This window comes from Pseudomonas koreensis, assembly GCF_036668835.1.
Classification (GTDB): Bacteria; Pseudomonadota; Gammaproteobacteria; order Pseudomonadales; family Pseudomonadaceae; genus Aquipseudomonas; species Aquipseudomonas koreensis_I.
Genome location: NZ_JAZEVW010000016.1, coordinates 1 through 57,671, shown reverse-complemented (window position 1 = coordinate 57,671; position 57,671 = coordinate 1). Strand labels below are relative to the sequence as shown.

Here is a 57,671-nt window from a genome sequence, read left to right as displayed (position 1 = left end):
TGCGCAAAGTGTTAGCGCTCATTGTGATCACCTAGACGCTGGATGGTGATCGGGTCACCGGCGGCCAGCAGGATTTTCTTGAGGATGTATTCCAGGGTTTTCAGCTCTTCGCGGGAGATCGCGCCGGCCAGTTCATTCATCGCATCGGCACCGATGTGCGGCAGACGATCAGCCAGTTGCTGGCCCTGCTCGGTCAGTTTCAACTGCACCTGACGCCGGTCGTCTTCGCTGCGTTGGCGAACCAGAAACCCCTTCTGCTCCAGACGATCGAGCATGCGCGTCATCGACCCGCTGTCCAGCGACAGATGCCGGCACAGCTCGGCCGGCGTGTCGACCCCGAACTGCGCCATGATGATCAACACCTTGAACTGCGCGGCGGTAATGCCGTGGGGCTCCATGTGGGTGTCGATGATCCGGTCCTTGAGCAGCGCGGCACGGCCAAGCAACAGGCCGAGATGGCAATGTTTGAATTCTTCCGGGGTGAAATGCTTCATGGGCTGACCTGATAACTGCCTAGGCAGTGAATGTATGTCGAGATGTTACTGCTTAGGCAGCGAATGTCAACGCAATAGTTAGGGGGCTTGGTAATTAGTTGACCAGTGGGCTGGGTTTTATTGCGTGGGCAACCGCATTCGCGAGCAGGCTCGCTCCCACATAGAACGCATTGGTGCAGGAAAAACACATGCAGTGTGGGAGCGGGCTTGCTCGCGAAGGCGTCGTCTCATTCACCACCAATGGTGCGGCTGATGGCCTCATCGCGAGCAGGCTCGCTCCCACAGGGCACGCATTGCAAGTGGGGAGCGTCTGCGCCTTCTAGGAATCGCCTGATATTCAGGCTTGAGTGCCGTGGCTAACGTACGCCGCTCATCCGCCGACACGAAAAGCCCTCTTCATGAAGCGTTTCCAAATCCAGCGCTCGCTCCTGTTCTGTACCGCAGTCACCCTGCTTGCCTGCGCTTCGAATGCCATGGCTGGCAGCTGCGTGGCAGTCGATTCGAAACTCGACACCCTCAACTTTGGCGCCAGCCTGGCCAGTTCGACTCTGAACATTGCTGCCGACACACCCAATGGCACCGTGGTTTATCAGGACACCGTGCAGTCGGTCGGGCACATCTGGAGCTGCTCGAAGACGTCCATGTTCGGCTTTCTGATGAATCCGAAACTGGGCACCGCCAGCGGTACGGAAACTCTTTTTCCGTTAGGCAAAAGCGGGTTGTCCTACCGCATCTGGTTCACTGCACTGGACCGCTACCAATCAGCGCCGCAGGCCATTGCACCCAACACCAGCTATGGTTTCGGTGCAAATTCGGTGCGCCTGGAAATCGTCAAGACCGGCGCGCTGGCACCGAAAGTCAACATCGATGCAGGGTATCTAGGCAGCCTGCAGGACGATGATCTGATCCTGAAAAAACTCAACCTGATGAACCCTATCGTACTGAACGCCGCCTCCTGCGAGACACCTTCCGTGCCGGTGGCGATGGGCGACGATTATCAACTTCATGAATTTCGCGAAGCCGGCGCCAAGCCGCGCACGGTGCGCTTCGATATTGCCCTGAACCAATGCCAGACCGGCATCAAGAAAGTCACCTATTCGCTCAAGGCCAACACACAGGTGATCGATGCGACCAAGGGCATAGTCGCACTGAATGCCGGCTCCACCGCCAAAGGCATCGGCCTGCAAGTGATGAATGAAGCGGGCCAGCCAATCGCTTTCGACACGATCTACCCGTTCGATGCTTTCACCACCACCGGGCTCAATTTCAAGATCCCGTTGTCAGCCGCGTATTACCGCCTGGGCAATGAAGAGCTCAGCGCCGGCAGCGCCAATACCGAAGTGACCTTCATCGTCAATTACCTGTGAAGTCTTTAAGAATCGTCTGATTTTCGTCCTGCCCGGGCACCCCTACTGTGCCGGCATGCGATTGAAGAACTACCTCCATCAGATCAGCCCGGTGCTGTCCACGCCTCACGCTGCGCGACGCTTGTTGCGCATTTTCGCGTGGGTATTGCTGGTGGGCATCATCGGCGGCGTGTACAGCTTCCTGCTGTTCACCTTCAATAACGAGATTTCTCAGCGGCGCAGCTACATGAGCAGCGCCATTGCCGAGGCGCACACCTTTTTCACCACCCGCGAGGCGCTGCTGGAAAGCCTGAGTTTGTCGGCGACCCGGCAGACCGCGTTAAGCGCGCCGCTGTCTGAAGAGGAAATTCGCCTGTTGCTCGGACAGCCCTCGGGCAAGCAATGGAGTATCTGGCTGACCGAGCGCATGCGCGACTATCTGCAAGCACGCAAACTGAATCTGCTCTACGTCAGTAGCGGCGCCGAGGCGCAGGTCTGGCGCCTGTACAACACAACGCCGATGGCCGGCGACTTCCACGGCGCGATGCTCGAGCGCCTGGAAACCCTCAAGCGTGACAACACTAGCGCCCTCAAGGAAATCTGGCTGACCCACAACGCGCAAGGGCACTCGCAGCTGTACATCTTTATTCGTCTGGATGATCGCGACCTCGATTCCGGCTGGCTCGGTTTGGAGATGGACGACCGTGAAGTCTCCAACGCATTGAGCGACCACAGCGCTGGCGAGTTCACCATGTTCAACTCGCAAGGCATGCCGCTCTTCAGCAACAGCCACAAGCCGCCGCCCGGGCAGGATCTGCCGCTGCTGCGCCAGCAGGATTTCTTCGGTTTCGTCGGTGACGGCTGGCTGCCGGAACAACTGGTGCTGCGCAAACAACTGAAGTCGTCGGACTGGCAGTTGACCTACTCCATCGACTTGCTGGCCGTGCTGTGGGCATTGTGGCCACAGATGCTTGGCGCGCTGGTGTTCTGCGTGGCCAGTATCAGCCTGGTGTGGCTGTTGATTCGGCGCCTGGAGCATCGCTTCATCATGCCGACCCTGCAACGGATTCAAGCCTTGGTCGAAAGCGAGCTCTTCAGCCGCGACGTGATTCAGACCGCGCCAGTGGCGCTCTGCGTGTTACGCCGCAGCGACGCTCGAGTGGTGCTGGAAAACACGCTGGCGCAGCAATGGCTGGGCGCCTGCAGCGAACAACTCGGCCCCGGCTGGATCCGCGCAGCATTTGCAGAAAACGCGCCGTGCCTGACCGACTATTTCGAAACCGCCGACGGCCGCCACCTGTACCTGAGCTGCGCTCCGACCCGTTACAAGGGCGAGGACGTATTGCTTTGCGCTTTCAGCGACATCAGCGCGCGTCGCCAGATCGAAGCGGCGCTGGAGCAGGCGCGCCAGTCGGCCGATGCCGCCAACGAAGCGAAAACCCTGTTTCTGGCGACCATGAGCCACGAAATTCGCACGCCGCTGTATGGCGTACTCGGCACACTGGAGTTGCTCGCCCGCACCCGGCTCGACGCCCAGCAGAAAGGTTACTTGCGAGCGATCGAAGGCTCATCGGCGACCCTGCTGCAATTGATCTGCGACGTGCTCGATGTGTCGAAAATCGAGGCCGGGCAACTGGCGCTGGAACTCAGTGATTTTTCCGTCGTAGCGCTCGCGCAAGAAGCCGTTCAGGGCTACGCGGCAGCGGCACAGAGCAAGGGCTTGCAGCTGTACGCCTGCTTTGACCCGCAACTGCCCGACAGCTTGATCGGCGATGTCAGTCGTCTACGGCAGATTCTTAATAACCTGTTGAGCAACGCGGTCAAATTCACCGATTCCGGGCGCGTGGTATTGCGAGTCAAAGTGCTGACACGCGAAGGCGAACGCGTTTGCCTGCAATGGCAGGTCTCGGACACCGGGCGCGGGATCGCCCACGCGGATCAAGCCTGTATCTTCGAACCGTTCTACCAGACCCAAGGCAACAGCCATGAGGTGGCGGGCACCGGCCTGGGCCTGCCGATTTGCCTGCGCCTGACCCATCTGATGAATGGCACCCTGCGCATGGTCAGCGAGCCGGGGCTGGGCAGCAGTTTTTCCCTGACCTTGCCGCTGGAACAGCGCTCGGGTAATGCGCAGCCTGAAGGCAAGCCGAAGCTCGCGGCCGATACCGTTTACGTGGTGTCGCCGGTGCGCGAGCTGGCCGAAAGCCTCGCTGGCTGGCTGCGTCGCTGGGGCGCTCTGCCGCATATCGGCGCACCGGCCCGCCACGACGGTGGCGACGATGGCGTGTTGCTTGAGTTGTGGCCTGCGCCGATGGAGCAGCGCAGCGAACTGCACTGGTCAGGGCCGCGTATTCTGGCGAGCGGCGATGGCGCGTGGGAGTCGCTGAGCAAAGGCGACGGCTGGCTCGTCAACCTGAACGATCTGGCCGCGATCCGCCAGGCCGTGTGTCAGGCGCAGGGCGGCACCGTCATCGACCATCAGTGCCCCGCGCGACCCCAGGCGCTGGCGCCGTTACACCTGCACATCCTCGTTGCCGAAGACAATGCGATCAACCAACTGATCCTGCGCGACCAATTGCAGGAACTGGGCTGCACCGTGGCGCTCGCCAGCGATGGTGAAGAAGCCCTGTCGCTGTGGCAGGACGACAGCTTCGATGTCGTGCTGACTGACGTGAACATGCCGCGCCTCAACGGTTATGAGCTGGCCAAGGCCTTGCGGCGCCTGGGCTGCACCACGCCGATCATCGGCGCCACCGCCAACGCCCTGCGCGGCGAAGAGGCGTTGTGCCTGGCCGCCGGGATGAATCATTGCCTGATCAAACCTTTCACGTTGCGAGCCTTGTCGACCTTACTGGCTCCCTACCAACGAGTCGCCGATGAAGTCCTCTAGCCTGCTGATAGTCGAAGATCACCCGTTCCAGCATCTGTACTTGCAGAACCTGTTCAACGAACTGGGTGTGTTCGATCTGGAATTTGCCCGGGACGGCGAAGAAGCCTTGTGCCGTCTGAAGAACCGCGAGTTCGATCTGGTGCTCACCGATCTGCTGATGCCGGGCATGGACGGCGTGCAGTTCATTCAGGGCCTCGCCACGCAGAAATCGCGCCCGGCCCTGGCGATCATGAGCGCCGCCTCGCGGCGCATGCTGATGGGCGCGAGCCTGGTGGCGAGCAACCTGCAAGTGAAAGTCATCGGGCTGATTTCCAAACCGGTCAACAGCGCGGCATTGCGCTGCCTGATCGAACAGTTGCGGGCATTGCGTCAGGATGCGCCTGTTGCCATGCATGCCGGTATCGATCGGAAAAGTCTTTTGCGTGCACTGGGCAACGCTGAGCTGCAAGCATGGTTTCAACCCAAAAAGGCACTGGACAATGGCCGCATCGTCGCCGCCGAAGCGCTGGTGCGCTGGGTGCATCCCGAACACGGCACGCTGTTGCCGGGGCTGTTTCTACCGGCGCTGATCGCCCACGACCTTGAAGAGCATCTGCTCTGGCGCATGCTCGGACAGTCCATCAACGCCCAAGCCATATGGCGCCAGCAAGGCTATGACATTCCGGTGTCGATCAACCTGCCCACGCACTTGCTCAATAGCCACGACCTGCCCGATCGCATCCTCGCGTTTGTCCTGCAACACGACGGGTTGCCAGCGCGGATCTGTTTCGAGCTGATGGAGTGCTCGGTGCCCGATGACATCAGCAATTTCTACGCCGGGGCCTGCCGCTTGCGGATCAAGGGCTTCGGCTTGTCCCAGGATGATTTCGGCAAAGGCTACAGCTCTTACATGAACCTGGTGTCGGCGCCTTTTACCGAACTGAAAATCGACCGCGCACTGGTTCAGGGTTGCAACAGCAACGCCGAACTGGCGCAAGCGCTGACCAGTATTGTCACGCTGGGTCGACAACTGGGCCTGACGGTAGTGGCCGAAGGCGTGGAAACCGCGCAAGAACTTGCTCTGTTGCGTAAGATCGACTGCACTCAGGTTCAGGGTTTCCTGATTTCCCACGCGGTGTCTTCGGAGCAGTTCCAGCAGTTGCTCAGCCACGACGGCCCGGCAAATGTCTGGTGACCCGCACAACGCAGTGGACGATCACCACTTGCCATCGAGGCCATCCATGTTCACTCGCGTAATCACTTTCACTGACCGGGCGTGTTGATGCCGCATCCCAATGCCTTGCTGGAAAAACTCGCCAGCAGCTCGCTGCGCCTGAACAAGGGTTTGCTGATCCTCGGCGCGCTGGTTTTGCTGTTGCTGGGCATCAGCTATCTCGGCGTCCAGCGCATGGTCGAGGAACAGCGCGATACGATGCAGTTCCACTTCGCCCGGCTGATGGAAAACATTCGCGAGCAGGAAGCGTTTCTCGGCGATATCTCACGGGCCAGCGACAAGGGCGAGTACTTTCCGGAAACCGTGGCGCCGCCGGTGATGCAAAAGCGTTTGCCCGAGGAAGGGCCGAACATCTATGAGGGCCGTGGCCTGCCGTTCTCGCTGCCGTTCAGCGTCAAGATCGATCCCGAGCGAATCGCCCCCAGCCAATACCCCAAAGTGTTTGCCCTCGGCAGCTATCTGGCGGCGTATTACAGCGCTTTCTGGGCGGCCTCGCATTACCAGTCGCCGCAGGTGATCCTGCTCAATGGGCCGGACAATTTCGATATCGCCGTGCCCGCTGCCGGCCGCTTGCGCGGTGCCGGGCAGACGCAGATCAGCACCTTCGTCGAGATCATGACCCAAAAGAATCTGCAACGGCGCGCGCAGACTTCGGCGCAAGTGCACTGGGTGCCCTACCCGTTCGCTGCGGTCGACAACGTTACCCCGAGCCTGCTCGCTTATGTGCGGATCAACCTGAGCAAACCGACGCTGGCCATCGAAGGGGCGAATTCCTGGATAGTGCTCGGTTCGCTGCTGAAGCTGTCACAGGTCAACAACATCGAGCGTTTGATGGAGTGGTCGATCTATGACGACTTCACCCTGATCACGCCCAGCGGCACGGTGTTGATCGGCGAGCTCAAGCGTGATCAGGTGCTCGATGAAGGCGCGAACCTGACCCGCGACGGTCTGGTGTTCAAGCTGAGCAGCCCCGGCGAACAGCACTGGACGGCGATCTATGTGATCAGTGTGCAGAGCTTTCTCGATTACGCGCTATGGCCATTGCTGTGCCTGTTGGGCCTGGTTCTGGCACTGCTCGCCTGCGGCCGCGCGCTGAATCGCTGGTACGCGCAACGGGTAATTCTGCCCGCCCGGATTGCCCACGCCAGCATCGCCGAAAGTGAAGCGTTCAGCCGTGCGCTCATCGATACCGCACCCACCAGTCTATGCGTGATCAGCCGTCGTGATCATCAGGTCTTGCTGGAAAACCAGCGCGCCCAGCAATGGCACGACACCGAGGAATTGATCAGCCTGCTCGAACAACAAGGCACGACTGGCCATGGCCACGCGGAACTTGAGATCGACCATCGGCATTTGCACCTGGCCTTCATCGCCACCCGCTATCAGGGCCAGGACGCGTGGCTGTGTGCGCTGCACGATGTCACCCGCCATGTCGAAGATGCAGCGGCACTGGAAATCGCCCGTCAGGCCGCCGATTCGGCCAATCAGGCCAAGAGCCGCTTTCTGGCGACCATGAGCCATGAAATCCGCACGCCGTTGTATGGCGTACTCGGCACCCTGGAACTGCTCGGCCTGACCGATCTCGCGCCGCGTCAGCAGGCCTATCTGGAAACCATTCAGCGCTCGTCGGCCAGCCTGTTCAAACTGATCAGCGACGTGCTGGATGTGTCGAAGATCGAGGCCGGGCAGATGAACCTCGAGCGTCAGCCGTTCTGCCCGCTGGAGCTGACCGAAGATGTGGTGCGCAGCTACGGCGCGTTTGCCCGTGGCAAAGGCTTGCAATTGTATGCCTGCATCGATGCGACGTTGCCGGACCAACTGTTTGGCGATGCGCAGCGCATCCGCCAGATCCTCAATAACCTGCTGAGCAACGCGATCAAGTTCACCGATAACGGCCGTGTGGTCGTACGCGTTCAGGTGCTGCAAAACACTGACGGCCGCGCCGAGGTGCAGTGGCAGGTCAGCGATTCCGGCGTGGGCATTTCCCAGGCGCAGCAAGAGCAATTGTTCGACCCTTTCTATCAGGTCAACGAGGCCGACAGTCATGCTGGGGCGGGTCTCGGTCTGGCCATTTGCAAGTGGCTGTGCGAGTTGATGCATGGCGACCTCAACGTGGTCAGCGAACCTGGGCTCGGTAGCCGCTTCAACTTGCAACTGGCGCTGGATCGGGCGCCGGGCAGCCTCGCCGATTGCCCATCGTTCGAGGCCGGCAGTGCCGCCGTTTATGTGCGCGCCCCGGTCGCCGAACTGGCGCAGCATTTGCTCGGCTGGCTGCACCGCTTCGGTCTGGATTGCCGTCTGGTGACGCATGAGTTGCCGCCGTCCTCGGCGCTGCTGGTGGACCTTGCGCCGCTGGCCAACGCCACAGTTTTCGATGGCCCGCGAATCGCCGCAATAGCGGGCGGCCCCAACCCGGCGCAAATCAGCGGCAGCGACTGGCAGGTCGATGCCGACGATGTCCGCGCGATTGGCTGGGCGATTGCGCTGGCCCGACACGACGCCCATCAGCGCCGCGCTCCCTCGCCTCAGGAAAAGACCCGAGCGCTGAATCTGCGCGTGCTGGTGGCCGAGGACAACATGATCAACGCAGCGGTCATCAAGGAACAACTGGAGGCGCTGGGCTGCTCGGTGATCGTCGCCGCCAATGGCGAACAGGCCCTGGCGCAATGGGCACCGGGGCGCTTCGATCTGCTGCTGACCGACGTCAACATGCCAGTCATGAACGGCTACCAATTGACTTCAGCGCTGCGCGAACAGGGTGCGATGTTGCCAATCATCGGCGTCACCGCCAACGCCCTGCGCGAAGAAGGCGAACGCTGCGCCGCCGTGGGCATGAACGCGTGGCTGGTCAAACCGCTGAACCTGGCGACACTGCGCGCGCATTTGCAAAGCCACTGCCAGACCGTCATCGCGCCGCTCGCAGACCCCTTGCCGACGTTGTCGCCGAAGATGCGCGAGTTGTTTGTCTCGACGCTGCGCAAAGACATTCAAACAACGCTCGGCGCGCTGGAAGCAGCCGACGCCAACCGTGTCGCGCAGCAATTGCACAGCATGGCCGGGGCGCTGGGCGCGGTGCAGGTCGAGGCGCTGGCCCACGCGTTCGTTGAACTCGAATGCCGCCTGACCGGCATGGCCATGACCGCACCGCTGGCCGTCGAAGTGCGCCGACAACTGGCGCGGCTGACTGACCTGCTCGACGCCCTTGAATAATTTCACTCTGGATAAAGCACTCATGGAAACCTTCAACGTTGTCATCGCCGATGATCATCCCATCGTTTTGCTGGGGGTGCGGGAACTGGTCGAGCGCGACCGGCGCTTCCGCGTGGTTGGCGAAGCGGTGTGTTCCGATGGTTTGATCGAGCTGCTGAAGTCACAACCGGTAGACTTGTTGATCACCGATTTCAACATGCCCGGTGACTCGCCCTACGGTGACGGCCTGAAACTGGTGGAGTACGTGACCCGCCACTTTCCCGCAGTGCGCGTGCTGGTGCTGACCATGATTTCCAATCCGTTGATCCTCACCCGCCTGCAAGAGCTCGGCGTACTCGCAGTCATCCAGAAAAGCCAGTTGCACATTGAAATAGAAGTGGCGCTCAAAGCCATCGCCAAGGGCAAACGGGTACGCGGCCATCAACCGGCGCCGACTTCGGTACTGGACGATGGCGCCGATCTCGATGAACGCTTTTCCCGACTGTCGCCCAAGGAACATGAAATCCTGCGTTTGTTTGTTCAAGGGCAAGGCGTCAATGAAATTGCCCGAGGTCTGAATCGAAGTGCAAAAACCATCAGCACCCAGAAGATTTCGGCCATGCGCAAACTGGATGTCAGCAGTGATCAGGAGTTGCTGGCTTATTGCATCGAGCGCAACTTGTTCAATTGACTGACCGTTACCCCTTGCAACCTGGCGGCTTCTAGGGATCGTCTGATGTTGCAGGACCCGAGCGGATTTTATCGTGTTGTCTTTACCCACCAATGGAAAAGCAACATGAAAAAGCTGTCTCGCACTCTTCTCGCCCTCTCGATCTTCGCTGCCGGTAATGTCCTGGCGGCCGACCCGGTTGTGCCTACCAAGGCAGGCAGCGGCACCATCAATTTCACCGGCAGCATCAACAACGATGCCTGCTCGATTGAAGGCGCCGGCAAGGACAAGACCATTTCGGTAAACATGGGTGAAGTGTCGATCAAGGACATGGGCACCGCTACCGCGCCGAAAGGCACCGGCACGCTGAGCGTCGAGAACTTCGACATGCAGATCAACTGCAACGCCGGCACCAAGGTGGCAATGATCTTTGAACCGAACAGAAAGGGTGGCTCGGGCATCGCAACCGGCACAAAAGTGCTGAATCTGATTGAAGGCACGGGTGCTGCGAAAGGTATCGGTATCGCCTTGCTGGATGCTAACGGCGCCGTCATCGACCTGACTTCGCCGACCACCGCACGCATCGAAAACACCCTGCAGGAAAGCAACACCACGCTGAAATTCTCGGCCGCCTATGTGACCACCGTCGATCCAAAACTGGCGGTTGCCGGTCGTGGCGACGCGACCCTGCCGTTCACTCTGCAATACGAATAGACCGCGCGATTCGTCGGGCACTGTGCGGGGCTGAGCGGCCCTGCACTTTCCTTCACTCTGCGCGGTAACTTTTCATGTTTTTACGTTCGTCCCTTTCTCTTTGCGTCGGCCTGCTGGGGCTGTTCGCCGTCAATCACGCCATGGCCGGTATTTCCCTGAGCAGCACTCGGCTGGTTTTCGACGGCAAGCACAAAGAAGCCGGCATCACCGTACGCAACAGCGGCGCAGATGTGTTGATCCAGTCCTGGGTCGATACCGATAACGACGAAGCCTCTGTGCCCTTCGCCGTCACTCCGCCGCTGGTGCGCGTGAGCGATGGTGAACAGCAGATTCTGCGAGTCATCTACGAAGGCACCGGCATGCCCGGCGACCGCGAATCGGTGGTCTGGCTAAACGTCCAGGAGATCCCCCAGTCGGTGAAAACCGCGAACACCCTGCAACTGGCGGTACGCCAACGGATCAAGGTGTTTTTTCGCCCTGCCGGCCTGACCAATACCGCTTATCAGGCCCCAACCGAACTGATTTGGCGACTGACCGAGCGCGCCGGCAAGAGCTTGCTGGTGGTAAGTAATCCCGGGCTTTATCACGTCTCGATAGCTGACATCACCGTGCAGTCCGGAACCACCCGCGAGCACCCGTTCGATTCGATGATGATCGCACCCGGCGAACAAAAAGAGTTCGCCCTCAAACAACTGCACCCGACCAGTTCTGCGCATCTGTCATTCAGCAGCATCAACGACTATGGCGCCCGTGATCGTTATGTCGCGCAACTTTCCAGCAGCGCCGAAGTGAGCGCCAGTCTGGATAAAGAATCGCCATAACTCGCGTGCCGCTTTAACAGCCGCACTTTCACTGTATTTCTCTTCGCTCCGTTAGTTCGTATCGGAGGTGATATAGGGTTCCTGCATGTTTTTACTCAAGCGCGACGGCCTGGCACCGTTTTCGGTGGCTCTGGTTTTCAGCACAACTTGTCTGGCCGACGGCGAAGAACCATTCAATACCTCTTTTCTGCAAGGCGCGACATCCGCCGTCGACCTGCAATCGCTGCTCGCCGGTAGCCGCGTCCTTCCAGGCACTTACCGGGTCGATCTCTACGGCAACGACATGCTCGTAGGCCGGCGCGATATCGACTTTCGCCGCCACCCCGATCACAACAAAGTTGAAGCCTGTCTGACCGTAGACATGCTCAAGCAACTGGGCGTGGACCTCGGGAAGTTGCAGGCCAGCGGCAAACTCGACGCCGCCGATGCGGACGCTTGCCTCGACCTGCCCGCCTTGATCGATCACGCCACCGTGCGCTACGACGTGCCGCGCCTGCGTCTGCTGGTCAGCGTGCCGCAAAGTGCCATGGAGCGTGGCCGCCGCGGTTATGTCGATCCGGCCATGTGGGACGAAGGCGTACCCGCAGCGTTCATCAACTATCAGGTCAGCAGCAACCGCAACAGCACCGACGCCGATACCACGCTTGCCAATAACGTCGGCCTGCGCAACGGCATCAATCTCGGCGGCTGGCGCTTGCGCAACGAGTCCAACTTCAACAGCAGCACCGGCCGGCCCAGCACGTTCAAGAGCAACCGCAGTTATCTGCAACATGACGTCACCGCGTTGAAGGGCCAGTTCAGTGCCGGCGACATTTTCTCCGACGCCGACCTGTTCGACAGCGTGCGCTATCGCGGCCTGAAACTGGCCTCCGACGACGGCATGCGCGCCGACAGCGAGCGCGGCTATGCACCGGTGATTCGCGGCATTGCGCAATCGAGCGCGACCGTGGAGATCCGCCAGAACAATTACATTCTGTACACCGCCAACGTGCCGCCCGGGCCGTTTGAGATCAGCGATATCTACCCCAGCGGCTCCAACGGCGATCTGGAAATTACCGTGATCGAAGCCGATGGCCGCCGCCGGGTGACGGTGCAGGCGTTTTCCAGCCTGCCGATCATGGTGCGCGAGGGGCAACTGAAGTACAGCGTTTCGGCGGGCCGCTACAACAGCAACAGCGATGACCAGCAGACACCGGAATTTCTCAGCAGCACCGTGGCTTACGGCGTGAGCAGTAATCTGTCGGCGATTATCGGCACCCAGGCCACCGAGAATTTCCAGGCACTGTCAATCGGCGCCGGACGCAATACGGCGATCGGTGCAATATCGCTCGACCTGACCCATTCCAACAGCCGCACCTTCGGCCAGACCGTCAAGGGCAACAGCCTGCGCGCGTTGTATGCCAAGACCTTCGCCGGTACCGACACCAACTTCACCCTCGCCGCCTACCGTTATTCGACCGAGGGCTATCGCACCTTGAGCAAACACGTCGAAGAACTGAGCCGCGAAGGTGAACAGCGTACCGGTAATTCAAAAACCCGTACCGACCTGACCGTCAACCAGAGCCTGGGACGCAATCAGCAGTTCGGCAACATTTACCTCAACGCCAGCGACCAGCGCTACTGGGGACGCGGCGGCTCGCAAAGCCTGTCGGCCGGCTACAGCAACTACTGGGGTGAGGTCAGTTACAACCTCAGCGCGACTTACACCAAGGATGTCGGCGACTACGGTCCGGCGAACAACGACACCCTGCTCAATCTGTCGTTGTCGTTCCCGCTGGGTTCGAAACCGCGTGCGCCGAGGGCTTTCGTTTCCGCCAGTTCGCAGAAGGACGACAGCAGCACCCAGGTCGGCATCAACGGCTATTTGTCCGATGACAGCGACACTTATTACTCGGTGCAAGGCGGCAACAGTCGCACCGGTGGCAGTACCGGTTCGGCCAACCTCAGCACGCGAACCTCGGTGATGGACATCAGTGCCGGCTACAGCCAGGGGCGCGGGTACAACTCGCAGAATCTCAATGTTGCCGGTTCGATTGTCGGCCATGCGGGCGGTATCAACCTTGGGCAAACCGTCGGTGAGACCTTCGCACTGGCGCACGTCGAGGGTGTCGAAGGCGTGAAGATCGCCAGTTTCTCCGGGGCGAAAACCGCCGGCAACGGTTATGCGGTGGTGTCCAACACGCAGCCGTATCGGGTCAACTGGATCAGCCTCGACACCCGCGACCTGGGCGGCGACTTTGAAATTGAAAACGCCACTCAGCAAGTGGTGCCACGCCGTGGTGCCGTGGTGCTGGCGCGCTACGCGAGCAAGACCGGACGCCGGGTGCAGTTTTCCCTGTTCGATGCGCAGCACCAGCCGATCCCGTTCGGCGCCGCGCTGGAAGACGCTGCCGGCAAGCAATTGGCAATTTCCGACCCGAGCGGCAAAGCATTGGCACTGGTCGAAGACGACACCGGGACCTTGATCATCAAGTGGCAAGGCCTGCGCTGTGAAGCACCGTATGCGCTGCCCGAGCGTGACAAGGCGCTGAACTATGAGCGCGCCTCACTGGTATGCCGCCCGGATCCCTTGTAGGAGCGAGCCTGCTCGCGATGAGGCCCTGTCAGTCAAAGATGTATTGGATGACCCTCTGCATTCGCGAGCAAGCTCGCTCCCACAGGGAAATTCTGTCAGGCCAAAATCTTCGCCACGACCAAGGGCCAATGTGGGAGCGAGCTTGCTCGCGAAGGGTGCGACTCGGTGCAAATGAATGGATGCGCCCTAGAAATCCCGCTTATAGAAGATATCCAGCGAACTCGCCACGCCACTCGCCGCTTCGACATACACCTTCTTGCTCAGCTTGTAGCGCAGGGCAATCGTGCTGGCCGGTTCGAACACGCCGACGCCATAACGCAGGCTGAGTTTTTCGGAGATGTTGCCGCTGGCGACGACGCTGGTGTCGTTGCCGCTGCCCTGGGTGTCGAGCTGGAAATCCTGAATCCCCAGATCCTTGGCCAGGCCGCTGGTGATCCCGGCGCTGCCCATCAGGCCCAGGCCCAATGCGGCTTGGGCGAGCATGTTGTTGTCTTCGCCATTGGTGCTCAGCGGCCTGCCGAGGACCAGATAGGACAAGGCCTGCTCTTGACTCATGGCCGGTTCGGAGAAGATCTGCGTGGTCGGCTGTTCGGCGCTGCCGCTGAGGCGGATGCCAGCGATCACGTCGTCGGTCTGGCGGATCGCTTCGATGTCCAGATACGGCTGATCGATGGGCCCGGCGAACAACAGCCGCGCGCGACGCACCGTCAGGCGCTGGCCGTAGGCGCGGTAGCGGCCGTCGTTGAGCCACAGTTCACCACGGGTGTCCATGTTGTCGCCGATGTGCACCTGACCTTGCAGATTCGCGGTCAGGCCGAAACCGGCGAAGCTCAGCTTGTCCTGGCCGACGATCACGTCGATGTCCATTTTCATCGCGATCGGTGGTTTGCCCTCTTCGGTCTGCGCACCAACGATGATCGTGTCGTCGGAGACTTTCACGGTTGATGGCGGCAGTTCGCGCACGGTGATTTCGCCTTTCGGCACCAGCACCTTGCCGGCAATTTTCAGTTCGTCGCCGGCCATGGAAATCTTCAGGTCTGGTGCCACTTCAAGCTTGGCGTACGGCTCGACGGTGACCGGCAACTGCGTGCCTTTCAACGCCAGGTCGACCACCAGCGCCTGGCCCCAGGCGAGATTGCCGTTGAGACTGCCGCGGCCGTTTTTGCCGCTGTTCCAGCCGCCGTCGAGACGCACCGATTCGCCGGCAATCGCCGCGGTGAGTTGCAGGTTCTGTAGCTCCATCGGCAATTCGGCGCCGGACACTTCGCCGTCGCTCAGTTGCACCGTGCCGTTGACCAGCGGCGCCAGCAGGCCGCCGGAAATCGTGCCGCTGCCGTTCAGGCGTCCGGTGAGTTTTTCCACCATTGGCACAAATGGTCGCGCGACCGACAGGTCGAGGCCGGAGAGGCGGAACGAGCCGCTTAACGGTTTGTTTTTCGGCAGTGGATTGAGCTGCGCCTGCACCAGCAGTTCGCCGAGTTTGCCGCCAACGAAGTTCAGTTCGGTGTCGACGCGTTTCGGCGTCAGTTTGCTGGTGAGCCTGAGCGTCTGGTACGGGAAGTCCAGCCATTGCTGCTGGTCGCGCATGCGCAAGGTGCCGCCGCTGGCGTCGATGCTGACCACACCGTTGGGGCCGCTGGCCGGCAGGTCGAGCTGCAGATCGGCATTGAGCCGGCCCTGCCAGGCGAAGTCTTTCGGCAGCCACTGCGCCAGACTTTCCAGCGGAAACTGCTTGAGGTGATAGCGCAGTTTCGGCTCGGGCATCAGCCGCTGATCTTCGCCGCACAGACTGGCACTGCCGGAGGTCCAGCAATGCGCGCCGAAGTTGATCTTGCCGTCGGCGAGGCGTTCCAGTTTCGCCGGATTTTGCAACTTCCAGTCCTGCCCGCCGGCCTGAATATCGCCGCTGGCCAGACGCCCGCGCCAGTTGCCCTGATCCAGATTGCCGTCCAGCCCGAGCGCCAGTTTCAGCTTGGGTCCGAGCAGATCAAGGTTGAGCTTCTGGCTTTTGATATCTCCTTGGGCGCTGGCAGTCAGCGTGCCCAGCGAGGTGTCGCCGACCTGAATGCCGCTGCCCTTCAGATCGATTTTGGCCCGTTGCGCACTGTCGAGATTGGCGTCGAGGTTGAGGCTTTGCAGGCGATTGTCCTGAAACACCAATTGCGAGCCCTGCAAGTCGAGTTTGCCCTGTGGCGCCTTCAGCGTACCTGCGACGTTGACCTGACCGTTGACCTGCCCGCGCAACTGCGGCCAAAGCTGGGCCAGACGCGGCAGCTTGATGTCGATCTGCCCGGCGAGTTTCTGTTGCAGGCTGCCCTTGCCGCTGATGCTGTTGTCGCCGAGACGGATTTGCAGGGCGTTGAGATTCCACTGTTCGCCAGCACCGTCAGCCTTGGCTTGCAAGATCGCCGGTTGCCCGCGCAGTTTGCCTTTGAGATCCAGGTCAGCGTTGAGGCTCAGGCGCTCGTTTTTCATTTCACCCGTGCTTTTCAGCGGCCCGGCCAACGTGCCGGGCAGTTCGGCGACCCAGTACGCCGGATTCAGTGCCGACAGTTGCAGCGCGGTGTCCCAGGCGATGCCGTCGGCGAACTTGACCTTGACGTGGCCTTCGGCTTTGCCCTGCCCGGCTTCCATCACCAGTTGCGGCAAGGCGATCTGTTCGAGGCTGCCGCTGAACGGACTGCTCAGGGTGAACGCCCCCGCCGGACCGTCCAGTGCGGCGGCGAAGTTGCCGAGGTACTGACCGTCGGTGTAGGACACTTCGCCAGTGAAAGTACGCAACGCGACCTGCGGCTCGTCGATTTCCGGATAGAGCCGGTGCCACGGGAAGTCTCGCCAGTTGATGTTGGCCTGGGCGCTGAGGCCTTTGCTCCAGTCGACATTGCCGGTGAGCTTGAGGCTTTGCGTGTCGCTGGCGTTGAGGTCGAGGCCGGCGATCTGCGCGCCGTTGGCGTCGACTTTGCCCTTGAGTAGCAGCGCCACCGGTGATTTCTCGGCGGGCAGCGTGGCGTTGCCGAGCAGTTGATAACCGTTTTTCAGGTCGCCTTCGCCGGTCAATACCAACTGGTTGAATTGCAGAGTGTCCGGCAGTTCGGCGCTCGGTTTGAACGCTTCGCTGGTGATACGCACCTTGGCCGGCAGGTTTCCCACCAGCGGTTGCAACTCGCCGCTCAACTGGCCGTCGAGGTAACCACGGCTGTCGGCGTGCAGGCTGAGCGTCTTCAGCAGATCGCCCTCGGCTTTCAGGGCCAGCGTCCAGGGTTCAGTGCCCGGCGCAGGTAACGTCAAATCACCTTGGATAGTCAGCGGCCAGTTGCCGGTCGGTTGCAGCAGGCCGGAGAGGTTCAGGCTGAGTTCGTCACGCTGCAATTTCACGCTGTCGATCTGCAGACCCTGAGCGGTCCAGTGCGCAGCCAGTTGCAAGCCTTTGAGCTGCTCGCTGCCGTTGAACAGCAGGCTGCCGACCTGCACGTCGCCCAGTTCGATGGCCAGCGGCAATTGCAGATCCGGCAGTTTGATCGGGCCGCTCTCGGTGGTTTCTGCACCCGGCGGGAATTGCAGAACCACTTGCTCGGCCTTGAGCTGATCGATGCACAGGGTCATGCGCGTCAGGCACAGCGGCGACCAGGCGAAGATCGCCTTGTTCAGTTCGACACGGCTGGTGTCCTGCTGCCAGACCAAGTGATCGGCGCTCCACTGCCCACCGAGGCGACCCTGAAAATTCTCCACGCTCAAGCCCGGAACGAGCCCCATTGCCCAGCGGCTGCCGGCCTGTGTGCCGAGTACGGCGCTGATAACCAAGACAATCAACAGCAACAACGCCAACAGCGTCAGCGCCGATATTTTCACACCACGTTTCACAGCTCAGGCCCCATGGAAAAGTGCAGCCGGATGCCGCCGTCGTCGTCCAGCGCATGGGCGAGGTCGAGGCGGATCGGCCCGACCGGCGAGACCCAGCGCACACCGATACCGACCCCGGTCTTGAGGTCGGGCAGTTCAAGTTTGTTGAAAGAGTTGCCTTGGTCGACGAAGGTCGCCACGCGCCATTTCTCGGCGATTGAGTATTGATATTCAACGCTGCCGGCGACCATGTAGCGGCCACCGATGCGGTCGCCATCGGAGTTTTTCGGCGACAGGCTCTGATAGTCGTACCCGCGCACGCTCTGATCGCCACCAGTGAAAAAACGCAGCGACGGCGGGATCGAGTTGTAGCCGTTGGTGGCGCTGCCGCCGACCTGCACCCGACCGAGCAAACGGTGCTTGTCGAACACCGTGGTCAGGCCTTTGACCAGCGCCGTGCCATATAACAGGTTGTTGTCGGAGCCGAGGCCTTCCTTCGCCACTTTGCTTTCGAAGCTCAGGCGATAACCGTTGTGCGGGTCGATGCGGTTGTCGCTTTTCAGGTAGGAATAACTGATGCCGGGCATCAGCAAAGTGCTCAGACCGGAGTCGTCGCCGAGTTCGTATTCCTCGCGCTGCCATTTCAGCGAGATCACCCGCTGCCAGCCGCTGGGCAACTTGCTGTGCCATTCCGGGCCGAAGGTCAGCAGTTTGCTGAGGGTGTCGGAGCCTTCAATGTCTTCGAATTGATAACCGCCGGCCCAGCGCAGTTTGTCGGTCAGCGGCGGGTCGAGGGGAATGTCATAGAACAGCCCGACGTTTTGCCGTGGCGCGGAAAGCTCGGCTTCCCAACCATAGCTGTCGCCTTGCGGGTTGACCCAGTGGCGGGTCCAGTTGGCTTTGATGCGCGGACCGACGTCGGTCGAATAACCCAGACCCAGGCCCATGGTGCGCGGCTTGCGCGTGTCGAGTTTGACATCGACTGGAATCATCTGGTCTTTGGCTGCCGTCGGTGCGGCGTCGACGCGCACGCCTTCGAAATAGCCGCTCGATTGCAGGTCGCGGTTGAGCTCGGCAATCAGCTCGGAATCGTAAGGCTCGCCGGCCTTGAATGGCACCATGCGTTGCAGCAGGTCTTCGTCAAACGGCGTGTCGCCTTCGAATTTCACTTTGCCGAGCGCATAACGCGGGCCGCTGTCGTAGATCAGCTCGACATCGGCGACGCCGGCGCGCGGATCGACCAAGAGCTTTTGACTGGTGAAATGGCCACTGAAGAATCCGAAGCGCGAGGCTTGGTTCTGGATCACCCGTTTGGCGTCTTCGTAACGGCCATGGTTGAGCACAGCGCCAGACTTGAGCAGATCACTTTTCGGCACCCGAAAGGATTTCAGCGAGGCCGCCGGGCCGTCCACGCGCACGGTGACGTTGCGCAGGCGGATCGGCTCGCCGGGATCGATATTGAGCACCAGACGCGGTTTCTCCCCGCCCTTGACGTCGCTGTCGATCTGCGGCTGGTAGTAGCCCAACGCCTGGGCGGCCTTGCGCGCCTGTTCTTCGGCACCGCGACTGAAGCGCTGCAAGGCTTCTTCGTCACGGTCGCCGAGGCTGCCGATATAGCCTTCTATATTGGCCTTGAGTTCATCGTTGGACGGTTTGATCCGTACATCCAATTCACTTTGCGCCAGCGCCGCGCAGCTGGATAACAGCATCAGCACGCCACTGGTAAATCTTCCTGGAAACTTCATAGGCGCGGATGCTATCAAGGCTGGAGAGCGTGATAGAACAGGAAATTTCCCAAGAAGTTCGATTATTACGCTGTTGCTGTTTGTAACACCTGCGGATTGGCATGGAAAAACACATGCTCGCGCACCGGCCCGACGGCAACCTCGCCGATCTCCTGATAACCCTGCCTTTTATAGAATTCCAGATAGCGCGGGTTACCGGTGTCGAGCACCACGCCTTGTGAGGTCTCGTCCACCGCGCACCAGTTGTGCACGGCGGTGAGCAATTGTTCGCCGTAGTGCTTGCCCTGAAATTGCGGATGCACGCCGAGCAACGGCAGCATGTGCACCGAGTCACCGGGCACGCACGCGGCGACGGCATCGTGATATTCCAGATAGCGCCGAGTGCAGCGAAATCCGGTGCTGAGCACCATGCGCAGGCGCCAGGCCCAGCTTTCTGTCACACCCAGGCGCCGTTGTGGTGGGGCGATCAGGGCGATGCCGATCAGCCGATCGTTGACCAGCAGACCGATGGCTGGCAGGTCCTGGAGAAAATGCTGCTTGACCAGTTCGCGCACCGTGGCGCGCACACGTTGCTCGTAACCGGGGCGCTCGGCTTCGAACAGGTAGCCGAAGGTCGGCTCGTGGCGGTAGGCCTGATACAGCAGCGAGCGGGCTTCGCGGGAATAACCACGGTCGAGCATGTGGATGTCGGCGATGGCAGTCTGGGTGTCAGGCATGGTGGTGATTCTCCCCGGGGCGCGCTCGAAGGATGGCGCGCTTGTTGGTACGAACCTTGGGCGGATGTGGTGGTTCCCCTGACAGGTATAGACCAAGTCGGGATCTTCATCGATCTTGCCGGCCTCTTTGCGAGCGGGCTCGCTCCCACAGGGGACCGCGGTCTGAATGTGGGAGCGAGCCTGCTCGCGAAGGCGCCAGATCCAACAACCCAAATCCCACAGGTCAAAATGATTTCTCCCACACTGGCCCCCATCCCCCATGTCAGCTAGCATCGCCCTTTTGCCAGGACTGCCGACCATGAAGATTGTTTCCTTCAACATCAACGGACTGCGGGCGCGTCCGCATCAGCTGGCGGCGCTGATCGAAAAACATCAACCGGACGTGATCGGTCTGCAGGAAACCAAGGTCCACGACGACCAGTTCCCGCTGGAAGAAGTGCGCGCGCTCGGCTACCACGTGTACTTCCACGGGCAGAAAGGTCATTACGGCGTGGCAATGCTCTCGCGCCAAGAGCCGATTGCCATTCACAAAGGCTTCGCCACCGATGACGAAGACGCCCAGCGGCGCTTTATCTGGGGCACCTTCGCCGATGCCAATGGCGTGCCGGTGACCATCATGAACGGCTACTTCCCGCAGGGCGAAAGCCGCGACCACCCGACCAAGTTCCCGGCCAAGCAGCGCTTTTACAGCGATCTGCAAGCCTTGCTGGAAAGCCAGTTCCACAACGAGCAGCCGCTGGTGGTGATGGGCGATGTGAACATTTCCCCGGAAGACTGCGACATCGGCATCGGCCCGGACAACATGAAGCGCTGGCTGAAAACCGGTAAATGCAGCTTCCTGCCGGAAGAACGCGAGTGGATGGCGCGCCTGAAAAACTGGGGCCTGACCGACAGCTACCGGCACCTGAACCCGGACGTGACTGACATGTTCAGCTGGTTCGACTACCGCAGCCGTGGTTTTGAGGATGAACCCAAGCGTGGCCTGCGCATCGACCTGATTCTGGCCTCCCATGGTTTGCTGCCACGGGTGAAGGACGCCGGGGTCGATTACCAATTGCGCGGCATGGAAAAGCCCTCCGATCACGCGCCGATCTGGCTCGAGCTGGCCTGATCCGCGAGTTGCCTGAGATCCCTGTGGGAGCGAGCTTGCTCGCGAAGGCGGAGTGTCAGTAATCAGATATGTTGCTGATACGCCGCCTTCGCGAGCAAGCTCGCTCCCACAATTGATATTTACCCCCCTTCAATCCCTGTCATATTTCGGTCACGCGCCTGACTTAATCTCCCCGGCAATCTCCTTGGCTTGTTTCGGTGCCGGCATGACCCTGCGTGTTCTCTGCATGTTTCTGTTGAGTGGCTGGCTGTCAGTGTCCGCTGCCGCGTTACCGATCCCCACAAACGGCCCGGCCCTGCGCATTCAAGGGTCCAACACCATCGGCGCCGAACTTGGCCCGGCTTTGGTGGAAGGCTTGTTGCGGGAACAAGGCTTGCTGAAGATCCATCGTGAAACCCCGGACGCCGCCAACGAACAACGTATCGTCGGCCAGACAGCCGAAGGTCAGCGAGTGGTGATCGAAGTGGCCGCGCACGGCTCCAGCACCGGTTTCGTTGCGCTGAAAAACGCCAGCGCCGACCTCGCCGCCGCCTCCCGCGAGATCAAGGACAGCGAACTGCAGGCCCTGCAAGCGCTGGGCGATCTGAAAAGCCCGGGCGCCGAGCAGGTGATCGCCATCGATGGCCTGGCAATCATCGTTCATCCCGACAATCCATTGCAGGAACTGGACACCGAGCAATTGGCGCGGATCTTTGCCGGCGAAGTGAAAACCTGGGAAGCGCTCGGCGGGCGTGGCGGCGCGATACATCTGTATGCGCGCGATGACCAGTCCGGCACGTACGACACGTTTAAGGAACTCGTCCTCAGCCATCGTGGGAAAAGTCTGAACAGTGCGGCGAAACGTTTCGAATCCAGCGAGCAATTATCCGATGCGGTCAGCAGCGATCCACAGGCCATCGGTTTTATCGGTTTGCCTTATGTGCGTCAGGCTAAAGCCGTGGCCATCAGCGACGGCGCATCACTGCCGATGCCGCCTCTCGGCAGCCTGATTGCCACCGAGGATTATCCGTTGTCGCGACGACTGTTCTTCTATCTGCCGCCACAGAGCCAGAATCCCTGGGCAAAAGCCTTGGTCGTGTTTGCGCAAAGTCGCCAGGGCCAGCAGATTGTCGCGGCCAATGGTTTTGTCAGCCAGACCGTGCACGCCATGAGCGTGGCGCCGAATGCGCTGATGCCCGAGGGCTATCAAGCGCTGAGCCGTCACGCGCAGCGTCTGACCGTGAATTTTCGTTTCGAGGAAGGCAGCGCAAGCCTGGACAACAAGGCGCGGCAGGATCTGGCGCGGGTGCTCGACTATATAAAGCGTCATGACAAGAGCGAGCGCGCGGTGACGTTGGTCGGCTTCGGCGATGCCAAGGATGACCCGGCACGTGCGGACCTGTTGTCGAAGCTGCGCGCGATGGCGGTGCGCCGCGAGCTGGTCAAGAACGGTGTGGTGCTGCGCGAGGTTCGCGGCTTCGGCGCGTTGATGCCGGTGGCGGCGAATGATGCGGATGAGGGGCGGATCAGGAATCGGCGGGTTGAGGTTTGGGTGTACTGAGTCTGATGTTGATGGACTGAACGTGAAGGCCCCTTCGCGAGCAGGCTCGCTACCACATTTCAATCGCATTTCAACTCCAGGAATGCGATCAAAAGTGGGAGCGAGCCTGCTCGCGACGAACGATAACGCGGTGTTGGATCAGCGCTCGCTTCGCAGCATTTCCTTCGGCACATACTTGCCGATTTCGAACTTGCCGATTGCCGCGCGGTGCACTTCGTCCGGGCCGTCGGCCAGGCGCAGGGTGCGTTGCATGGCGTACATGTAGGCCAGCGGGAAATCGTTCGAGACACCGGCGCCGCCGTGCATCTGGATCGCGCGGTCGATCACCCGCAAGGCGACGTTCGGTGCGACAACCTTGATCTGCGCGATCTCGCTTTTGGCGATCTTGTTGCCGACGGTATCCATCATGTACGCCGCTTTTAAGGTCAGCAGGCGTGCCATGTCGATCTCCATTCGCGAGTCGGCGATCTTGTCGATGTTGCCGCCCAGGCGCGCCAGCGGTTTGCCGAATGCGGTACGGCTGACCGAACGTTTGCACATCAATTCCAGCGCGCGCTCAGCCATGCCGATCGAACGCATGCAGTGGTGAATCCGTCCCGGGCCGAGACGCCCCTGGGCGATTTCGAAACCGCGACCTTCACCGAGCAAAACGTTTTCATACGGCACGCGCACGTTGTCGAACAGCACTTCGGCGTGGCCGTGTGGCGCGTCGTCGTAACCGAACACCGGCAGCGGGCGGACGATTTTCACCCCGGGGGTGTCGACCGGCACGAGGATCATCGAGTGCTGGGCATGTCGCGGTGCGTCGGGATTACTCAGGCCCATGAAAATCAGGATTTTGCAGCGTGGATCGCAAGCGCCGGAGGTCCACCATTTTTTGCCATTGATCACCCACTCGTCGCCATCGCGCACCGCACGGGCGGCCATGTTGGTCGCGTCAGAGGAGGCAACGTCCGGTTCGGTCATGGCGAACGCCGAGCGGATTTCGCCGCGCAGCAGTGGTTCGAGCCAGCGCTGTTTCTGCTCTTCGTTGGCGTAACGCACCAGCACTTCCATGTTGCCGGTGTCCGGCGCCGAGCAGTTGAACGGCTCCGGCCCGAGCAATGAACGGCCCATGATTTCCGCCAGCGGTGCGTACTCAAGATTGGTCAGGCCGGCGCCCAGTTCCGATTCCGGCAGGAACAGATTCCACAAGCCTTCGGCTTTGGCCTTGGCCTTGAGCTCGTCCATGATTGCCGTCGGCTGCCAACGATCGCCCTCGGCAACCTGGCGCTCGAAAACGGCCTCGGCCGGGTAAACGTAAGTGTCCATGAACGCGGTCACGCGCTCACGCAGTTGTTGAACCTTGGGCGAATAAGCGAAATCCATGGGCAGCACCTTCTCTTATGGAGGTTGTTCAGGTCATGCAATCGATGCTAGAACAGCGCTGATAATTTACCTAGCCTATTCTCGGCGTGTATAAACATTCATCACCGATATATGATCGGCCGATGGCCAGCCCTGAATGCCCCAAATAACAAGAGAAGCCGCGTTATGAATCTGAGCAAGGTCGACCTCAACCTTTTCATCGTCTTTGACGCGATCTACACCGAAGCCAACCTGACCCGCGCCGGGCAGATTGTCGGCATCACCCAGCCGGCGGTGTCCAACGCGTTGGCGCGGTTGCGCGAGACCTTCAACGATCCGTTGTTCGTGCGCACAGCGCAGGGCATGGTGCCGACGCCGATGGCGCAGAACATCATTGGCCCGGTGCGCAACGCCCTCTCGCTGTTGCGCGTATCAGTGCAGGAAAGCCGCATTTTCAACCCGGCGCAAGCGGTCAAGACCTACCGCATCAGCATGACCGACCTCACGGAAGCAATCATTCTGCCGCCATTGTTCCAGCGCTTACGCCGACTGGCGCCGACGGTGATCATTGAAAGCTTTCTGTCCAAACGCCGGGAAACCACCAAGGAACTGGCCGCCGGGCGCCTGGATTTCGCCGTCGACGCACCGCTCAACACTGACCCGCAGGTGCGCCACGTCAAGCTGATGGACGACCGTTACGTCTGCGCGATGCGCAAGGGCCATCCCATGGCAGGCAAGGAAAAACTTTCGCTGGATGATTACCTGTCGCTGACGCATATCCACATTTCCAGCCGCCGCAGCGGGTTGGGTTATGTTGATCTGGCGCTGGGCAAAATGGGCATTCAACGCAAAATCGCCCTGCGCTCGCAGCACTATCTGATGGCCTCGCAAGTGATGCAGCAGACTGACATGGTCATGACCGTGCCGGAACGCTTTGCCCGACGCCATGACCTGCAATCGTTCAATTTGCCGGTGAATGATGTGCCGTCGGTGGAAACGCACCTTTATTGGCATGAGAGCACCGACCAGGACCCGGCGAATCGCTGGATGCGCGAGCAGATGATCGAGTTGTGCCAGCAGGTGACGGCGCAGGAGAAGAAGCTGGATAAGGTGTAAGACAAGACACAGTGTCACCGTTCTTCGCGAGCAAGCTCGCTCCCACAGGGTTTTCCGCGAACACAAGTTCTGTGCTCACACACATCCACTGTGGGAGCGAGCTTGCTCGCGAAGGGGCCTTTAGAGACAACAAAAAACCCTCCTGCTTGACGTAAACGTCAACACGCCATTAGCTTAGCGCCATGCCTTTCTCCCGAGCGCTTTCATGAGCAGTCAGACCTACAGCATTTCCGACCTCGCCCGCGAGCTGGACATCACCACGCGGGCCATCCGTTTTTATGAAGAACAAGGCCTGTTGCGCCCCGAGCGCCGTGGCCAGGAACGCATCTATTCGCCGCGCGACAAGGTCAGCCTGAAATTGATTCTGCGTGGCAAGCGCATCGGTTTTTCACTGGCCGAATGCCGCGAGCTGATCGAGTTGTACGATCCGTCCAGCGGCAACACCAAACAGCTCAACAGCATGCTGGCGAAAATTGCCGAACGCCGCGAACAGCTCGAACAGCAATTGCTGGACATCGAACAGATGAAGCTCGAGCTCGATACCGCTGAAGAGCGCTGCGTGCAGGCACTGGAGCAGACGCTCAAAAGCCAGCAGGCGATCTGACAAACAACCGGTTTGCCCCTGTAGGAGCGAGCCTGCTCGCGAATGCATTCCGTCATCCAACATTGATGGTGACTGATTTACCGCTTTCGCGAGCAGGCTCGCTCCCACAGGGTTCTTCGTGAACTCAACAAACAGGCAGGTCAACTCATGTCCCTCCCCTCCCAAGTACGCCTGATCGAAGTCGGCCCGCGCGATGGCCTGCAGAACGAAGCCCAGCCGATCAGCGTCGTCGACAAGGTGCAACTGGTCGATGCCTTGAGCGCCGCCGGCGTTGGCTACATCGAAGTCGGCAGTTTCGTCTCACCGAAGTGGGTGCCGCAGATGGCCGGTTCCGCCGAGGTGTTCGCGCAGATTCAGCGCAAGCCCGGCGTGACCTATGGCGCGCTGGCGCCGAACCTGCGCGGTTTTGAAGATGCGCTCGCGGCCGGGGTCAAGGAGGTCGCGGTGTTTGCCGCCGCGTCCGAAGCGTTCTCGCAGCGCAACATCAATTGCTCGATCAGCGAAAGCCTGGCGCGGTTTGCGCCGATCATGCAAGCGGCGCAACAACACGGCGTTACCGTGCGCGGTTACGTCTCCTGCGTGCTCGGCTGTCCGTACGAAGGCACGGTCGCGCCGGAGCAAGTGGCGATGGTCGCGCGCGAGCTGTACGAGATGGGCTGCTACGAGGTTTCGCTGGGCGACACTATCGGCACGGGCACTGCGGGCGCGACTCGCCGCCTGTTCGAGGTGGTGTCGGCGCAGGTACCACGAGAAAAACTCGCCGGGCATTTCCACGACACCTACGGCCAGGCCATGGCCAATATCTACGCCAGCCTGCTCGAAGGCATCGCCGTATTCGACAGCTCGGTCGCCGGGCTCGGCGGCTGCCCGTACGCCAAAGGCGCAAGCGGTAACGTTGCCAGCGAAGACGTGGTGTACCTGCTCAACGGCCTGGGCATCGAAACCGGAATCGACCTGGACGCCTTGATTGCGGCGGGCCAGCAGATCAGTGCCGTGCTCGGCCGCCCGAGCGGTTCGCGCGTGGCCAAGGCGCGCAGCGCACAGTGAGGTGTTACCGCTGAGTTCTTGGTGTGGGCAAAAGCGAGTAACACGGAAACAAATTGTCTGGCTTTGCCCTCACTGAAAAAACCTGAAAACCTTAAACCATTGATTTTAAAGGCTTTTAAAAAGTTGGCACGACACCTGCTATCTCTATGGCATAACAAGAATAAAAAGCCGCAAACCAATAAAAACAAGACGAAACGACTCTGACATAACAAAAACAACACGGCAGAGACGCAGCTAACAGATTTTTTTGGAGAAGGTGTGCTTTTCAGGGTGCTCTCAGGAGTAACCCGCAACCGGGCAGAGAACAATAAAACTACCTTCAGGTAGCTCCCGAATCGGTTGGATCGTTAAACGAGAAAGCAGATCAGCGCTCAAAAAAATACGTTTGCTCTTGACCCCGGATGGGGGTCGCCAAAAACAGCGGTAAAGGGCCACGGTTGCCAAAAACAACAACAGACCGACCCTCAATAATAAAAAAGAGCACGCAACTACAAATTAAAGGGGAGCTTCGGCTCCCCTTTGTGCTTTCTGTGATTGCTCTCTCTATCACTGCCCCCCTGTGGGAGCGAGCCTGCTCGCGAAGCGGTGTATCAGACACATTTGCGCTGAATGACACACTGCATTAGCGAGCAGGCTCGCTCCCACAGAAGTTGTGGTTATCCCTCGATTGTTTTCAGCTCTTCTATGCTGATCTCGCGCATCCTGAACTTCTGTATTTTCCCCGTCACCGTCATCGGGAATTCTTCAACGAATTTGAAGTGCCGTGGCGTCTTGAAATGTGCGATGCGTTCCTTGCACCAGGTCTGCAACTCCAACTCAGACGCACTGTGGCCGGGGTGAAACCTGATCCACGCGACGATCTCTTCGCCGTAACGCGAGCACGGAATGCCGATCACTTGCACGTCAGCCACCGCCGGGTGGGTGAAGAAAAACTCCTCCAGCTCACGCGGATAAATGTTCTCGCCGCCACGAATGATCATGTCCTTGTTGCGCCCGGCGATGTTGACGTAGCCGGCCTCGTTCATGCTCGCCAGATCGCCGGTGTGCATCCAGCCCGCCTCGTCGATGGCTTCGGAGGTGGCTTGCGGGTTGTTCCAATAGCCGAGCATCACGCTGTAACCGCGGGTGCAGAGTTCGCCGATGGCGCCGCGCGGCACAAGGTTGCCGGCCTCGTCGATGATCTTGCTTTCCAGTTGCGGCTGGGTGCGGCCGACGGTGGCCACGCGCAGTTCCAGTTCGTCGTTCGGCCCGGTCTGCAGCGACACCGGGCTGGTTTCGGTCATGCCATAGGCGATCTGCACTTCGCTCATGTGCATCTCGCCGATGACTCGGCGCATCACTTCGATCGGGCACGTCGCGCCGGCCATGATCCCGGTGCGCAGGCTCGACAGATCGAATTCGCGGCGTTGCGGCTGATCGAGCATGGCGATGAACATCGTCGGTACGCCATAAAGGCCGGTGGCACGCTCCTCGGCGACGGTTTGCAGGGTCAATAGCGGATCGAAGGCGTCGTTGGGGTAGATCATCGTGCTGCCGTGGGTGATGCAGCCGAGGTTGCCCATGACCATGCCGAAGCAGTGATACAGCGGCACCGGGATCACCAGGCGATCGCGCGGGGTCAGGCCGATGCTTTCGCCGACCATGTAACCGTTATTGAGGATGTTGTAGTGACTGAGGGTCGCGCCCTTGGGAAAACCGGTGGTGCCGGAGGTGTACTGAATGTTCACCGGCTGATCGAAGTGCAGGCTGTCACTGCGTTCGCGCAGTTGCGCAGGCGAAACACTCGCCGCCAGTTCCGCCAGTTGCGACCACGGCAGAAAACCTGACGGTGGCTGCGCATCGAGGCTGATCAGCCCGCGCAGATCCGGCAGGCGCTCGCTGTGCAGTTGCCCTGCGGAGTGCGCGGCCAGTTCCGGCAGCAGCCCCTGCAACATGCCGTGGTAGTCGGATGATTTGAACGCACCGGCGAAGACCAGCCACTGACAGCCCGATTGCTTCAGCACGTATTGAAGTTCGGAGCTGCGATAGGCCGGGTTGATGTTAACCAGGATCACGCCGATTTTCGCCGTGGCGACCTGGGTGATGCACCACTGCGCACAGTTCGGCGCCCAGATACCCAGGCGGTCGCCAGCCTGCAAACCCAGCGCGAGCAGCGCCCGAGCGTGTAGGTCCACCGCCTCGGCCAGTTGCCGCCAGGAATAGCGCAACTGCTGATGGCGGACCACCAGCGCTTCACCGTCCGGGTATTGCTCGACGGTTGCGTCAAACTGCTGACCGATGGTCAGCGCGAGCAAGGCCTTGTCCTGAGAACCACGGGTGTAGCTGCGCTGCGGTGCGGCACTGGGTTGATCCATGATGACCCCTGTTGTCTTTATTTATGGGTTGCCGATGGTCACTTGTGGGAGCGGGCCTGTTCGCGAAGAGGCCAGCAGCTTCAGATAAATGTTGACTGAACTCACGCTTTCGCGAGCAGGCTCGCTCCCACAGGTTTCATTCGGCTTTCGATCGTGAATGGCCCTTACTCTCGCCCAAGTTGACGTTAACGTAAAGTGTGATTGACAGTCATTCGTCGCAGGCTTACGTTAACGTAAAGGTGATAACTGACCGATCGTTTTCACTGCCACTACAAAAAAGCCAAAAGGTGCCGCATGAGCTATCCATCCCTGAACTTCGCCCTCGGTGAAACCATCGACATGCTACGCGATCAGGTTCAGTCCTTCGTCGCCGATCAGATTGCCCCGCGCGCGGCGCAAATCGACAGCGACAACCTGTTCCCCGCCGACCTGTGGCGCAAATTCGGTGACATGGGCCTGCTCGGTGTCACCGTCGCGGAAGAATATGGCGGCGCTGGCCTCGGTTATCTGGCGCACGTGGTGGCGATGGAAGAAATCAGCCGCGGCTCGGCTTCGGTGGCGTTGTCCTACGGCGCGCACTCCAATCTCTGCGTCAACCAGATCAATCGCAACGGTAACCACGAGCAGAAAAGCAAATACCTGCCACAACTGATCAGCGGCGAACACGTCGGTGCGCTGGCGATGAGCGAGCCGAACGCCGGTTCCGACGTGGTCTCGATGAAACTGCGCGCCGACAAGCGCGGCGATCGTTTCGTGCTCAACGGCAGCAAAACCTGGATCACCAACGGCCCTGACGCCAACACCTACGTGATTTACGCCAAAACCGATCCGGAAAAGGGCCCGCACGGCATTACCGCCTTTATCGTCGAGCGCGACTGGAAAAGCTTCAGCCGCAGCAACAAGTTCGACAAGCTGGGCATGCGCGGCTCCAACACCTGCGAGCTGTTTTTCGATGACGTCGAAGTGCCGGAAGAAAATATTCTCGGCGTGCTCAACGGCGGCGTGAAAGTGTTGATGAGCGGCCTCGATTACGAACGCGTGGTGCTCTCCGGCGGGCCGACCGGAATCATGCAGTCATGCATGGACCTGATCGTGCCGTACATCCATGACCGCAAGCAGTTCGGCCAGAGCATCGGCGAGTTCCAGCTGATCCAGGGCAAAGTCGCCGACATGTACACCCAGCTCAACGCCAGCCGCGCCTACCTTTATGCGGTGGCGCAGGCTTGCGAGCGCGGCGAAACCACGCGCAAGGACGCTGCCGGGGTGATTCTCTACACCGCCGAACGCGCCACACAAATGGCCCTCGACGCGATCCAGATTCTCGGCGGCAACGGCTACATCAACGAATTCCCGGCGGGCCGTCTGCTTCGCGACGCGAAGCTGTACGAAATCGGCGCTGGCACCAGCGAGATCCGACGCATGCTGATCGGCCGCGAACTCTTCAACGAAACGAAATAAATTTCGTCAGCTACAAGCCGCAAGTTCCAAGCTGCAAGAGGCCGCGCTCTTGCCCCAACTTGCAGCTTGCCGCTTGTAGCTAGAAGCTGCTTACGGAGTAAGCCCCCCCATGATTTTGCACACTCAGCTCAATCCACGCTCAGCCGAGTTCGCCGCCAACAGCGCGGCGATGCTCAAACAGGTCGACGCCCTGCACACGTTGCTCGCGCAAATTGCACAGGGCGGCGGCGCCAAAGCCCAGGAACGGCACACGTCGCGGGGCAAATTGCTGCCGCGTGAGCGCATCAACCGCTTGCTCGATCCGGGCTCGCCGTTTCTCGAAATCAGCCAGTTGGCCGCACATGCGGTGTATGGCGAGGATGTGCCGGCGGCGGGCGTGATTGCCGGAATCGGTCGGGTCGAAGGCGTCGAGTGCATGATCGTCGCTAACGATGCCACGGTAAAAGGCGGTTCGTATTACCCGCTGACCGTAAAGAAACACCTGCGCGCGCAGACCATCGCCCAGCAGAATCGCCTGCCGTGCATCTACCTGGTGGATTCGGGCGGCGCCAACCTGCCCCGTCAGGATGAAGTGTTTCCTGACCGCGAGCATTTCGGTCGAATCTTCTTCAATCAGGCCAACATGAGCGCAATGGGCATTGCGCAGATTGCCGTGGTCATGGGCTCGTGCACCGCAGGCGGTGCCTACGTGCCGGCAATGGCGGATGAAGCGATCATGGTGCGTAACCAGGCGACGATTTTCCTCGCCGGCCCACCGCTGGTGAAAGCCGCGACCGGTGAAGTGGTCAGCGCCGAAGACCTTGGCGGTGCCGATGTGCATTGCAAGATCTCCGGCGTGGCTGACCATTATGCCGAGAGCGACGAACACGCCCTCGCCCTCGCCCGCCGCAGCGTCGCCAACCTCAACTGGCGCAAGCTCGGCGAAGTGCAGCAGCGCACGCCGATTGCGCCGCTGTATGCCAGCGATGAGTTGTACGGCGTGGTCTCGGCCGATGCCAAGCAGCCGTTCGATGTGCGCGAAGTGATTGCGCGGCTGGTCGACGGTTCGCTGTTCGATGAGTTCAAGGCACTGTTCGGCATCACGCTGGTCTGCGGTTTCGCCCACCTGCACGGCTACCCGATTGCGATCCTGGCGAACAACGGCATCCTCTTCGCCGAAGCCGCGCAAAAAGGCGCGCACTTCATCGAGCTGGCCTGCCAGCGCGGCATTCCGTTGCTGTTTCTGCAGAACATCACCGGTTTCATGGTCGGGCAGAAATACGAGGCCGGGGGCATCGCCAAGCACGGCGCCAAACTGGTGACCGCGGTGGCCTGCGCCAAGGTGCCAAAGTTCACGGTGATCATTGGCGGCAGCTTCGGCGCTGGCAACTACGGCATGTGCGGGCGTGCGTACGACCCACGATTCCTGTGGATGTGGCCGAACGCGCGCATCGGCGTGATGGGTGCCGAGCAGGCGGCCGGTGTGCTGGTGCAGGTCAAGCGCGAACAGGCTGAACGCAGCGGTCAGGCCTTTACTGCCGAGCAGGAAAGCGAGATCAAGCAGCCGATTCTCGACCAGTACGAAGAACAGGGTCACCCCTACTATTCCAGCGCACGGCTGTGGGACGACGGCGTCATCGACCCGGCGCAGACCCGCGATGTATTGGCCCTGGCCTTGTCCGCGTCGCTGAACGCGCCAATCGAACCGAGCCGCTTCGGCGTGTTCCGGATGTGATGTTTTCTTGTGGGAGCGAGCGGTCTCACACCCACAAGAAACCGTGGAGACGGATGTATATGAGCGACTTCAACACCCTCGAATTGCAAAACGACCCGCGCGGTTTCGCCACGCTTTGGCTCGACCGCGCCGAGAAAAACAACGCGTTCAACGCCGAGATGATCCGCGAGCTGATCCTCGCCCTCGACAAGGTCGCCAGCGACGCCAGTCTGCGTTTTCTGCTGGTGCGCGGGCGTGGCAAGCACTTCAGCGCCGGTGCTGATCTGGCATGGATGCAGCAATCGGCCGAGCTCGATTACCACACCAACCTCGACGACGCCCGCGAGCTGGCCGAGCTGATGTACAACCTCGCCAAGCTGAAAATCCCATCGCTGGCGGTGGTGCAAGGTGCTGCGTTCGGTGGCGCGCTGGGGCTGATCAGCTGCTGCGACATGGCGATCGGCGCCGATGATGCGCAGTTCTGTCTGTCGGAAGTGCGCATCGGTCTGGCGCCGGCGGTGATCAGCCCATTCGTGGTGCAGGCGATCGGTGAACGTGCGGCACGTCGTTATGCGCTGACGGCCGAGCGTTTCGGTGGGCAACGGGCGCGGGAGATCGGTTTGCTGTCCGAGAGTTATCCGGCAGACGAACTCGAGCAGCAGGTCGAACAGTGGATCGCCAATCTTCTGTTGAACAGCCCGGCGGCCATGCGCGCCAGCAAGGACTTGCTGCGTGAAGTCGGCCATGGCGCGCTGACGCCGGCGCTGCGCCGCTATACCGAAAATGCCATCGCCCGTATTCGCGTCAGCCCTGAAGGCCAGGAAGGCTTGCGTGCGTTCCTGCAAAAACGTCCGCCGAGCTGGCAAGCCGCAACCACCACCAAGGAGCCGCGTTGATGAGCGCACCCGTTCTCACCACCCTGCTGGTGGCCAACCGTGGCGAAATCGCCTGCCGCGTGATGCGCACCGCCAAAGCCCTGGGCCTGACCACCGTCGCGGTGCACAGCGCCACTGATCGCGAAGCGCGGCACAGCCGTGAAGCGGACATCCGCGTCGATCTGGGCGGCAGCAAAGCGGCCGACAGTTATCTGCAGATCGACAAGCTGATCGCGGCGGCCAAGGCCAGCGGCGCTCAAGCGATTCATCCGGGTTATGGATTTCTCTCCGAGAATGCCGGTTTCGCCCGCGCCATCGAAGCGGCGGGATTGATCTTCCTCGGCCCCCCCGCCTCGGCCATCGACGCCATGGGCAGCAAATCCGCCGCCAAGGCGCTGATGGAAACAGCCGGTGTGCCCTTGGTACCGGGTTATCACGGCGAAGCGCAGGACCTCGATACCTTCCGCGCGGCTTGCGAGCGCATCGGCTATCCGGTGCTGCTCAAGGCCACCGCCGGAGGTGGCGGCAAAGGCATGAAAGTGGTCGAGGACGTCAGTCAACTGGCCGAAGCGCTGGCCTCGGCGCAGCGTGAGGCGCAGTCGTCGTTCGGCGATTCACGGATGCTGGTGGAGAAATACCTGCTCAAGCCGCGGCATGTGGAAATCCAGATCTTTGCCGATCAGCATGGCCATTGCCTGTACCTGAATGAGCGCGATTGCTCGATTCAACGACGTCACCAGAAAGTCGTCGAAGAAGCCCCGGCACCGGGCCTGTCCGCGGAACTGCGGCGGGCGATGGGCGAAGCGGCCGTGCGCTCGGCACAGGCGATCGGTTATGTCGGCGCGGGCACCGTGGAGTTTTTGCTGGATGCGCGCGGCGAATTCTTCTTCATGGAAATGAACACGCGGTTGCAGGTCGAGCATCCGGTGACCGAGGCCATCACCGGTCTGGATCTGGTGGCGTGGCAGATTCGCGTCGCCCGTGGTGAGGCACTGCCGATCACTCAGGAGCAGGTGCCGCTCAATGGTCATGCGATTGAAGTTCGCCTGTATGCAGAAGATCCGGCGAATGACTTTCTACCGGCGACCGGCCGTTTGGCGCTGTACCGCGAATCCGCTGCCGGACCTGGACGTCGCGTTGACAGCGGCGTCGAGGAAGGCGATGAAATCTCGCCGTTCTATGACCCGATGCTGGGCAAACTGATCGCCTGGGGCGAGGACCGTGAACAGGCCAGGTTGCGCTTGTTGAGCATGCTCGACGAATTTGCCATCGGCGGTTTGAAGACCAACATCAACTTCTTGCGGCGGATCATTGCGCATCCGGCATTTGCTGCCGCTGAACTGGATACCGGGTTTATTGCGCGTTACCAGGAGCAACTGCTGCCGGCACCGCAACCGTTGAGCGATGCGTTCTGGAACGCGGCGGCGCAAGCGCTGGCGCAGAGTCTGCCGCAACGTATGCGCGAGGATGATCCGGCTTCGCCGTGGTCGCACAACAGCGGTTTACGCGCAGGCTTGCCACGGGAAACAACTTTGCATCTGAGTTGCGAAGGTCAGGATCGAGCGGTGACGCTCAATGCCACGGGCAACGCCAGAATGAGCGGCGAAGCACTCATTATCGAAGACGCTGGCGTGCGCCGTGCATTGCCCGCCATTCGCCAGTGCGATGCGCTGTACCTGCACTGGGACGGCGAGTTACGGCGTATCGAAACGTACGACCCGATCAGCGCCGTCGATGCCAGTCACAGCCATCAGGGCGGTCTGACTGCACCGATGAACGGCAGCATCGTCCGCGTGCTGGTCGAGGCCGGTCAATCGGTCGAGGCTGGGGCGCAGTTGGTGGTGCTGGAAGCGATGAAAATGGAGCACAGCATTCGCGCGCCGCATGCCGGAGTGATCAAAGCTCTGTATTGCCAGGAGGGTGAAATGGTTGGTGAAGGCAGCGCTCTGGTGGAGCTGGAAGCCGTGTAAATGAAGGATCGATCCTACGCCTGGCGAGGATCGATCTGACTAGTAACGCGCCGTGGCCTGCACCACCACGCCAATGATTCGACACTCGTCGGTCAACAGGGCTTTCGGCCAGGTTGGGTTGAGCGGTACCAGGTAACGCTGGCCGCCCTGTTCGTCGAGTTTGCGGAAAATCGCTTCCGGGCTGTCGGGCCACTGGGCAATCACCAGTTTGCCCGGCACCGCCTCAACCGCCGGATCGACCAGAATCAGCATGCCTTCGGCAATGCTCTGGCCAGTCGGCGCGGTCATCGAATCCCCCGCTACCGTCAACCAGAACGCCGCGCCGCGTGCGTGGTAATCGGTGAGTTCGAAGCGCTGTTTAGCAGAGGCCCTGGTGTAGGACGCCGGGTCGCCTTCGCGCACTTCACACGTCGTCTGCCAATCGCTGACCGGGTAACGGAAGTACGGGTTGTACTTCTGCGCCAGCGGCATCTCGTCCTCCGGCGTGACTGGCGGCTCACGAATCACCAGCACCACTTCGAGAAAGTCCAGACCCAGCGCCTGCAGCACGCGGTTCATCTCGGTGACACCGGGTTCACGACGCTTGTTCAGCCAATGACCGATCCCGCCCTGGGACATGCCGACGCGCTCTCCGAGCTCTGTTTGAGTGATTTTGAGTTCACTCATCTTGGCCTTGACCAACTCAATCCATTTATCCATGTGCAGCACCTTACTGTCGACGCCTTCGGCCGGCAAAACACAAATTGTAGTATTTAAATTCTAGTCACAACTACGCACAGTACTATGCTGAGAGGACGGATCTCAATCGAACAAGGAGTGCCTCGTCATCATGACTATCAGCAGCAAAGACTTGCCCGATCTGCAAATGGACACCACGTTTACTTCGCCTCAAGGCAACGCGGCAGCGCAACGGGCGCTGGACTATTACTTGAAACCGGCTGTGTCAGAACCGGAGGTGGACGAACGTTTCTTCGACGTCAAACGTCATCTCAGCGGTGAAGAAGCCCTGGTGCATGCTTCAGACCTGTTGCGCTGTGCGGCCGCGACAGCCTTCAAGGCCGCAGAAACCCTGCAAGGCGCGAGCCGCGACCTGGCGTTTTCCGTCGTGCATATGGTGGATATGGCGCGGGCGATGGTCGACCATTCGCTCGATGGTGAGGAAACCTGAAGAATACAGACAGGGGCAGACCGGAAAGATTTTTCCAATCGCGAAGATAAAAACATTTGACTCGCAAATGATAATGATTATTATTGCAAGCAGCTGGTCGCGAGATCAGTCGATGGACCAGAGACCTTAGGTCGGTCTTCTGGACTATCTCCTCATCAGGCTAATCACGGTTTTTGACCCGGCTTTTTGCCGGGTCTTTTTTTGTCCGTTTTTCGGACTTATGGCTTCAGGCTAATGAAGTCTTTGGGTGCTGCGTATTCGATGGCGCGGATAATATCAAAAGAATATCGGATGACAAGCCAAGCCCGGCCACATTGGGGCAAACTTTGCCAATCAGCACTTGAGAATCACTCGCACACACTCTAAGCTGCTTGCGCGTCACGGAGGACGCCCCCCCGCTGCAACCCCCTTAATTCCCCTCGGTTTCAACCCAGCCTGCGTGTAAAGTGACGGCCATAAAAATCCTACCCAGGAATCGATTATGTCCGTGGCCAAATCCTCGTTCGACATCAGCGCCAATTTCGACAGCGGCAACATTCAAGTCATCGACCTCAGCAATCCGCTCAGCCCGGTTCTGGCGATTCGCCCGGACACCCGCAGCGCACATTTTCAATGGTTCCACTTCAAGGCCAGCGGTCTGCATGTCGGCCAGGAACACTGGTTCCGGCTGATCAACGCCAGCCAGTCTTCGTATAACAAAGCCTGGACCGGCTATCAGGCCGTGGCGTCTTACGATCACGTCAACTGGTTCCGTATCCCGACCATTTTCGAAGGCGATTCTCTGCGTTTCTGCCTTGAAGCCACCCAGACCCACGCCTGGTTCGCCTATTTCGAACCGTACAGCCGCGGCCGCCACGACTGGCTGATCGAGCAGGCGCTGAGCAAGGCCGGCACGCAATTGCTGGCGACGGGCAAGAGCGTCGAAGGTCGTGACATCCAGTTGCTGCGCAAAGGCAGCGGCGCCGAGGGCCAGCGCAAAGTCTGGATCATCGCCCAGCAACACCCGGGCGAGCACATGGCCGAATGGTTCATGGAGGGCGTGATCGAGCGTCTGGAAAGACACGACGACCCGGTGCTGAACAAACTGCTGGCCAGCGCCGACCTGTACCTGGTGGCGAACATGAACCCGGACGGTGCCTTCCACGGTCATCTGCGCACCAACGCCATGGGCCAGGACTTGAATCGCGCCTGGCAGAACGCCAGTCAGGAAATCAGCCCCGAAGTACTTTTCGTACAGCAGCAAATGGAAAAGTATGGCGTCGACCTGTTCATCGACGTACACGGCGACGAGGAAATCCCCCACGTGTTCACCGCCGGTTGCGAAGGTAATCCCGGGTTCACGCCGCGCATCGAAAAGCTCGAAGAGCACTTCAACACGCACCTCAAGCACACGACCAGGGATTTCCAGACCCAGTACGGCTACAGCCGCGACGAACCGGGCCAGGCCAACATGACCCTGGCCTGCAACAGTGTCGGGCAGAAATACGACTGCCTGTCATTGACGCTGGAAATGCCGTTCAAGGACCACGATGACCACCCCGACAAAATCACCGGCTGGTCGGGCAAGCGCTCGAAGCAATTGGGCAAGGATGTGCTGACGACCATCGCCGACATGGTCGACAGCCTGCGCTGATCCCCCTCCCCTCGCTGATACGCAAATGGCGCATCGACTTGATGCGCCATTGGCGGCGATCAGCCGCGATCGCGACTGCGCAACATGCTGTCGAGCACTTCGTCACGACGAATCCAGCCATGGAACAACGCTGCCGCCAGATGCACCAGTACCGTCAGGAACAACAGATACGCCAGATAGCCGTGCGCCTTGCGCAGCAGCGCGAACAACTGAGCATCGGCGGGCACGATGGCCGGCAATTGCATCGCAGTGCCGAGCATCACCGGCTCGCCCGAGGCGCTGATCATCGCCCAGCCAAGCAACGGCAACACCAGCATCAATCCATACAACAGCCAATGCGAAGCCTTGGCCGCCAGTGCTTGCCAATCCGGCAGATCAGCCGGCAACGGTGGCTGACGTGTACTCCAGCGCACCAGCAGACGGACGATCACCAGCGCCAGAATGGCGATACCCAACGGCTTGTGCAGATGGATCAGCCATTCATGCCGCTCGGACACCGAGGTGACCATGCCGGCACCGATAAACAGCATGGCGATGATCATCACGGCCATCAGCCAGTGCAGCAACCGCGCCAGCAAAACGAAATGGGTCGGTTGAGTGCTCATGGGCGAGCCTCCTGTTTAGCGGCGGGTAACTGGCTGACTTCGCTGGTGCGGCGCAGGTAGGAATCGGCGTAACCGGCGGACCGCGCGGCGAGCAGCGGGTCGTCGGAACCCTGAATGCCGGCCGGCAGCACCAGCGGGTCGTAGTTGATGTCGCGGCACTCGCCACTCAGTTGCGGTTGGGTTTTGTCCAGCACCAACGTGCCGGCGTTCAACACTTTGCGTTCGGCGGGCCAGTTCTTGCTGGCGTCGTTGACCGGGTCCTCAGGATTGGCGAGGGTGATATTCAATTGAAAACGCAGTGGCCCCGATGCCAGGCGTTGCACCAGATCTTTTTCAAGGAAATCACCACCCTCCGGCGCAATGGCTCCGGCAGCGTCGCGCGCAAGCGGGGTCATGCTCCAGCGCACCGCCTGTTTCTTGCCGTTACCGTCGACCAGATAAAATGCGTTGACGCTGTTATAGGTTTCGGTGGCGTAACTGGCCGACGGCTTGGCCGTCTTGATCCAGGTTAGAAAGGGCGCTGCTTCCGGGTGCGCGGCGAAGAACGCCGGGACTTTCGTCGGGTCCGGCTTACCGGTGGCCGGGTCCGGCGATTGCGCCTGCTGCAACTGATAGAAGGCCTCCGGCGTGCCCACCGGAAACACTGGCATGCTGTTCATGCCGGTGCGCCACTGTTGGCCGTTGGCCTGGGTAAAACGCAGCGCCAGACTGCGGATCGGCACGCTGCCATCCGGCGCGTACGGATTGCCCGACGGCAGTGCGAAACGTCCGACCACCGGTGTCTGCGCCTCGTTGAACACTTGTGCGGTGGAGAACGCACGCGCCTCGCCACTGCTCTCGAAATGGCCGATCACGCACACGCCTTTGCCGTGGTTGCGGCGAAAACCGGGATGCACACCGTTGTTCTTTTCCAGCACATCTACCAGCGCTTTTGGCGTCAGCCGTTGTGGGTCCAAGTTGCCATGCACGTAGGCAAACGCCCCGGCCACAGCGGCGACAACCACGGCAATACCGCCCAGGCGCAACATCAGGCTTGCCGTAGACAAGGGTGGGCGCCGCGGTCCGCCGGGCGGTGTATCGGATGAAGAGCGAACAACCATGTAAGGCTCCAGGGCCAGTGGCCGCAATCAGGAAGAGTCAGCAAGACGCACCCCGTCGGGCTTTATTCCACGCCTCGGTATTTATTTTTCCGAACGTGGAATAACCTCCGGCGACGGACGTCTTCCTAGTCCACAGCGTAGTGAATGGCAGCACGTGATGAGCGAATTCGACGAACAATTGCGAGAGATCATTCCCAGATTGCGCCGCTTCGCCGTATCGCTGACACGCAACAGCAGCAGCGCCGACGATCTGGTTCAGGCCAGTCTGGAACGGGCATTGTCGAGCTGGGGCGAAAAACGCGCCGACGGCGACCTGCGCGCGTGGCTGTTTGCGATTCTGTATCGGCAGTTCCTCGACGCACACCGGCGCTCTCGACGCTATGCGCGGATGCTCGAATTTTTCACCGGTCGCGATGACGCCGAACCGTCGGTGGAACGCACCGTGATCGCTCAATCGACCCTGCAAGCCTTCGACCGTTTGCCCACCGAACAACGCGCGCTGCTGCTGATGGTCTCGGTCGAAGGCCTGTCGTATAAAGAGGTCGCCGAAATTCTCGGCACCCCGCTCGGCACCGTGATGTCGCGCCTGTCCCGCGCCCGTCAGGCCCTGCGCCAATTGAGCGACGGCGAAATCAGCAGCCCTTCTTTGCGGATACTCAAATGATCAGCCTGCCTCCCAACGAGCGCGACCTGCACGCCTACGTCGACCACCAGCTCAGCGACGCCGACCGGCGTGTGCTGGAAACCTGGCTGGCCAGCCACCCGGACGAAGCGGCGCAGGTTCGCGCCTGGCAACACGATGCCCAGCAACTGCGCGCAGCCCTCAGCGGTGCGTTGCAGCAACCGGCCAATCCGGCGCTTGATCCGGCATTGATTCGCCAGCGCCGCCAGCGTCAGTCACGGCGCCACCTGGCCAGTGCGGCGCTGCTGCTGATCGCCGTCAGCATCGGTGGTTTCAGCGGCTGGCAAGCACGGGAGATGACCCTCGTGCGCGGCTCGGTATTACCGATGACCGACGCTTTGCAGGCCTATCGCCTGATCGCCCAGCAAGGCCTGCTTCCGGCCGATTATCAGGTCGACAATGACGGTGACATGCAGCGTTGGCTCGATCGCTATTTCAATCAGGCCAGCCGCTTGCCGGATCTTACGGCGGCCGGGTTCGAACCGGTCAGCGGACGCCTGCTCAGCACCGATGAAGGGCCGGCGGCGATGGTCATGTATGAAGATCGCAGCGGCCACAAGGTGAGCTTCTACGTACGCCCGCCGGGGCCGAAAAACACCTTTCTGCCACGCGGGCGGCGCAGTGACGGCGATCTGCAGGCCGAGTACTGGTCGGGTGGCGGCTACAACTATGCGATGGTCAGCCCGACGGATTCGCCGGCAGCGCCTTTGCTCAAACAATCGCAGCCCTTCTGACGGAACATTGAGCGGCGGTGGCCGATCGACCCGGCCTCTGGTTACACTGAGCCGCCGCGCTTCCGGGCGCCGGCTCAACGAACACGGAGACACCGCGATTGCCTGCCCCACCGTCGAAACGATCAAAACTGCTGGCGCGCTGGCCGGCATTGCGCCGCTGGCTCGGCAAGGGCGTACCGGCCAGTGCCGGGCATGATGCCAACGCCCGATTGATCCGCGATCATTTTCGACACAAGGCCCACGAACAAGGCTATACCCTCAGTCACAGCCAGCAGCGCGTCATCGATTGCATGGCGCAGCAGGCCAGCCTGTTGCTCGGCACCGGCGCGCGTCAACCGCCGAGCCTGTATCTGTTCGGCGCGGTCGGACGCGGCAAGAGCTGGCTGCTCGACGGCTTCTTTCAGGCGTTGCCGATCACCCAGAAACGCCGGCTGCATTTCCATCAGTTCTTTGCGCAATTGCACGACGGCATGTTTCGCCATCGTGGGCATGACGATGCGCTGGAGCTAACCCTTGATGAACTGCTGGAAGATTGTCGGGCGCTGTGTTTCGACGAGTTCCATGTGCATGACATTGGCGATGCGATGCTCATCACCCGGCTGTTCAAGGCACTGTTCAAGCGGAAGATTCTGCTGTTGCTGACGTCCAATTACCCGCCCGAAGGCCTGCTGCCCAACCCGCTATATCACGCGCGTTTCAAACCGGTGATCGAACTGATCCATGCGCGCATGCACGTCATGGAGGTGGGCGGGCCCCATGATTACCGCAGCCAGCAGCGCCTGGTTGAGCATCAAGTCTTTACCCAAGGGCATTACGTGTGGCCAGGCACAACCGCGCAACGCGGCGCCCTCGATCTACCGCCGACTGAGGCGCCTGCCGTTGCGCTGAGTGTCGGCACCCGACAGTTACAGGCGCGGTTCTGCGCGAATCGGCGCGTCGTCTTCACCTTCAACGACTTGTGCGAACAGCCGACCGCCGTCATGGATTATCTGGAGCTGTGTCGACGTTTCGATCATTGGGTCATCGAGGGGTTGCCCGAACTGGGCGAATGCCCGATCGCCACGCAGCAGCGTTTCATCAACCTGATCGACGTGCTTTACGACCAGGACAAGCATCTGACACTGATCGGGCGACTGCCACTGCGCGACAGCCTCGAGGGCCACGCCATCGATCTGGCCCGCACCCGCAGCCGTTTGGGGCAATTGCAAGCGATGCACGACCCGCACTGACACACCGCAGGCCCCTGTGGGAGCCAGCCTGCTGGCGATGGCGGTGCCCTATTCAACATTGATGTCGGCAGTACGACCGTTATCGCCAGCAGGCTGGCTCCCACAAGGTTCGGCGCCGTTTTCGACACTCTGCATCCCTTCAGAACACGGCTTTGCCGTTATCATGTCGCCCCGCGCCGTCTTTTATCGAAAGCGAACATCTGCCATGCACACCCTTGCTCAATTGCGCGCCGGCGAACTGTCGGGCATTACTCGTCTGGATCTGTCGTGTGACCTGACCGAGTTTCCGCGCGAGATTTTCGACCTGGCCGACACCCTCGAAATCCTCAACCTCAGCGGCAATGCCTTGAGTCGTCTGCCCGATGACTTGCATCGCCTGACACGCTTGCGCGTGCTGTTCTGCTCCGACAACCAGTTCACCGAGCTGCCGGCGTGTCTCGGCCAGTGCCCGGCGCTGACCATGGTCGGTTTCAAGGCCAATTGCATCGTCAGCGTACCGCCCGCCGCCCTGCCGCCGCTGTTGCGCTGGCTGATTCTCACCGACAACTGCCTCGAGCATCTGCCGAGCGAACTCGGTGAACGCCCTGCCCTGCAAAAGCTCATGCTCGCCGGCAACCGCTTGCAAGCGCTGCCACCCTCGCTGAGCCAATGCCATCGGCTCGAATTGATCCGTATTGCCGCCAACCGCCTGACCGAGCTGCCGCAGTGGCTGCTGACCCTGCCAAGCCTGACGTGGCTGGCCTACGCCGGCAATCCGCTGGAAACCGAGGCGGACGCCGCCGCGCTAGAGGCGACGCCGCAGATCGCCTGGTCGGCGCTGCGCTTGCAACAGCAACTGGGCGAAGGCGCCTCGGGGGTGATCTCCCATGCGGACTGGCAACGTGACGACAGTTCACTGACCCCGGTGGCGGTGAAGCTTTACAAGGGCGAGATGACCAGCGACGGTTCGCCGTTGCACGAAATGAATGCCTGCATTACCGCCGGCCAGCACCCTAATCTGATCCGCATCGAGGGGCGTCTCAGTGGCCACCCTGACGGCCAGCAAGGTCTGGTGATGCAGTTGATCGATCCGTCCTTTGCCAACCTCGCCGACCTGCCGAGCCTGGACTCCTGCTCTCGCGATGTCTACGCCGCTGATCGCCGCTTCAGCGCCGAGGTCGCGCTGAACATCGCCAAAGGCATCGCCTCGGCGGCGCAGCATCTGCATCGTCAAGGCATCACCCATGGCGACCTGTATGGGCACAACATTCTGTTGAATCAGCACGGCGATTGCCTGCTAGGCGATTTTGGTGCGGCGTCGTTTCACGCTGTCGAGGACAACCCGCAAACGCGCGCGCTGCAACGCATCGAGGTACGTGCCTTCGGGGTCTTGCTCGGGGAATTGCTCGCGCGTATCGATAGTGGGCTGAGCGATCGGCAGCGGCTGGCGCTCGAGGCGCTGGTGCAGCGTTGCTGTCAGGCGGATGTGCTGGGGCGGCCGGGGTTTGGCGAGGTCATTGAGGTGTTGTGGACATTGTGACCGCTGCGCGGTCAATCGCTAGCAGGCTAGCCCTCACAGAAGATTTTGTGAACACCAAAATCCAGTGTGGGAGCTAGCCCTGCTAGCGATGAGGCCATCACTGAAAGAAAATCAGCCCGCCAGACCGACGAACATATCCTGCACGTCGTCATGGTTGTCGAGGCCTTCGAGGAACGCTTCGACCTCAGCCATCTGCTCGTCGCTCAGGCCGCTGACCGGATTCTTCGGCTGGTAGCCGAGCTTGGCCGAGAGCACGGTGAAACCCTGTTCCGGCAGGGCTTTCTGCACGGCATCCAGATCGGTGGGGTCGGTCAGGAACAACGTAGCGCCTTCTTCACCCGGCTCGAAATCCTGCGCACCGGCTTCGATCGCAGCCATTTCCGGATCGGCATCCGGAGTTTCCGGCGCAGCTTCGATCATGCCGACATGGTTGAACATCCACGCTACTGAACCGGAAGCGCCCAGTTGGCCCTTGCGGAAGGCCACGCGGATTTCCGCAACGGTGCGGTTGATGTTATCGGTCACGCACTCGACGATCAGTGGCACCTGGTGCGGGGCAAAACCTTCGTAGGTCACGCGATGGTACTGCACGGTCTCACCCAGCAGACCTGCGCCTTTCTTGATCGCACGGTCGAGGGTTTCTTTTGGCATCGAGGCTTTCTTGGCCTGCTCGACCACCAGACGCAAATGTGCGTTGGTGGCGGTATCGGCACCGTTACGGGCAGCGATGGTGATTTCCTTCACCAGTTTGCCGAAGATCTTGCCCTTGGCGTTGGCAGCCGCTTCTTTGTGTTTAACCTTCCACTGTGCGCCCATTACTCACTCTCTTTGATCTGTGGCGCCGAGACATCTATTGGCCGACGCGTGGCGGCAAGTTTATACGGCCTAAACTCGGCAATCGACCAAAAAAACGTGATGCCGAATCGACAACTTCACCAGACCTTGTAGGGGGATTCTGAAAAACGTCTTTGACACGACCATTCCGCTCTGCGGTTTCGTACCCTCTGACTCCCGTATTGCCTGACAGAGCCTGTGCGAATGCTCAATGACAAGGAAAGTTTTTTCACCCTGACCCTGACCGACACTGGCCTGAGCCTTCCGGTGGTCGGTTTCGACGGCGAGGAGGCGCTCAACCAGCCCTATCGCTTCGACCTCGAGCTGATCGGCCTCGCCCCCGCCATGGCACCAGACACGCTCCTGCAGCAACCGGCCTTTCTGCGTCTGGACGAGCGGCACGGTATTCACGGTGTGATCGACAGTGCCAGTTACGAACATCGCGGTACGCAGCGGATCGGTTACCGATTGAACCTGGTGCCGCACCTGCAACGACTGGCACAACCGGATAAACGCCGGGTATTCGTGCAGTCGAGCGTGCCGCAGATTCTCCAGCAACTGCTCGCTGAAAACGCTTTGGTCGCAGACGATTACCGGATCGAAATGACGGTCGGTCATTACCCGCTCCGGCCGTTCTGCATTCAGTACGAGGAAAGCGATCTGGCGCTGCTCAACCGGCTCTGCGAAGAAGAAGGCATTCACTATCACTTCGAACACCGCGCCGACGGCCACGTTGCAGTGTTCGCCGATGACAGCCTGAGCCTGCCGCAAACGCCGGTATCAGTGCCGTTCAGGGCATGCGAACAAACGCCTTCGCCCTGCATCAGCGCGCTGTACCAGCACCATCATGCTGCACCGATCTGCGCGTTGCGAACGGTGCACGATCGCGGGCAACAGGCCAGCGGCGACGCGGCGGCCAATCAACGAATGGCCGATCCACCGCCCAGACCTGCACCTGAACAGCGCCACCATGAACAGCGCAGCCGCCGCCATCTGCAACGCCAGCGCGGGCAGCACCGCACGATCAATGGCCGCAGCGACCAGAGCGGTTTGTTCAGCGGCGATCTGCTGCAAGTCTCGGCGCATCCGATCAGCCACTTCAACGAGCAATGGCGAATCACTGCGATCCATCATCGTGGGCAGCATCCATCGATTCTCGACCCGAGCCCCAGCGTACACCGCTACCACAACGATTTCTGCGCGCAGCCCTGGGCCAGCGATTTTCGCCCGGCGCTCAAACAACCGCGGCCGAGCATTGCCGGTTTCCATCTGGGCAGGGTCGTGGGCACCTGCGGGCAACCGGCGCAAATCGACGAACACGGCCGCGTCGCCATCAGCCTGTGGCCGGCGGTGCAGGCGCCAATGCGCGATAGCGACGCGCTCTGGCTGCCCGTCGCCATGACGCGCACCCAGCGCCGCCTTACGCCGGACGATCTGCCCTGCGCCGGCAGCCAGGTGTGGGTGAGTTTTCTCGACGGCGATCCGGATCGGCCGATCCTGTGCCTGGGCAATTCGCCCGAACCGGCGCCCCGTTCGCCACCGCCGGTGCGCGACAACGGCTTGTTGCTCGACTGGCTGCTCAACCGCGCCGAACCGTGATCCGCGCACTCGCCGGCCCCATCGCCAGCAGACTGGCTCCCACAGGGATTTTGCGTCGTTCACAAAACCTGTGGGAGCCAGCCTGCTGGCGATTGCAGGCGCTGCGGTCTATCAGGCTGGCGCCAGATCGAAAAACGCCTGAATCAAGCGCAGCTCCCGCCGCCGCTCCATGCAGCCGATCAGGTGCCGGTTCACCAGCCCTGCCCCACCAAGCGGAATCGCCACCACCCGTGGGTCGTGGCTGACTTCTACCGAGGACACCACGCCTACGCCCAAGTCGACGGCGACGGCTTCGGTCACCGCTTCGCGACTGTCGAGTTCCAGCAGCACGCGCGGATGAATCGACGCCTGCGCACAGGCCCGGTCGAAGGTGCGCCGGGTAATCGAACTCGGCTCACGCAACACCATGATCACTTGATCGAGTTCTTTGAGCGGCACTTCCCCGGCGCGCCGTGTCCACGGATGCCCGGCCGGCACCAAAGCGCAGATCCGCGATTCGCCAAGGCCTTGCAAATGCACACCTTTGCGTGGCTCGACCTCAGTCAGCACCGCTACATCCGCATGCTCGGACAACAATGCGGCCAAGGTCTCCTGAGCGTTGCCCAAGCGCAGATTCACGGTAATGCCGGGATACCGCGCACGCAGGCTGGCGAGCATCGGCATCACCAGGTGCGGGCCGTCCGCTGCGACTTCAAGCCGACCGGTGAGCAATTGCCGATTGGCTTCAAGCATCGTCTGCGCCTCTTCGGCCAGGCCGAACATCGCGCGGGTGATTGCGGCGAGTCGGGTGCCCTCCTCGGTCAGCTCCACCCGACGCGCGGTGCGCCGCAACAAGGTGATCTGGTAGTGCTCCTCCAGCGCCTTGATGTGGCCGGTGACCGCTGGCTGGCTGATGAACAAGCGCGCAGCGGCGCGGGTGAAGCTGCCTTCACGGGCGACGGCGTCGAAAGCGCGCAGCTGGAACAGGTTCATGAATAAGCCTCACTGATGGTTGGCATAACAATAAACAATTTGATTGATGAAACGGCTAATTGCAACGTATGCCCCGTAGCTTCATCCCCCAGCGCAGCCCGAGGACACCCGCATGAGTATCGCCGAACCCATCCTGCTTACCCCCGGCCCGTTGACCACTTCGGCCCGCACTCGCCAGGCGATGCTGGTCGACTGGGGCTCCTGGGATGACCGCTTCAATCAACTGACCGCCAGCGCTTGCGAGCAATTGCTGGCGATCCTCAATGGCGCCGCGACCCACCACTGCGTGCCATTGCAGGGCAGCGGCACCTTCGCCGTCGAAGCGGCTATCGGCACGCTGGTGCCGCGTGACGGCAAAATCCTGGTGCTGATCAACGGTGCCTACGGCAGACGGTTGGCAAAAATCTGTGAAGTACTCGGGCGCTCGTTCAGCACTTTCGAAACCGCTGAAGACGAGCCGACCACCGCCGCCGATGTCGACCGTCTGCTGCGCGCCGACAGCTCGATCACCCACGTCGCACTGATTCATTGCGAAACCAGCACCGGCATTCTCAACCCGCTGGCGCAGATCGCTCAGGTCGTCGAGCAACACGGCAAACGCCTGATCATCGACGCTATGAGCTCGTTCGGCGCGCTGCCGGTGGATGCGCAGAAGGTGCCATTCGATGCGCTGATCGCAGCCTCCGGCAAATGCCTGGAAGGCGTGCCCGGGATGGGCTTTGTCTTCGCGCGCAAAGCATCACTGGCCGCTGCCGCCGGCAATTCGCATTCATTGGCGATGGACCTGTTCGACCAGCACGCCTATATGCAAAAAACCGGGCAATGGCGCTTCACCCCGCCGACTCACGTGGTCGCGGCGCTGCACGAAGCCTTGCAGCAATACAACGAAGAAGGTGGCCTGCCGGCACGGCATGCGCGTTATGCCGCCAACTGTCAGGCGCTGATGGAAGAGATGGCCAGGCTCGGTTTGCGCAGCTTTCTACCGGCAGCCATTCAGGCGCCGATCATCGCCACGTTCCATGCGCCGAAGGACCCGCGTTATCAGTTCAAGGATTTCTACGAACGGGTCAAGGCCAAAGGTTACATCCTCTATCCGGGCAAATTGACCCAAGTGGAAACCTTCCGCGTCGGCTGCATCGGCCACGTCACCCCGGACGACATGCGCCTGGCCGTCGCGGCTGTCGGTGAGGTGCTGCGCGAGATGGAAGTGTTAGAGATCTAAAACCCACCCTTAATCCCCTGTGGGAGCGAGCTTGCTCGCGAATGCGGTCGCACATTCAACATAGATGTCGACTGATCCGACGCCTTCGCGAGCAGGCTCACTCCTACATTTGAATCGAATTTCAACTCAGGAATTTCGTTGCCATGAACTACACCACCCCCACCAAACTGCAAGCCGCGATCCTCGACTGGGCCGGCACCGTGGTCGATTTCGGCTCGTTCGCGCCAACGCAGATTTTCGTCGAGGCCTTCGCCGAGTTCGACGTGCAGGTGTCCATAGAAGAAGCCCGAGGCCCGATGGGCATGGGCAAGTGGGATCACATCCGCACCCTGTGCGACCAGCCGCAAGTCGCCGAACGCTATCGCAAAGCGTTCGGGCGTACGCCGACCGACGATGACGTCACCGCCATCTACAACCGCTTCATGCCGCTGCAGATCGAAAAAATCGCCGAGCACTCGGCGCTGATCCCCGGCGCTTTGGAGACCATCGCCAGCCTGCGCGAGCAAGGCATCAGGATCGGCTCCTGCTCGGGCTACCCGAAACAGGTGATGGACAAGGTTGTCGAACTGGCCGCACGCAACGGTTATGTCGCCGAGCATGTGGTCGCCACCGATGAAGTGCCGAACGGCCGCCCATGGCCAGCGCAAGCCCTGGCCAACGTCATTGCGCTGGGCATCGATGACGTAGCGGCCTGCGTGAAGATCGACGACACCGTGCCGGGCATTCTCGAAGGCCGCCGCGCCGGAATGTGGACCGTGGCGCTGATCTGCTCGGGCAACGCGCTGGGTCTGGACTACGACGGCTTCCGCGCTTTGGGCAGCGACGAACTGGCCAGCGAGCGCACGCGTATCCACGCATTGTTCGCAGGCTCGCGCCCGCATTACATGATCGACACTATCAGCGACTTGCCCGAGGTAATCGCCGACATCAATCGGCGGCTGGCCAAGGGTGAAATGCCGCAATCGAGCTGATTCGCTCGATTGCGGCAAAGAAAAACGCCAATATCATTGCGACATTGGCGTTTTTTTATCTCGCGGACTGACGCAACGCAGGGAAAGTCCAGTCAGCTTCGGGCAATTGCGCCAAAGCGGATTACAGTTAACCCATGCCGTCATTCAGAACGGTCGTTACAAACCCTGATCCGTGAGGTAACCCCGTATGCCGTGGACAAGCTCCGAATCGCGCTACAGCACCGTCTCGGTCCTGCTGCATTGGCTGATGCTGGTGCTGTTGGTGCTGGTTTACGCCAGCATGGAATTTCGCGGTCTGTTTCCCAAGGGCAGTGGCGGTCGCACGCTGATTCGCGAAATGCATTACCTGCTCGGCCTGACGGTGTTCGTGCTGGTGTGGTTTCGCCTGCTGGCGCGCAGCCTCGGTCCGGCGCCGAAAATCTTCCCTGCCTCCCCGGCCTGGCAAACGCTGTTGGCGCGGCTGATGCACTGGGCGCTATACCTGTTCATGATCAGCATGCCGATCCTCGGCTGGCTGATCACCAGCGCCGAAGGCCATCAAGTGATGTTCTACGGTTTCGACCTGCCGCTGCTGGTCGGCGAAGACAAGGCGTTCGCCAAACAGGTCGAAGGCTGGCATGTGCTCATCGCGACCATCGGTTACTGGCTGATCGGCCTGCATGCGTTGGCGGGGATCTATCACCATTACGTGGTGCGCGATAACACGTTGCTGCGGATGATGCCCAAGCGCGGCTGAGCGTCAGCGGCCGGCGAGCATGGCGCGCCGGCCCTGCAAGCCACCGCTGTGCACGAACAGTAGCCGCGTGCCAGGCGCAAACCGGCCGGCCTCGACCTGCTGTTTCAGCGCCAGCAAGGCTTTGCCGGTGTACAGCGGCTCCAGCGGCGCACCGCCGGCTTGCTCGATATGTTCGATGAACGCCAGCAAAGCCGGATCGACCTTTGCAAAACCGCCCCGGCTGGCATCGATCAAGGTATACCCGCCGCTGCCCTGTCCGGCCTGTTGCAGAATCGATTCGACCTGCGCCGCCACGCCGTGATTTACCGGCACTGCCAGCGCGCCATAGACGTGTTTCGCGCCGGCCTCAGCGAGCACCAGCCCGGCCAATGTCGTACCGGTGCCGCAGGCCAGCCACCAGGCGTGAAAATCGCTCCAGCCCAGAGCCGCCAACTGCGTTTGCGCCTGCGTCAGCATGGCCGCACAACCGCGAGCCCCGGCCAGTCCACCGCCGCCCTCCGGCACCGGGTAAAACTGCGGATATTGCGTCTGCCACGGTTGCCAGAATCCAGGCTCGTGACGGGCGCGATAGCCGCCGTAACCCAACCAGTGCAGTTGCATGCCGAACGCCTGCAAATCAGCCACTGTCGGCGTTTGCTGGGCATGCCCGCGCAGCAGACCCACCGTTTTGAATCCCAAGCGTTTGCCCGCCGCTGCCAGCGCATGCAGATGATTGGAATGCGCACCGCCGAGGCTGATGATGCCTTCGGCACCGGCGCGCTCGGCGGCTTTGAGATGTTCGGTGAGTTTGAACCACTTGTTGCCGCTGATCAGCGGGTCGATCTGGTCGAGACGCAGGATCGCCACTTCAATGCCGGCAGTGCTGAGCCAGTCCAGGCGAAGGGTTTCGAGCGGGGCTTGGGGTAGCCAGTTGGCGGGGGGTAAAAGCATGAATGCCGGCTCTGTTGCAAAGAGCCAGCATCTTAACAGCCAGGCGAGAACAATCTGCCAGCGCTCGCTAGCCCCTGTGGGAGCGAGCTTGCTCGCGAAGGCGGCGTATCAGTCGCCATCTATTGACTGACACTCCGCTTTCGCGAGCAAGCTCGCTCCCACAGATCCGGCGCTGAGCTTAAAGCTCAGCGGCCAGACGCGATCCCTGATTGATCGCGCGCTTGGCATCCAGCTCTGCCGCCACATCCGCGCCACCGATCAGGTGCACATTCTGCCCTGCTTCGACCAGACCGTCATGCAACTCACGCAACGGATCCTGCCCCGCGCAAATCACGATATTGTCCACCGCCAGCACTTGCGGATCACCGGTTTCGCCAATGCGGATATGCAGGCCGTCGTCATCGATACCGAGGTATTCGACGCTATTGAGCATCTGCACCTGCTTGTTCTTCAGACCGGTACGGTGAATCCAGCCGGTAGTTTTGCCGAGGCCATCGCCGACCTTGGTTTTCTTGCGCTGCAACAGGAACACTTCGCGCGCTGGTGCATGCGGCGCGGCTTTGATCCCGGCAACACCACCGCGGGCCTCCAGCTGCGTATCGATGCCCCATTCCTTCCAGAATGCCGCGCGATCCTGACTGGTCGCCACGCCTTGGTGGACGAGGAACTCCGAAACGTCAAAACCAATGCCGCCAGCGCCAATCACCGCCACGCGTTTACCTACCGGTTTACGCTCGAGAATCACGTCCAGGTAACTCAGTACCTTGGCATGCTCGACACCCGGAATCGCCGGCACACGCGGGGCGATACCGGTGGCGAGAATGATCTCGTCGTAGCCGCCCTCGACCAGTTTCGCCACATCGACGCGGGTGTTCAGGCACACCTCGACATTCGTCGTTTGCAACTTGCGCTTGAAGTAACGCAGGGTTTCGAAAAACTCTTCCTTGCCCGGCACACGCTTGGCGATGTTGAACTGACCACCGATTTCACCGGCCGAATCGAACAGCGTCACCTGATGACCACGCTCGGCTGCCACGGTCGCAGCAGACAACCCGGCAGGGCCGGCGCCGACCACGGCGATCTTCTTGATCTGTTGCACCGGCAGGTAATTCAGCTCGGTTTCATGACAGGCGCGCGGGTTGACCAGGCAACTGGTGAGTTTGCCGCCAAAGGTGTGATCGAGGCACGCCTGGTTGCAGCCGATGCAGGTATTGATCTCGTCGGCGCGGCCTTCAGCGGCTTTATTGACGAAATCCGGATCGGCAAGGAACGGCCGCGCCATCGAGACCATGTCGGCATCGCCCTCAGCGAGAATCTGCTCGGCGATCTCCGGGGTGTTGATGCGGTTGGTGGTGATCAGCGGAATGCTCACCGAGCCGCGCAGCTTGGCCGTGACTTTACTGAATGCAGCCCGCGGCACTTTGGTGGCGATCGTCGGAATCCGCGCTTCGTGCCAGCCGATCCCGGTGTTGATAATGGTCGCGCCGGCCTGCTCGATGGCCTTGGCCAGGGTGACGATTTCCTCCCAGGTACTGCCGCCCTCGACCAGGTCGAGCATCGACAGACGGAAGATAATGATGAAATTCGGGCCCACCGCTTCGCGTACTCGGCGCACGATTTCCACCGGCAGGCGCATGCGATTTTCGTAGCTGCCGCCCCAACGGTCGGTGCGGTGGTTGGTGTGCGCGGCGAGGAACTGGTTGATGAAATAACCTTCCGAACCCATGATCTCGACACCGTCGTACTCGGCAGTCTGCGCCAGTACGGAACAGGTAACAAAATCGCTGATCTGCTTCTCGATGCCCTCTTCGTCCAGCTCCTTGGGCTTGAACGGGTTGATCGGCGCCTGGATCGCGCTCGGCGCGACCTGTTTCGGGCTGTAGGCATAACGGCCGGCGTGGAGAATCTGCATGCAGATCTTGCCGCCCGCCTCGTGCACCGCGCGGGTGACGATACGATGCTTGAGCGCTTCCTCGTCCGTGGTCAGCCTGGCTGCGCCGGAATACACGCCGCCCTCGTCGTTCGGGCCGATACCGCCAGTGACCATCAGGCCGACACCGCCACGCGCACGCTCGGCAAAGTACGCTGCCATACGCTCGAAACCGCCCGGTTTTTCTTCAAGGCCAGTGTGCATCGAGCCCATCAGGGTGCGGTTGCGCAGCGTGGTGAATCCCAGGTCCAGCGGGGCCAACAGGTGCGGGTATTGAGCGGCGGTCATCGGTAACTCCACAACGAGCGATCACGGAAAAATTGCGGGCGCTCTGCGGCTCCCGTCAGTCATGTTCGACAGACTAAGAGCCGCCTCGCTGCGGCTCAATGACCGTAACTGACAACTTATTGATCCAAATGCGCAGTGCCCCTTGGCAATCGCGACCATGCGCCCTACCCTAGTCGCCATACCCTGCTCCCGGTCGTTGTTGGTTTACATGCGCAAACTTTTGTACCTGACGTTTTCCATGGCCCTTGTGGCTGCCCTCACCACCTACGCAATGTGGGCGGCGGACCGGCCGGCCGGGCATTACCTGTCTGACCTGCGCATAAAACTGGCGGTCGACCAGGGCACACCCGCCGACCGCGGCAATCTGCTGGGCATCCAGCCCGAACTGTTTCCTACCGACTATCAAAGCCCCGAACGCCTGCACCGCAAGCTCGCCGCCTATTTGCAGCAGGCGCAGGATCAAGGCTTGTTGAATGAAAAAACTGTCGTGGTCTTGCCGGAAAACATCGGCACCTGGCTGTTGCTCAGCGGTGAAAAAGACGAGTTGTATCAAGCCCCGACCGTGGACGAGGCGATGAACTGGCTGGCGGCGAGCAATCCGTTGTCGTTCGCTCGCGCCTGGCTGCGTGCCAGCGGCAACGACCAGCTCAACGACGCCTATCTGCGCATGAAAGCCAAATCCATGGCCAAGCAATATCAGGCGCTGTTTGGCGGTCTCGCCAAGGAATTTCGCGTGACCCTGGTGGCCGGTTCGATCGTGTTGCCGGAGCCGGAAATTCGCGATGGCCGACTGAAACCGGGCAGCGGCTCGCTCTACAACAGCAGCGTGGTGTTCGGCCGCGACGGCGTGCCACTCGGCCAGCCGCAGCGGCAGATGCACCCGGTGTTCGCTCAACGTGACGTGATCCAGGCCGAGGACAAAGAGCGCATCAACGTGGTCGACACCCCGGCCGGACGTCTCGGCGTACTGATCGGCAGCGACAGTTGGTACCCACAAAACTACCGCACGCTCGACGAGCAAAACGCGAAGTTGGTGGCGGTGCCGGCGCAGTTGTTCGGTCAGGATGCGTGGAACCAGCCGTGGCGCGGTTATAAAGGTTCGAGCACGCCCGGTTCGGTGAGCCTCAAGCCCGGCGAAGTTACTGAAGGACAGGCCTGGCACCGACTGACCCTGACTGCCCAGCCACCGAGCAATCGGGCGATTGCCGGCGTCAGCGTATTCATGCGCGGGCAGTTCTGGGACAAGGCCAGCTCCGGCCAGAGTTTTCTCAGCAGCAACGGTCAGCATTTTGCCGATGGCGACGCCCGCGGCGCGCGTCTGCTGAATATCTGGTTGTAAGCCATGAAGCCCCAGCCGATGCGCCTCGGTGATCTGTCGGTAGGCTTTGTTCACAGCCTCGCCGACGCCGTGCGCAGCCACGGCATCGAACCACAGCCATTGTTGGAACAATACGGCCTCGACGCAGCGCGACTGGCTGAAGCGGGCGCGCGCTTATCGATCCCGCGTTATATGCGCCTGGGCCATGCGGCGATTCAATTGACCGGCGATGCAGCGCTGGGGTTACGTATGGGCCAGCTCAGTCGTCTGAGCCAGGCCGGGCTTGCCGGCGTCACCGCCGCGCAAGCGCCGACCGTGCGCGAAGCTGCGCGCTGCCTGATCCGTTTCGAACCCCTGTATGGCTCGAACTATCGCGGCCAATCAAGCTTTCACGAAGATGCCCATGGCGCGTGGTTGCGTTTCTATTCGATCAGCCCGTACAACGCTTACAACCGCTTTGTCGTCGATTCGATCGTGGCAGGCTGGCTCAATCAACTCTCGACCGTCAGCCGTCAGCCGCTACGGGCCGAGCGCATCGAGATCGAATTTGCCGAGCCCGACTATCGCCTCGCCTATAGCTCGCTGGGCGATTGCCCGATCCAGTTCGGCGCCGAGGGCAACCAATTACGCCTGAATCTGGGCAGCCTTGCACAGCGCAACCCCGAGCATTGCCCGAGTACCTGGCGGCATCTATTGCAACTGTGTGAGCGAGAGCTTGAGCAACTGACGCGAACCCGCAGCCTGCGCGAACGCATCACGCAATTGCTTGGGCCGTTGCTCAATGGTGGCCGTGAACCGGATCTTGAGGAAGTCGCGGCACGCCTGAAACTGCCGACCTGGACCCTGCGGCGCAAACTGGCCGAGGAAGGCACGCAATTTCGCGCCATCCTTAACGACACCCGGCGGGACCTGGCAATGACCTACATCCGTGATACCGAACTGGCGTTCGGCGAAATTGCCTACCTGCTCGGTTTTGCTTCAGCCGAAGCATTCCAGCGAGCGTTCAAGCGCTGGAGCGGCCAGACACCGGGCGAGTTTCGTCGCAGTCATCGAATACGGGCTTGAAGCAGGTGCAAGTTTCAAGCTGCAAGCTGCAAGCTGCAAGCTGCAAGCTGCAAGCTGCAAGCTCAGAGCTCGGTTGCGTCGTCTGCGGGTTCTGGTTGGTCCAGTTCGTAAGCCTGGTATTCGAGCAGTTCTTCCTGATACTCATCCATCGTATAAATCCCCCAACTGCTCGCTATGAAAATGGCTTGATCAATCGACCTGTGCCCCGAGCATAAAGTGCCCGTGTGAAGGAAAAGTGAAACGTGGCCTTCATGAATAAAACGTAGCAGGTGGTTGGGGATTTATCGCGGGGGGATTGTCAGGGGAATGTAACCAATCTTTAAGCCACCCCGGAGACCACTGTGGGAGCGAGCCTGCTCGCGAAAGCGGTGTGTCAGCAACAGCGTTGTCGGCTGACACACCCTCATCGCGAGCAGACTCGCTCCCACAGGGTTTCGTTAAAGTTTACTATTGACCGGACGCAGGCATCGCCGGAATCGGCTCGGACGGCGGCGGAATGTCCGGGTTCGCTGGTGGCGTGATGGTTTCGCTGGCGGGCGCAGGCTCTTCAACGGGTGCTGGCGCAGGCGTGATCGGCGTCGACTCCGCCGGCGGCGCCACCGGTTCGGAACTGACTGGCGCCGTTTCAACCGGGGCCGGCGCAGGCTCTGCAGCAGGCGCAGGCGTTGCAGCGGGTTCCGCTGCCGGAGTCGGCACCAACGGCGCAGGTGCCGGTGCAGGCGTTGCTTTCGCCTCAGGCATGCCGAGGTCTGCCTTGGGCTTCTCCTCGATATGCGCAGCCTTCTTCGCATCCGCCGGCAGGAACTGTTCGACCAGCGTAAAGAAACGCTCGTAGAACTTCTGCGCAGTGACCGTCTCACTGGCGACCTTGACCATCGAGTCGTCAGACGAACCGATCGGCATCGACACCGACCCTAATACACCCACGCCGAGGCTGGCCGAGTTGTTGGTCTTCTTCAGCGCATAACGATCCTGCAAGGCATTGGCAAACATCGTCGCATGGTGCCCGGCACTGCCGTCATCGGCGCAGACCACATTGAAGCTGATCTCCATGTGGGTATCGCCGGTCTGCTGGAAACTCTTGTGCCCGCTGACCAGTTTCGGATCGCTGCTGGTAATGATGTAGCCCTGACTGAGCAACGCCCGCCGCGCCGCTTCGCAACTGGCCGCATCCGTCACCGGATAATTGCGCGAAAACGTACCGGAGTCATCGAAGTTCTCGTGCTCATACATCGGTTTGTCTTTCGAACAGCCGGCAACGGCAGCCAACAACAGCGCCAACCCGGCTACACGCAAGGGAATGGAAATCAACATTGAACATCCTGAGAGAAAACAGTCCGGGGCGTATTGTGCAACAGATCGCAACCCCACGGCGCATGGAATAGTGTCTTGAAACGGTTACAACTTCAATTCAACGTTCATCACGCGCGCTGGCGCGCCAGCACAGAAGGATTGAGTGCAAGAGGGAAGGATCGTTCACTGCCAACCTGCCTACGCCGCCAGGTTAGCCCCAGAGTTTCAATCGGGTACACCGGCCATGGATTGGTCGACTGTCACGCCGCCATCGCTTGCAGGCAAGCTCCCACAAGGAATCGGGGGCACCACAAGGCCACGTGTCAGCTTACCCGCTGTTGATTTTGATTCACTGCCGACGGTTCAAGGTCAAGGGCAAAAGTAAAAGCAAAAGCCCCTCACCCTAGCCCTCTCCCTGTATGTACCGGACACATGGTGGACAGGTGTTCGGAGACATGGTGGACACTTTTTAATAGGCACATTGCTCATCATCAAGGAGATGACCTGTGTCCTGG

At 60.8% G+C, this 57,671-nt stretch carries 44 protein-coding genes (1 of these 44 running past the window's edge); 29 read left to right on the top strand and 15 right to left on the bottom strand.

Annotated features, from left to right (window positions below; genetic code table 11):
* On the bottom strand, nt 1-22 hold the 5' end (the start) of the coding sequence (locus tag V6F91_RS26575) for an efflux transporter outer membrane subunit (protein ID WP_332769735.1). Its footprint begins 1,448 nt before the window's first position; 22 of the gene's 1,470 nt are visible here — the first part of the coding sequence; the start codon lies at nt 20-22; the stop codon falls past the left edge of the window.
* The gene (locus V6F91_RS26570; RefSeq protein ID WP_332769733.1) at nt 12-494 is read right to left on the bottom strand and encodes a MarR family winged helix-turn-helix transcriptional regulator; all 483 of its coding nucleotides are present in this window, start codon (nt 492-494) and stop codon (nt 12-14) included. The genes V6F91_RS26575 and V6F91_RS26570 overlap by 11 nt, the downstream gene beginning before the upstream one ends.
* Before the next feature lie 398 nt (nt 495-892).
* On the opposite strand from V6F91_RS26570, the gene V6F91_RS26565 reads away from it, so the two are divergent.
* The 8 genes from V6F91_RS26565 to V6F91_RS26530 all read left to right on the top strand — a co-directional run bounded on the left by V6F91_RS26565 (nt 893) and on the right by V6F91_RS26530 (nt 13,912).
* Complete coding sequence (locus V6F91_RS26565) at nt 893-1,861, top strand: fimbrial protein (RefSeq protein WP_332769731.1); 969 nt, start codon at nt 893-895, stop codon at nt 1,859-1,861.
* 55 nt (nt 1,862-1,916) lie between these two features.
* Complete coding sequence (locus V6F91_RS26560) at nt 1,917-4,730, top strand: ATP-binding protein (RefSeq protein ID WP_332769729.1); 2,814 nt, start codon at nt 1,917-1,919, stop codon at nt 4,728-4,730.
* Nucleotides 4,717-5,904, top strand: coding sequence for an EAL domain-containing response regulator (locus V6F91_RS26555; RefSeq protein WP_332769727.1), 1,188 nt, complete (start codon nt 4,717-4,719; stop codon nt 5,902-5,904). The genes V6F91_RS26560 and V6F91_RS26555 overlap by 14 nt, the downstream gene beginning before the upstream one ends.
* Nucleotides 5,905-5,991: 87 nt before the next feature.
* Nucleotides 5,992-9,153 carry a hybrid sensor histidine kinase/response regulator gene (locus V6F91_RS26550; RefSeq protein WP_332769724.1) on the top strand — a complete coding sequence of 1,054 codons (3,162 nt, stop codon included), beginning with the start codon at nt 5,992-5,994 and terminating at the stop codon, nt 9,151-9,153.
* A gap of 22 nt (nt 9,154-9,175) precedes the next feature.
* Nucleotides 9,176-9,823: a response regulator gene (locus V6F91_RS26545; protein WP_129999569.1), complete on the top strand. Its 648-nt coding sequence runs from the start codon at nt 9,176-9,178 to the stop codon at nt 9,821-9,823.
* Nucleotides 9,824-9,928: 105 nt separating this feature from the next.
* A complete protein-coding gene (locus V6F91_RS26540) occupies nt 9,929-10,516 on the top strand; it encodes a fimbrial protein (RefSeq protein ID WP_332769720.1) in 588 nt (195 codons plus the stop codon).
* Between the two features lie 74 nt (nt 10,517-10,590).
* Nucleotides 10,591-11,337: a molecular chaperone gene (locus tag V6F91_RS26535; protein WP_332769718.1), complete on the top strand. Its 747-nt coding sequence runs from the start codon at nt 10,591-10,593 to the stop codon at nt 11,335-11,337.
* An 85-nt stretch (nt 11,338-11,422) separates the two neighbouring features.
* On the top strand, nt 11,423-13,912 hold the full coding sequence (locus tag V6F91_RS26530; protein ID WP_332769716.1) for a fimbria/pilus outer membrane usher protein: 2,490 nt from the start codon (nt 11,423-11,425) through the stop codon (nt 13,910-13,912).
* 186 nt (nt 13,913-14,098) lie between these two features.
* On the opposite strand, the gene V6F91_RS26525 is transcribed toward V6F91_RS26530, so the two are convergent.
* The 3 genes from V6F91_RS26525 to V6F91_RS26515 form a co-directional block, all read right to left on the bottom strand.
* Nucleotides 14,099-17,773, bottom strand: coding sequence for a translocation/assembly module TamB domain-containing protein (locus tag V6F91_RS26525; RefSeq protein WP_332769714.1), 3,675 nt, complete (start codon nt 17,771-17,773; stop codon nt 14,099-14,101).
* On the bottom strand, nt 17,770-19,497 hold the full coding sequence (locus V6F91_RS26520) for an autotransporter assembly complex family protein (RefSeq protein ID WP_332769712.1): 1,728 nt from the start codon (nt 19,495-19,497) through the stop codon (nt 17,770-17,772). Before V6F91_RS26520 ends, V6F91_RS26525 begins: the two co-directional genes overlap by 4 nt.
* A gap of 65 nt (nt 19,498-19,562) precedes the next feature.
* Nucleotides 19,563-20,213 (bottom strand): GNAT family N-acetyltransferase, encoded by a 651-nt coding sequence (locus V6F91_RS26515; protein ID WP_332769710.1) that lies wholly within the window; start codon nt 20,211-20,213, stop codon nt 19,563-19,565.
* Nucleotides 20,214-20,511: 298 nt separating this feature from the next.
* On the opposite strand from V6F91_RS26515, the gene xthA reads away from it, so the two are divergent.
* Together xthA and V6F91_RS26505 are read left to right on the top strand one after the other, a co-directional pair.
* Nucleotides 20,512-21,324 (top strand): exodeoxyribonuclease III, encoded by an 813-nt coding sequence (xthA, locus tag V6F91_RS26510; RefSeq protein ID WP_332769708.1) that lies wholly within the window; start codon nt 20,512-20,514, stop codon nt 21,322-21,324.
* 205 nt (nt 21,325-21,529) lie between these two features.
* A complete protein-coding gene (locus tag V6F91_RS26505; protein WP_332769706.1) occupies nt 21,530-22,864 on the top strand; it encodes a phosphate ABC transporter substrate-binding/OmpA family protein in 1,335 nt (444 codons plus the stop codon).
* Nucleotides 22,865-23,002: 138 nt separating this feature from the next.
* On the opposite strand, the gene V6F91_RS26500 is transcribed toward V6F91_RS26505, so the two are convergent.
* Complete coding sequence (locus V6F91_RS26500; RefSeq protein WP_258448685.1) at nt 23,003-24,232, bottom strand: acyl-CoA dehydrogenase; 1,230 nt, start codon at nt 24,230-24,232, stop codon at nt 23,003-23,005.
* A gap of 165 nt (nt 24,233-24,397) precedes the next feature.
* On the opposite strand from V6F91_RS26500, the gene V6F91_RS26495 reads away from it, so the two are divergent.
* The 3 genes from V6F91_RS26495 to V6F91_RS26485 all read left to right on the top strand — a co-directional run bounded on the left by V6F91_RS26495 (nt 24,398) and on the right by V6F91_RS26485 (nt 26,978).
* The gene (locus V6F91_RS26495) at nt 24,398-25,327 is read left to right on the top strand and encodes a LysR family transcriptional regulator (protein WP_090284427.1); all 930 of its coding nucleotides are present in this window, start codon (nt 24,398-24,400) and stop codon (nt 25,325-25,327) included.
* Between the two features lie 205 nt (nt 25,328-25,532).
* On the top strand, nt 25,533-25,931 hold the full coding sequence (locus tag V6F91_RS26490) for a MerR family transcriptional regulator (protein WP_090284429.1): 399 nt from the start codon (nt 25,533-25,535) through the stop codon (nt 25,929-25,931).
* Nucleotides 25,932-26,078: 147 nt separating this feature from the next.
* Nucleotides 26,079-26,978, top strand: coding sequence for a hydroxymethylglutaryl-CoA lyase (locus V6F91_RS26485; protein ID WP_332769703.1), 900 nt, complete (start codon nt 26,079-26,081; stop codon nt 26,976-26,978).
* Between the two features lie 656 nt (nt 26,979-27,634).
* Here the strand turns inward: V6F91_RS26485 and V6F91_RS26480 are convergent.
* Nucleotides 27,635-29,332 (bottom strand): AMP-binding protein, encoded by a 1,698-nt coding sequence (locus V6F91_RS26480; RefSeq protein WP_332769701.1) that lies wholly within the window; start codon nt 29,330-29,332, stop codon nt 27,635-27,637.
* A 294-nt stretch (nt 29,333-29,626) separates the two neighbouring features.
* On the opposite strand from V6F91_RS26480, the gene V6F91_RS26475 reads away from it, so the two are divergent.
* The 4 genes from V6F91_RS26475 (at nt 29,627) to V6F91_RS26460 (ending at nt 35,328) form a co-directional block, all read left to right on the top strand.
* Nucleotides 29,627-30,790: an isovaleryl-CoA dehydrogenase gene (locus tag V6F91_RS26475; RefSeq protein ID WP_332769699.1), complete on the top strand. Its 1,164-nt coding sequence runs from the start codon at nt 29,627-29,629 to the stop codon at nt 30,788-30,790.
* Nucleotides 30,791-30,899: 109 nt separating this feature from the next.
* Nucleotides 30,900-32,504: a carboxyl transferase domain-containing protein gene (locus V6F91_RS26470; protein WP_332769696.1), complete on the top strand. Its 1,605-nt coding sequence runs from the start codon at nt 30,900-30,902 to the stop codon at nt 32,502-32,504.
* Nucleotides 32,505-32,563: 59 nt separating this feature from the next.
* A complete protein-coding gene (locus tag V6F91_RS26465; protein WP_332769694.1) occupies nt 32,564-33,379 on the top strand; it encodes a gamma-carboxygeranoyl-CoA hydratase in 816 nt (271 codons plus the stop codon).
* Complete coding sequence (locus tag V6F91_RS26460) at nt 33,379-35,328, top strand: acetyl/propionyl/methylcrotonyl-CoA carboxylase subunit alpha (RefSeq protein WP_332769692.1); 1,950 nt, start codon at nt 33,379-33,381, stop codon at nt 35,326-35,328. Before V6F91_RS26465 ends, V6F91_RS26460 begins: the two co-directional genes overlap by 1 nt.
* Nucleotides 35,329-35,367: 39 nt before the next feature.
* On the opposite strand, the gene V6F91_RS26455 is transcribed toward V6F91_RS26460, so the two are convergent.
* A complete protein-coding gene (locus V6F91_RS26455) occupies nt 35,368-36,027 on the bottom strand; it encodes a LexA family protein (protein WP_332769690.1) in 660 nt (219 codons plus the stop codon).
* Nucleotides 36,028-36,157: 130 nt separating this feature from the next.
* Here V6F91_RS26455 and V6F91_RS26450 point away from each other — a divergent pair, with 130 nt between their 5' ends.
* Both V6F91_RS26450 and V6F91_RS26445 read left to right on the top strand, forming a co-directional pair.
* Nucleotides 36,158-36,496, top strand: coding sequence for a DUF6124 family protein (locus tag V6F91_RS26450; RefSeq protein ID WP_332769688.1), 339 nt, complete (start codon nt 36,158-36,160; stop codon nt 36,494-36,496).
* Between the two features lie 481 nt (nt 36,497-36,977).
* The gene (locus V6F91_RS26445; RefSeq protein WP_332769686.1) at nt 36,978-38,129 is read left to right on the top strand and encodes a M14 family metallopeptidase; all 1,152 of its coding nucleotides are present in this window, start codon (nt 36,978-36,980) and stop codon (nt 38,127-38,129) included.
* 59 nt (nt 38,130-38,188) lie between these two features.
* Here V6F91_RS26445 and V6F91_RS26440 read toward each other — a convergent pair whose 3' ends face one another.
* The gene (locus V6F91_RS26440; protein ID WP_332769684.1) at nt 38,189-38,734 is read right to left on the bottom strand and encodes a cytochrome b; all 546 of its coding nucleotides are present in this window, start codon (nt 38,732-38,734) and stop codon (nt 38,189-38,191) included.
* Nucleotides 38,731-39,834 (bottom strand): catalase family peroxidase, encoded by a 1,104-nt coding sequence (locus V6F91_RS26435; protein ID WP_332769682.1) that lies wholly within the window; start codon nt 39,832-39,834, stop codon nt 38,731-38,733. The genes V6F91_RS26440 and V6F91_RS26435 overlap by 4 nt, the downstream gene beginning before the upstream one ends.
* A gap of 157 nt (nt 39,835-39,991) precedes the next feature.
* Between V6F91_RS26435 and V6F91_RS26430 the strand changes: the two genes are divergently transcribed.
* From V6F91_RS26430 to V6F91_RS26415, 4 genes are all read left to right on the top strand, one after another.
* On the top strand, nt 39,992-40,498 hold the full coding sequence (locus V6F91_RS26430; protein ID WP_258448678.1) for an RNA polymerase sigma factor: 507 nt from the start codon (nt 39,992-39,994) through the stop codon (nt 40,496-40,498).
* The gene (locus V6F91_RS26425; RefSeq protein WP_332769679.1) at nt 40,495-41,250 is read left to right on the top strand and encodes an anti-sigma factor; all 756 of its coding nucleotides are present in this window, start codon (nt 40,495-40,497) and stop codon (nt 41,248-41,250) included. The genes V6F91_RS26430 and V6F91_RS26425 overlap by 4 nt, the downstream gene beginning before the upstream one ends.
* 98 nt (nt 41,251-41,348) lie before the next feature.
* Nucleotides 41,349-42,479 (top strand): cell division protein ZapE, encoded by a 1,131-nt coding sequence (gene zapE / locus V6F91_RS26420; protein WP_332769677.1) that lies wholly within the window; start codon nt 41,349-41,351, stop codon nt 42,477-42,479.
* A gap of 205 nt (nt 42,480-42,684) precedes the next feature.
* Nucleotides 42,685-43,998, top strand: coding sequence for a leucine-rich repeat-containing protein kinase family protein (locus V6F91_RS26415; RefSeq protein ID WP_332769675.1), 1,314 nt, complete (start codon nt 42,685-42,687; stop codon nt 43,996-43,998).
* 111 nt (nt 43,999-44,109) lie between these two features.
* Here the strand turns inward: V6F91_RS26415 and V6F91_RS26410 are convergent, their stop codons facing one another.
* A complete protein-coding gene (locus tag V6F91_RS26410; protein ID WP_332769673.1) occupies nt 44,110-44,814 on the bottom strand; it encodes a YebC/PmpR family DNA-binding transcriptional regulator in 705 nt (234 codons plus the stop codon).
* A 222-nt stretch (nt 44,815-45,036) separates the two neighbouring features.
* On the opposite strand from V6F91_RS26410, the gene V6F91_RS26405 reads away from it, so the two are divergent.
* Entirely contained in the window at nt 45,037-46,431 is a 1,395-nt protein-coding gene (locus V6F91_RS26405; RefSeq protein ID WP_332769671.1) for a type VI secretion system Vgr family protein, read from the top strand.
* Nucleotides 46,432-46,542: 111 nt separating this feature from the next.
* On the opposite strand, the gene V6F91_RS26400 is transcribed toward V6F91_RS26405, so the two are convergent.
* Complete coding sequence (locus V6F91_RS26400) at nt 46,543-47,403, bottom strand: LysR substrate-binding domain-containing protein (RefSeq protein ID WP_332769669.1); 861 nt, start codon at nt 47,401-47,403, stop codon at nt 46,543-46,545.
* Between the two features lie 112 nt (nt 47,404-47,515).
* Here V6F91_RS26400 and V6F91_RS26395 point away from each other — a divergent pair, with 112 nt between their 5' ends.
* The 3 genes from V6F91_RS26395 to V6F91_RS26385 all read left to right on the top strand — a co-directional run bounded on the left by V6F91_RS26395 (nt 47,516) and on the right by V6F91_RS26385 (nt 50,332).
* Nucleotides 47,516-48,625 (top strand): 2-aminoethylphosphonate--pyruvate transaminase, encoded by a 1,110-nt coding sequence (locus V6F91_RS26395; protein ID WP_332769667.1) that lies wholly within the window; start codon nt 47,516-47,518, stop codon nt 48,623-48,625.
* 143 nt (nt 48,626-48,768) lie between these two features.
* Nucleotides 48,769-49,596: a phosphonoacetaldehyde hydrolase gene (gene phnX / locus V6F91_RS26390; protein WP_332769665.1), complete on the top strand. Its 828-nt coding sequence runs from the start codon at nt 48,769-48,771 to the stop codon at nt 49,594-49,596.
* A gap of 187 nt (nt 49,597-49,783) precedes the next feature.
* The gene (locus V6F91_RS26385) at nt 49,784-50,332 is read left to right on the top strand and encodes a cytochrome b (protein ID WP_332769663.1); all 549 of its coding nucleotides are present in this window, start codon (nt 49,784-49,786) and stop codon (nt 50,330-50,332) included.
* 3 nt (nt 50,333-50,335) lie between these two features.
* Here V6F91_RS26385 and V6F91_RS26380 read toward each other — a convergent pair whose 3' ends face one another.
* Together V6F91_RS26380 and V6F91_RS26375 are read right to left on the bottom strand one after the other, a co-directional pair.
* Nucleotides 50,336-51,262 (bottom strand): 1-aminocyclopropane-1-carboxylate deaminase/D-cysteine desulfhydrase, encoded by a 927-nt coding sequence (locus V6F91_RS26380; RefSeq protein ID WP_332769661.1) that lies wholly within the window; start codon nt 51,260-51,262, stop codon nt 50,336-50,338.
* A gap of 178 nt (nt 51,263-51,440) precedes the next feature.
* Nucleotides 51,441-53,480 (bottom strand): NADPH-dependent 2,4-dienoyl-CoA reductase, encoded by a 2,040-nt coding sequence (locus V6F91_RS26375; RefSeq protein ID WP_332769659.1) that lies wholly within the window; start codon nt 53,478-53,480, stop codon nt 51,441-51,443.
* A gap of 208 nt (nt 53,481-53,688) precedes the next feature.
* Here V6F91_RS26375 and V6F91_RS26370 point away from each other — a divergent pair, with 208 nt between their 5' ends.
* The gene (locus V6F91_RS26370) at nt 53,689-54,819 is read left to right on the top strand and encodes a nitrilase-related carbon-nitrogen hydrolase (RefSeq protein ID WP_332769657.1); all 1,131 of its coding nucleotides are present in this window, start codon (nt 53,689-53,691) and stop codon (nt 54,817-54,819) included.
* Between the two features lie 3 nt (nt 54,820-54,822).
* Nucleotides 54,823-55,863, top strand: coding sequence for an AraC family transcriptional regulator (locus V6F91_RS26365; RefSeq protein ID WP_332769655.1), 1,041 nt, complete (start codon nt 54,823-54,825; stop codon nt 55,861-55,863).
* Nucleotides 55,864-56,310: 447 nt separating this feature from the next.
* Here V6F91_RS26365 and V6F91_RS26360 read toward each other — a convergent pair whose 3' ends face one another.
* A complete protein-coding gene (locus V6F91_RS26360) occupies nt 56,311-57,177 on the bottom strand; it encodes a DUF2242 domain-containing protein (RefSeq protein ID WP_332769653.1) in 867 nt (288 codons plus the stop codon).
* Nucleotides 57,178-57,671 lie beyond the last annotated feature (494 nt).

Excerpts from the sequence above, each read along its gene's own strand:
- V6F91_RS26570 (WP_332769733.1), bottom strand. The coding sequence starts at position 494 with ATGAAGCATTTCACCCCGGAAGAATTCAAACATTGCCATCTCGGCCTG.
- V6F91_RS26565 (WP_332769731.1), top strand. The coding sequence starts at position 893 with ATGAAGCGTTTCCAAATCCAGCGCTCGCTCCTGTTCTGTACCGCAGTC.
- V6F91_RS26560 (WP_332769729.1), top strand. The coding sequence starts at position 1,917 with ATGCGATTGAAGAACTACCTCCATCAGATCAGCCCGGTGCTGTCCACG.
- V6F91_RS26555 (WP_332769727.1), top strand. The coding sequence starts at position 4,717 with ATGAAGTCCTCTAGCCTGCTGATAGTCGAAGATCACCCGTTCCAGCAT.
- V6F91_RS26550 (WP_332769724.1), top strand. The coding sequence starts at position 5,992 with ATGCCGCATCCCAATGCCTTGCTGGAAAAACTCGCCAGCAGCTCGCTG.
- V6F91_RS26545 (WP_129999569.1), top strand. The coding sequence starts at position 9,176 with ATGGAAACCTTCAACGTTGTCATCGCCGATGATCATCCCATCGTTTTG.
- V6F91_RS26540 (WP_332769720.1), top strand. The coding sequence starts at position 9,929 with ATGAAAAAGCTGTCTCGCACTCTTCTCGCCCTCTCGATCTTCGCTGCC.
- V6F91_RS26535 (WP_332769718.1), top strand. The coding sequence starts at position 10,591 with ATGTTTTTACGTTCGTCCCTTTCTCTTTGCGTCGGCCTGCTGGGGCTG.
- V6F91_RS26530 (WP_332769716.1), top strand. The coding sequence starts at position 11,423 with ATGTTTTTACTCAAGCGCGACGGCCTGGCACCGTTTTCGGTGGCTCTG.
- V6F91_RS26520 (WP_332769712.1), bottom strand. The coding sequence starts at position 19,497 with ATGAAGTTTCCAGGAAGATTTACCAGTGGCGTGCTGATGCTGTTATCC.
- V6F91_RS26515 (WP_332769710.1), bottom strand. The coding sequence starts at position 20,213 with ATGCCTGACACCCAGACTGCCATCGCCGACATCCACATGCTCGACCGT.
- xthA (WP_332769708.1), top strand. The coding sequence starts at position 20,512 with ATGAAGATTGTTTCCTTCAACATCAACGGACTGCGGGCGCGTCCGCAT.
- V6F91_RS26505 (WP_332769706.1), top strand. The coding sequence starts at position 21,530 with ATGACCCTGCGTGTTCTCTGCATGTTTCTGTTGAGTGGCTGGCTGTCA.
- V6F91_RS26500 (WP_258448685.1), bottom strand. The coding sequence starts at position 24,232 with ATGGATTTCGCTTATTCGCCCAAGGTTCAACAACTGCGTGAGCGCGTG.
- V6F91_RS26495 (WP_090284427.1), top strand. The coding sequence starts at position 24,398 with ATGAATCTGAGCAAGGTCGACCTCAACCTTTTCATCGTCTTTGACGCG.
- V6F91_RS26490 (WP_090284429.1), top strand. The coding sequence starts at position 25,533 with ATGAGCAGTCAGACCTACAGCATTTCCGACCTCGCCCGCGAGCTGGAC.
- V6F91_RS26485 (WP_332769703.1), top strand. The coding sequence starts at position 26,079 with ATGTCCCTCCCCTCCCAAGTACGCCTGATCGAAGTCGGCCCGCGCGAT.
- V6F91_RS26480 (WP_332769701.1), bottom strand. The coding sequence starts at position 29,332 with ATGGATCAACCCAGTGCCGCACCGCAGCGCAGCTACACCCGTGGTTCT.
- V6F91_RS26475 (WP_332769699.1), top strand. The coding sequence starts at position 29,627 with ATGAGCTATCCATCCCTGAACTTCGCCCTCGGTGAAACCATCGACATG.
- V6F91_RS26470 (WP_332769696.1), top strand. The coding sequence starts at position 30,900 with ATGATTTTGCACACTCAGCTCAATCCACGCTCAGCCGAGTTCGCCGCC.
- V6F91_RS26465 (WP_332769694.1), top strand. The coding sequence starts at position 32,564 with ATGAGCGACTTCAACACCCTCGAATTGCAAAACGACCCGCGCGGTTTC.
- V6F91_RS26460 (WP_332769692.1), top strand. The coding sequence starts at position 33,379 with ATGAGCGCACCCGTTCTCACCACCCTGCTGGTGGCCAACCGTGGCGAA.
- V6F91_RS26455 (WP_332769690.1), bottom strand. The coding sequence starts at position 36,027 with ATGGATAAATGGATTGAGTTGGTCAAGGCCAAGATGAGTGAACTCAAA.
- V6F91_RS26450 (WP_332769688.1), top strand. The coding sequence starts at position 36,158 with ATGACTATCAGCAGCAAAGACTTGCCCGATCTGCAAATGGACACCACG.
- V6F91_RS26445 (WP_332769686.1), top strand. The coding sequence starts at position 36,978 with ATGTCCGTGGCCAAATCCTCGTTCGACATCAGCGCCAATTTCGACAGC.
- V6F91_RS26440 (WP_332769684.1), bottom strand. The coding sequence starts at position 38,734 with ATGAGCACTCAACCGACCCATTTCGTTTTGCTGGCGCGGTTGCTGCAC.
- V6F91_RS26435 (WP_332769682.1), bottom strand. The coding sequence starts at position 39,834 with ATGGTTGTTCGCTCTTCATCCGATACACCGCCCGGCGGACCGCGGCGC.
- V6F91_RS26430 (WP_258448678.1), top strand. The coding sequence starts at position 39,992 with ATGAGCGAATTCGACGAACAATTGCGAGAGATCATTCCCAGATTGCGC.
- V6F91_RS26425 (WP_332769679.1), top strand. The coding sequence starts at position 40,495 with ATGATCAGCCTGCCTCCCAACGAGCGCGACCTGCACGCCTACGTCGAC.
- V6F91_RS26415 (WP_332769675.1), top strand. The coding sequence starts at position 42,685 with ATGCACACCCTTGCTCAATTGCGCGCCGGCGAACTGTCGGGCATTACT.
- V6F91_RS26410 (WP_332769673.1), bottom strand. The coding sequence starts at position 44,814 with ATGGGCGCACAGTGGAAGGTTAAACACAAAGAAGCGGCTGCCAACGCC.
- V6F91_RS26405 (WP_332769671.1), top strand. The coding sequence starts at position 45,037 with ATGCTCAATGACAAGGAAAGTTTTTTCACCCTGACCCTGACCGACACT.
- V6F91_RS26400 (WP_332769669.1), bottom strand. The coding sequence starts at position 47,403 with ATGAACCTGTTCCAGCTGCGCGCTTTCGACGCCGTCGCCCGTGAAGGC.
- V6F91_RS26395 (WP_332769667.1), top strand. The coding sequence starts at position 47,516 with ATGAGTATCGCCGAACCCATCCTGCTTACCCCCGGCCCGTTGACCACT.
- phnX (WP_332769665.1), top strand. The coding sequence starts at position 48,769 with ATGAACTACACCACCCCCACCAAACTGCAAGCCGCGATCCTCGACTGG.
- V6F91_RS26385 (WP_332769663.1), top strand. The coding sequence starts at position 49,784 with ATGCCGTGGACAAGCTCCGAATCGCGCTACAGCACCGTCTCGGTCCTG.
- V6F91_RS26380 (WP_332769661.1), bottom strand. The coding sequence starts at position 51,262 with ATGCTTTTACCCCCCGCCAACTGGCTACCCCAAGCCCCGCTCGAAACC.
- V6F91_RS26375 (WP_332769659.1), bottom strand. The coding sequence starts at position 53,480 with ATGACCGCCGCTCAATACCCGCACCTGTTGGCCCCGCTGGACCTGGGA.
- V6F91_RS26370 (WP_332769657.1), top strand. The coding sequence starts at position 53,689 with ATGCGCAAACTTTTGTACCTGACGTTTTCCATGGCCCTTGTGGCTGCC.
- V6F91_RS26365 (WP_332769655.1), top strand. The coding sequence starts at position 54,823 with ATGAAGCCCCAGCCGATGCGCCTCGGTGATCTGTCGGTAGGCTTTGTT.
- V6F91_RS26360 (WP_332769653.1), bottom strand. The coding sequence starts at position 57,177 with ATGTTGATTTCCATTCCCTTGCGTGTAGCCGGGTTGGCGCTGTTGTTG.